Source organism: Streptomyces sp. NPDC057939 (genome assembly GCF_042887545.1).
Classification (GTDB): Bacteria; Actinomycetota; Actinomycetes; order Streptomycetales; family Streptomycetaceae; genus Streptomyces.
The window spans coordinates 109,239-166,909 of the sequence record NZ_JBHVPG010000013.1 but is presented as its reverse complement, the minus strand read 5'-3'; the positions used below and the strand labels follow the sequence as shown (position 1 = coordinate 166,909).

The 57,671-nt window shown below is 73.0% G+C and carries 42 protein-coding genes and 1 pseudogene (1 of these 43 only partly in view); 16 read left to right on the top strand and 27 right to left on the bottom strand.

Annotated elements, in window-relative coordinates:
* From sucD to ACFVS6_RS17620, 5 genes and pseudogenes are all read right to left on the bottom strand, one after another.
* A pseudogene (gene sucD, locus ACFVS6_RS17640) lies at window positions 1-107 on the bottom strand (succinate--CoA ligase subunit alpha); its annotated part reaches 730 nt to the left of the window's first position; the annotation flags it as partial.
* 21 nt (window positions 108-128) lie between these two features.
* Window positions 129-1,307, bottom strand: coding sequence for an ADP-forming succinate--CoA ligase subunit beta (gene sucC, locus ACFVS6_RS17635; RefSeq protein WP_385579966.1), 1,179 nt, complete (start codon window positions 1,305-1,307; stop codon window positions 129-131).
* A 289-nt stretch (window positions 1,308-1,596) separates the two neighbouring features.
* On the bottom strand, window positions 1,597-2,796 hold the full coding sequence (locus tag ACFVS6_RS17630) for a VWA domain-containing protein (RefSeq protein ID WP_389704703.1): 1,200 nt from the start codon (window positions 2,794-2,796) through the stop codon (window positions 1,597-1,599).
* Between the two features lie 118 nt (window positions 2,797-2,914).
* A complete protein-coding gene (locus ACFVS6_RS17625; protein WP_389704702.1) occupies window positions 2,915-5,248 on the bottom strand; it encodes a DUF5682 family protein in 2,334 nt (777 codons plus the stop codon).
* Window positions 5,245-6,351: an AAA family ATPase gene (locus tag ACFVS6_RS17620; protein ID WP_389704700.1), complete on the bottom strand. Its 1,107-nt coding sequence runs from the start codon at window positions 6,349-6,351 to the stop codon at window positions 5,245-5,247. The genes ACFVS6_RS17625 and ACFVS6_RS17620 overlap by 4 nt, the downstream gene beginning before the upstream one ends.
* Window positions 6,352-6,485: 134 nt before the next feature.
* On the opposite strand from ACFVS6_RS17620, the gene ACFVS6_RS17615 reads away from it, so the two are divergent.
* Window positions 6,486-7,832, top strand: a complete 1,347-nt coding sequence (locus ACFVS6_RS17615) for an SWIM zinc finger family protein (protein ID WP_389704698.1) — start codon at window positions 6,486-6,488, stop codon at window positions 7,830-7,832.
* Window positions 7,833-8,011: 179 nt separating this feature from the next.
* On the top strand, window positions 8,012-9,601 hold the full coding sequence (locus ACFVS6_RS17610; protein WP_389704697.1) for a DUF5691 domain-containing protein: 1,590 nt from the start codon (window positions 8,012-8,014) through the stop codon (window positions 9,599-9,601).
* An 80-nt stretch (window positions 9,602-9,681) separates the two neighbouring features.
* Here the strand turns inward: ACFVS6_RS17610 and ACFVS6_RS17605 are convergent, their stop codons facing one another.
* Window positions 9,682-10,083, bottom strand: coding sequence for a cobalamin B12-binding domain-containing protein (locus tag ACFVS6_RS17605; RefSeq protein ID WP_281209601.1), 402 nt, complete (start codon window positions 10,081-10,083; stop codon window positions 9,682-9,684).
* Window positions 10,084-10,293: 210 nt separating this feature from the next.
* Here ACFVS6_RS17605 and ACFVS6_RS17600 point away from each other — a divergent pair, with 210 nt between their 5' ends.
* The 3 genes from ACFVS6_RS17600 to ACFVS6_RS17590 all read left to right on the top strand — a co-directional run bounded on the left by ACFVS6_RS17600 (window position 10,294) and on the right by ACFVS6_RS17590 (window position 13,567).
* Window positions 10,294-11,238, top strand: a complete 945-nt coding sequence (locus ACFVS6_RS17600; protein ID WP_389704695.1) for an esterase/lipase family protein — start codon at window positions 10,294-10,296, stop codon at window positions 11,236-11,238.
* 33 nt (window positions 11,239-11,271) lie between these two features.
* Complete coding sequence (locus ACFVS6_RS17595) at window positions 11,272-11,670, top strand: hypothetical protein (protein ID WP_389704693.1); 399 nt, start codon at window positions 11,272-11,274, stop codon at window positions 11,668-11,670.
* Window positions 11,671-11,917: 247 nt separating this feature from the next.
* Window positions 11,918-13,567: a M23 family metallopeptidase gene (locus tag ACFVS6_RS17590; RefSeq protein WP_389704692.1), complete on the top strand. Its 1,650-nt coding sequence runs from the start codon at window positions 11,918-11,920 to the stop codon at window positions 13,565-13,567.
* Window positions 13,568-13,594: 27 nt separating this feature from the next.
* Here the strand turns inward: ACFVS6_RS17590 and pcrA are convergent, their stop codons facing one another.
* The 3 genes from pcrA to ACFVS6_RS17575 all read right to left on the bottom strand — a co-directional run bounded on the left by pcrA (window position 13,595) and on the right by ACFVS6_RS17575 (window position 19,452).
* Window positions 13,595-16,135, bottom strand: a complete 2,541-nt coding sequence (gene pcrA / locus ACFVS6_RS17585) for a DNA helicase PcrA (RefSeq protein ID WP_389704690.1) — start codon at window positions 16,133-16,135, stop codon at window positions 13,595-13,597.
* A gap of 163 nt (window positions 16,136-16,298) precedes the next feature.
* Window positions 16,299-17,792, bottom strand: coding sequence for a peptidoglycan DD-metalloendopeptidase family protein (locus ACFVS6_RS17580; RefSeq protein ID WP_389704688.1), 1,494 nt, complete (start codon window positions 17,790-17,792; stop codon window positions 16,299-16,301).
* Between the two features lie 229 nt (window positions 17,793-18,021).
* A complete protein-coding gene (locus ACFVS6_RS17575; protein ID WP_389704686.1) occupies window positions 18,022-19,452 on the bottom strand; it encodes an FG-GAP-like repeat-containing protein in 1,431 nt (476 codons plus the stop codon).
* 764 nt (window positions 19,453-20,216) lie between these two features.
* Here ACFVS6_RS17575 and ACFVS6_RS17570 point away from each other — a divergent pair.
* Window positions 20,217-20,573: a hypothetical protein gene (locus tag ACFVS6_RS17570; RefSeq protein ID WP_383989214.1), complete on the top strand. Its 357-nt coding sequence runs from the start codon at window positions 20,217-20,219 to the stop codon at window positions 20,571-20,573.
* 108 nt (window positions 20,574-20,681) lie between these two features.
* Window positions 20,682-21,740 carry an NlpC/P60 family protein gene (locus tag ACFVS6_RS17565; RefSeq protein WP_389704684.1) on the top strand — a complete coding sequence of 353 codons (1,059 nt, stop codon included), beginning with the start codon at window positions 20,682-20,684 and terminating at the stop codon, window positions 21,738-21,740.
* 41 nt (window positions 21,741-21,781) lie between these two features.
* On the opposite strand, the gene ACFVS6_RS17560 is transcribed toward ACFVS6_RS17565, so the two are convergent.
* From ACFVS6_RS17560 to ACFVS6_RS17550, 3 genes are all read right to left on the bottom strand, one after another.
* Window positions 21,782-22,894 (bottom strand): alpha/beta hydrolase, encoded by a 1,113-nt coding sequence (locus tag ACFVS6_RS17560; RefSeq protein ID WP_389704682.1) that lies wholly within the window; start codon window positions 22,892-22,894, stop codon window positions 21,782-21,784.
* A gap of 99 nt (window positions 22,895-22,993) precedes the next feature.
* Window positions 22,994-23,683: a LuxR C-terminal-related transcriptional regulator gene (locus tag ACFVS6_RS17555; protein WP_281209609.1), complete on the bottom strand. Its 690-nt coding sequence runs from the start codon at window positions 23,681-23,683 to the stop codon at window positions 22,994-22,996.
* Entirely contained in the window at window positions 23,680-24,972 is a 1,293-nt protein-coding gene (locus ACFVS6_RS17550) for a PspC domain-containing protein (RefSeq protein ID WP_389704681.1), read from the bottom strand. Before ACFVS6_RS17550 ends, ACFVS6_RS17555 begins: the two co-directional genes overlap by 4 nt.
* Window positions 24,973-25,103: 131 nt before the next feature.
* Between ACFVS6_RS17550 and ACFVS6_RS17545 the strand changes: the two genes are divergently transcribed.
* Window positions 25,104-26,417 carry a PspC domain-containing protein gene (locus ACFVS6_RS17545; protein ID WP_389704679.1) on the top strand — a complete coding sequence of 438 codons (1,314 nt, stop codon included), beginning with the start codon at window positions 25,104-25,106 and terminating at the stop codon, window positions 26,415-26,417.
* The gene (locus tag ACFVS6_RS17540) at window positions 26,404-26,658 is read left to right on the top strand and encodes a hypothetical protein (protein WP_389704677.1); all 255 of its coding nucleotides are present in this window, start codon (window positions 26,404-26,406) and stop codon (window positions 26,656-26,658) included. Before ACFVS6_RS17545 ends, ACFVS6_RS17540 begins: the two co-directional genes overlap by 14 nt.
* Here ACFVS6_RS17540 and ACFVS6_RS17535 read toward each other — a convergent pair.
* The 4 genes from ACFVS6_RS17535 to guaA all read right to left on the bottom strand — a co-directional run bounded on the left by ACFVS6_RS17535 (window position 26,574) and on the right by guaA (window position 31,024).
* Window positions 26,574-27,107: a DoxX family protein gene (locus ACFVS6_RS17535; RefSeq protein WP_389704675.1), complete on the bottom strand. Its 534-nt coding sequence runs from the start codon at window positions 27,105-27,107 to the stop codon at window positions 26,574-26,576. The genes ACFVS6_RS17540 and ACFVS6_RS17535 overlap by 85 nt on opposite strands.
* A 24-nt stretch (window positions 27,108-27,131) precedes the next feature.
* Window positions 27,132-28,397, bottom strand: a complete 1,266-nt coding sequence (locus ACFVS6_RS17530) for a hypothetical protein (RefSeq protein WP_389704673.1) — start codon at window positions 28,395-28,397, stop codon at window positions 27,132-27,134.
* A 102-nt stretch (window positions 28,398-28,499) separates the two neighbouring features.
* Window positions 28,500-29,279 (bottom strand): class II aldolase/adducin family protein, encoded by a 780-nt coding sequence (locus ACFVS6_RS17525; RefSeq protein WP_389704671.1) that lies wholly within the window; start codon window positions 29,277-29,279, stop codon window positions 28,500-28,502.
* A 152-nt stretch (window positions 29,280-29,431) separates the two neighbouring features.
* Window positions 29,432-31,024 (bottom strand): glutamine-hydrolyzing GMP synthase, encoded by a 1,593-nt coding sequence (gene guaA / locus ACFVS6_RS17520; protein WP_389704670.1) that lies wholly within the window; start codon window positions 31,022-31,024, stop codon window positions 29,432-29,434.
* Between the two features lie 256 nt (window positions 31,025-31,280).
* Here guaA and ACFVS6_RS17515 point away from each other — a divergent pair, with 256 nt between their 5' ends.
* Window positions 31,281-31,586 (top strand): chorismate mutase, encoded by a 306-nt coding sequence (locus ACFVS6_RS17515; RefSeq protein ID WP_389704668.1) that lies wholly within the window; start codon window positions 31,281-31,283, stop codon window positions 31,584-31,586.
* A gap of 311 nt (window positions 31,587-31,897) precedes the next feature.
* Here the strand turns inward: ACFVS6_RS17515 and ACFVS6_RS17510 are convergent, their stop codons facing one another.
* From ACFVS6_RS17510 to ACFVS6_RS17485, 6 genes are all read right to left on the bottom strand, one after another.
* Window positions 31,898-33,652 carry a hypothetical protein gene (locus ACFVS6_RS17510; protein WP_389704667.1) on the bottom strand — a complete coding sequence of 585 codons (1,755 nt, stop codon included), beginning with the start codon at window positions 33,650-33,652 and terminating at the stop codon, window positions 31,898-31,900.
* 165 nt (window positions 33,653-33,817) lie between these two features.
* Window positions 33,818-35,659 (bottom strand): GMC oxidoreductase, encoded by a 1,842-nt coding sequence (locus ACFVS6_RS17505; protein WP_389704666.1) that lies wholly within the window; start codon window positions 35,657-35,659, stop codon window positions 33,818-33,820.
* 70 nt (window positions 35,660-35,729) lie between these two features.
* Window positions 35,730-37,361 (bottom strand): succinic semialdehyde dehydrogenase, encoded by a 1,632-nt coding sequence (locus ACFVS6_RS17500; RefSeq protein WP_389704665.1) that lies wholly within the window; start codon window positions 37,359-37,361, stop codon window positions 35,730-35,732.
* Window positions 37,362-37,465: 104 nt separating this feature from the next.
* On the bottom strand, window positions 37,466-39,106 hold the full coding sequence (locus ACFVS6_RS17495) for a serine/threonine-protein kinase (RefSeq protein WP_389704663.1): 1,641 nt from the start codon (window positions 39,104-39,106) through the stop codon (window positions 37,466-37,468).
* A 125-nt stretch (window positions 39,107-39,231) separates the two neighbouring features.
* Window positions 39,232-41,961, bottom strand: coding sequence for a serine/threonine protein kinase (locus ACFVS6_RS17490; protein WP_389704661.1), 2,730 nt, complete (start codon window positions 41,959-41,961; stop codon window positions 39,232-39,234).
* A gap of 92 nt (window positions 41,962-42,053) precedes the next feature.
* Window positions 42,054-44,978, bottom strand: a complete 2,925-nt coding sequence (locus tag ACFVS6_RS17485; RefSeq protein ID WP_389704659.1) for a protein kinase — start codon at window positions 44,976-44,978, stop codon at window positions 42,054-42,056.
* 34 nt (window positions 44,979-45,012) lie between these two features.
* On the opposite strand from ACFVS6_RS17485, the gene ACFVS6_RS17480 reads away from it, so the two are divergent.
* The gene (locus tag ACFVS6_RS17480) at window positions 45,013-45,174 is read left to right on the top strand and encodes a hypothetical protein (RefSeq protein WP_389704657.1); all 162 of its coding nucleotides are present in this window, start codon (window positions 45,013-45,015) and stop codon (window positions 45,172-45,174) included.
* A 256-nt stretch (window positions 45,175-45,430) separates the two neighbouring features.
* Here ACFVS6_RS17480 and ACFVS6_RS17475 read toward each other — a convergent pair whose 3' ends face one another.
* Entirely contained in the window at window positions 45,431-47,137 is a 1,707-nt protein-coding gene (locus tag ACFVS6_RS17475) for a glycerol-3-phosphate dehydrogenase/oxidase (RefSeq protein ID WP_389704656.1), read from the bottom strand.
* Between the two features lie 268 nt (window positions 47,138-47,405).
* Here ACFVS6_RS17475 and ACFVS6_RS17470 point away from each other — a divergent pair, with 268 nt between their 5' ends.
* The 4 genes from ACFVS6_RS17470 to ACFVS6_RS17455 all read left to right on the top strand — a co-directional run bounded on the left by ACFVS6_RS17470 (window position 47,406) and on the right by ACFVS6_RS17455 (window position 52,163).
* Complete coding sequence (locus ACFVS6_RS17470) at window positions 47,406-48,635, top strand: nucleotide sugar dehydrogenase (RefSeq protein ID WP_389704655.1); 1,230 nt, start codon at window positions 47,406-47,408, stop codon at window positions 48,633-48,635.
* Between the two features lie 192 nt (window positions 48,636-48,827).
* On the top strand, window positions 48,828-49,322 hold the full coding sequence (locus ACFVS6_RS17465; protein ID WP_389704653.1) for a hypothetical protein: 495 nt from the start codon (window positions 48,828-48,830) through the stop codon (window positions 49,320-49,322).
* 101 nt (window positions 49,323-49,423) lie between these two features.
* Window positions 49,424-50,392, top strand: a complete 969-nt coding sequence (locus ACFVS6_RS17460; protein WP_389704652.1) for a hypothetical protein — start codon at window positions 49,424-49,426, stop codon at window positions 50,390-50,392.
* Between the two features lie 10 nt (window positions 50,393-50,402).
* Window positions 50,403-52,163, top strand: coding sequence for a M16 family metallopeptidase (locus ACFVS6_RS17455; RefSeq protein WP_389704650.1), 1,761 nt, complete (start codon window positions 50,403-50,405; stop codon window positions 52,161-52,163).
* A 68-nt stretch (window positions 52,164-52,231) separates the two neighbouring features.
* Here the strand turns inward: ACFVS6_RS17455 and ACFVS6_RS17450 are convergent, their stop codons facing one another.
* The 4 genes from ACFVS6_RS17450 to ACFVS6_RS17435 all read right to left on the bottom strand — a co-directional run bounded on the left by ACFVS6_RS17450 (window position 52,232) and on the right by ACFVS6_RS17435 (window position 56,785).
* Window positions 52,232-53,356: a GuaB3 family IMP dehydrogenase-related protein gene (locus ACFVS6_RS17450; protein ID WP_389704648.1), complete on the bottom strand. Its 1,125-nt coding sequence runs from the start codon at window positions 53,354-53,356 to the stop codon at window positions 52,232-52,234.
* 157 nt (window positions 53,357-53,513) lie between these two features.
* Window positions 53,514-55,022, bottom strand: coding sequence for an IMP dehydrogenase (guaB, locus tag ACFVS6_RS17445; RefSeq protein ID WP_389704646.1), 1,509 nt, complete (start codon window positions 55,020-55,022; stop codon window positions 53,514-53,516).
* A 131-nt stretch (window positions 55,023-55,153) separates the two neighbouring features.
* Window positions 55,154-55,783: a sigma-70 family RNA polymerase sigma factor gene (locus ACFVS6_RS17440; protein ID WP_389704644.1), complete on the bottom strand. Its 630-nt coding sequence runs from the start codon at window positions 55,781-55,783 to the stop codon at window positions 55,154-55,156.
* A 390-nt stretch (window positions 55,784-56,173) separates the two neighbouring features.
* Window positions 56,174-56,785 carry a response regulator transcription factor gene (locus tag ACFVS6_RS17435; RefSeq protein ID WP_003948568.1) on the bottom strand — a complete coding sequence of 204 codons (612 nt, stop codon included), beginning with the start codon at window positions 56,783-56,785 and terminating at the stop codon, window positions 56,174-56,176.
* A 379-nt stretch (window positions 56,786-57,164) separates the two neighbouring features.
* Between ACFVS6_RS17435 and ACFVS6_RS17430 the strand changes: the two genes are divergently transcribed.
* The gene (locus tag ACFVS6_RS17430) at window positions 57,165-57,491 is read left to right on the top strand and encodes a WhiB family transcriptional regulator (protein ID WP_389704642.1); all 327 of its coding nucleotides are present in this window, start codon (window positions 57,165-57,167) and stop codon (window positions 57,489-57,491) included.
* Window positions 57,492-57,671 lie beyond the last annotated feature (180 nt).

The following is a 57,671-nucleotide window of genomic DNA, read 5'->3' as shown; positions in this document are numbered from 1 at the left end:
ACGATGTTGGTGCCGTCAGCCAGCATCAGCTTGGTGTGCTTCATGCCCGTGGCACCGGTCATGCCCTGGACGATGACCTTGCTGTCCTTGTTGAGGAAGATAGCCATGTGAGTCTGTGACCTCTGCCCTTACTTCGCAGCCGCGAGCTCGGCGGCCTTGTCGGCCGCGCCGTCCATGGTGTCCACGCGCTGGACCAGCGGGTGGTTGGCGTCCGACAGGATCTTGCGACCCAGCTCGGCGTTGTTGCCGTCGAGGCGGACGACCAGCGGCTTGGTGACCGCCTCGCCCTTGTCCTCGAGCAGCTGGAGCGCCTGGACGATGCCGTTGGCGACCTCGTCGCACGCGGTGATGCCACCGAAGACGTTGACGAACACGGACTTGACGTCCGGGTCGCCGAGGATGATCTCCAGGCCGTTCGCCATGACGGCGGCGGAGGCGCCACCGCCGATGTCGAGGAAGTTGGCGGGCTTGACGCCACCGTGGTTCTCGCCGGCGTACGCGACGACGTCGAGGGTGCTCATCACGAGACCCGCGCCGTTGCCGATGATGCCGACCTCACCGTCGAGCTTGACGTAGTTGAGGTTCTTCGCCTTGGCGGCGGCCTCCAGCGGGTTCGCGGCCGCGTGGTCCACGAACTCCTCGTGGCCCGGCTGCCGGAACTCGGCGTTCTCGTCGAGCGAGACCTTGCCGTCGAGCGCGATGATGTCGCCGTTGGCGACCTTCGCGAGCGGGTTGACCTCGACGAGGAGCGCGTCCTCGGCGATGAAGGTCGCCCACAGGGTCACGAGGACCTCGGCGACCTTCTCGGCGACCTCGGCCGGGAACTTCGCCAGGGCGACGATCTCGCGGGCCTTCTCGATCGTGACGCCCTCGTTGGCGTTGACCGGGACCTTCGCGAGGGCCTCGGGGGTCTTCTCCGCGACCTCCTCGATGTCCATGCCGCCCTGCACCGAGGCCATGGCCAGGAAGGTGCGGTTGGTCCGGTCGAGGAGGTACGAGACGTAGTACTCCTCAAGGATCTCGGGAGCGGTCTCGGCGATCATCACCTTGTGGACCGTGTGGCCCTTGATGTCCATGCCCAGGATGTCCGTCGCACGGGCGACGGCCTCGTCCGGGGTGGCGGCGAGCTTGACGCCGCCGGCCTTGCCGCGACCGCCGACCTTCACCTGCGCCTTGACTACCGACTTGCCGCCCAGCTTCTCGGTGGCCTCGCGAGCCGCCTCAGGCGTGTCGATGACTTCACCGGCCAGCACCGGTACACCGTGCTTGGCGAAGAGGTCCCTCGCCTGGTACTCGAACAGGTCCACGCGCGTCCGTCCCTTGTCTTCAAAGATTCGCAGTGATTCGCGGTTGTCTGCTATCTGCGTGGGCGTGCCGCGGAGGGCAACGTGACGGCGCTGTCACAAGGAAGGCGCACACGGTGACCGTGGACGCGGCATGTCCGTCCCGCAGGTTATCCCCGTGGGCCGTGGGTCCCTAAATCGCAGATCACACCTGAGCGGTGATACCTGTCACAGATCGCCTCACGGTTGAACTGCATCTTCGTGTGATCTGCCGATTTACGACCGCACGGGTGCGCGACCGCGCCCGGTCCCGTCAGGGAACCGGCAGGGGCCGCTTCTCCAGCGCCGCCGCCATCACGTCCGGGAACAGGTCGGGGGTGCAGGCGAAGGCGGGCGCCCCCAGGGCGGCGAGCGCCGCCGCGTGTTCGCGGTCGTAGGCGGGGGCGCCTTCGTCGGAGAGGGCGAGCAGGGTCACGAACTCCACCCCGGCGCCCTTCATCGCGGCGACCCGCTTGAGCATCTCGTTGCGTATGCCTCCCTCGTAAAGGTCGCTGATCAGGACGACCACCGTGTCGGCGGGCCGAGTGATCTTCGACTGGCAGTAGGCCAGCGCCCGGTTGATGTCGGTGCCGCCGCCCAGTTGGGTGCCGAAGAGCACGTCGACTGGGTCGTCGAGCTGGTCGGTCAGGTCCACGACCGCGGTGTCGAAGACGACCAGCCGGGTCGCGATCGACCGCATGGAGGCGAGGACCGCGCCGAAGACGGAGGCGTAGACGACGGACGCCGCCATCGAACCCGACTGGTCGATGCAGAGGACGACCTCCTTCTTCACCGCCTGCGAGGCCCGGCCGTGGCCGACGAGCCGCTCCGGGACGACCGTGCGGTACTCGGGCAGGTAGTTCTTGAGGTTGGCCCGGATCGTCCGGTCCCAGTCGATGTCGTGGTGCCGGGGCCGGTTGATCCGCGCGGACCGGTCCAGGGCGCCGGTGAGCGTGGCCCGGGTGCGGGTCGCGAGGCGCTTCTCCAACTGCTCGACCACCTTGCGGACGACGGCCCGGGCCGTCTCCTTCGTGGTGTCCGGCATCGCCTTGTTGAGCGAGAGCAGGGTGCCGACCAGGTGGACGTCCGGCTCGACGGCCTCCAACATCTCCGGCTCCAGCAGCAGCGACGCCAGCCCCAGCCGCTCGATCGCGTCCCGCTGCATGACCTGCACCACCGGCGCCGGGAAGTACGTACGGATGTCCCCGAGCCAGCGCGCCACGTTCGGCGCGCTGCCGCCGAGGCCGGCGGACCGCTCCCCCGAACTCCTGCGGGCGCCACCGGAGCCGCCGTACAGCGCGCCCAGTGCGGCGTCCATCGCGGCGTCCTGCCCGGTGAGCGTCCGGCCGGTGCCGTCGGCCTCACCCCCGCCGAGCACCATCCGCCACCGCCGCAGCCGCTCCGCGTCGCCGCCGGTGTCCCCGGCGTCGTTCCCTCCGTCGGCGCTCTCCGCCGGACTCTCCACTGCCCTCATGTCCCCGTCCCCTCCCACTCGTTTGCCACTCCTTCCGTACTCCGCCCCCGGAGTCGAACCAGGCCGTCCACGCCCTGCGTGCCGGGTCGGCGGGCTCCGGCAGAGACGGCCGGACGGCCTAGACCGGCACCGGGGCGGGTGCCGTGTCGACCGGCGCCGCGGACAGCAGCAGGCGGACCAGCTCGGCCGCCGCGTCCGCCCGGACCGGGTCCGGTTCCGCGGCGAAGCCCGCCGGGGCGCCGCCCGGCGCGGCGGCCCCGGCCCTGCCCCCCGGTCCGCGCCGGACCAGCTCGCCCAGGGTCCGCCTCACTCCCGGCTCGTACGCCCCGAACGTCCGCCGCAGCAACGGCAGTACGTCGATGAAGGCGCTCTCCGGCACGGACACCAGCCAGGTGTCGATCAGCCCCAGCAGCCGGTCGTCGTGGACCAGCAGCGTGCCGCCGCCCGCGCTCCCGCCGGCGAACCCCTCGATCCAGCCCGCCGCGTCGGCCGGGGCGGACGCCGGGGACAGGGCGAGCCCCATGAGCCGCGCCGTCTCCTCGGCCGCGAGCCGGCCGTCGTCCAGCAGCAGCCGCGCGGCCCGGCCGCGTATCAGCCCGGGCACGCCGTCCCGCCCGGCCAGCGCCCGCAGCACCGCCGACCAGCGCTCGCGCAGCCCGTCGGCCTCCCGCGCGTCCGCCAGCAGGGCGACCGCCCCGTGCACGCCGTCCACGTGACCGCGCAGTTCCGCCGCCCCGTCGGCGTCCAGCCCGGCCCCGCAGGCGGGCGGCAGCGCCACGCAGATCCGCTCGGCCAGCCCGGCGGCGACCGTGCCCAGCGCCGCCGCGTCCGTCCCCCGCACGTCCCCGTACCGCAGCGAACGGGCCAGCGCCGGCAGAGCCTTGGCCAGGCCCGCCACATCGGTGGCGAGCGCCGCCCGGTCGGCGAGCGCCCGCAGCACGGCCGGCAGCGCCTGCGACAGCCCGGCCAACAGGCACCGCTCGGCCAGTGCCGTGACCTCGCCGAGTTCCACGGCGCCGGCGGCGTCGGCCTCGGCCTTGGCGGTGGCCGCGCCCAGGACGGTGGTGCCCCAGATCCCGGCCTCGGCGACCCGTACCGACAGCTCCGGCTCCCAGCACAGCCGCCAGGTCTCCCGGAAGGTTCCGGTACTGCCGCGGGACGCGACGGGCGCCCCCCAGTCGATCCCGAGCAGCCGCAGCCGGTGCAGCAACAGCGACTTGGCCGCGTCGGTGTCCTTGCGCAGGTCGAGCTCCAGTTCGCGCTGCTGCGCCTCGGCCTTGAGCCGCAACGAACGCAGGCTGCGGGTGAGGTCCCGCTGGAGCGGCACGACGGGCGCGGCGTCCGGGACCTCGCCGAGGACGTCCCCGACCACGAGCCGGTCCTCGACCAGCGCGAGCGGCACGTCGGAGCCGTCGCACATGACGGCCCGGACCGCCTCCAGGGTCTCGGTGAGCCCCGGCAGCGGACGCCCGCGCACCGCGGCCAGGGTCGAGGCCAGTCGGACCGCCTCGATGACGTGCGCGGAGGAGACCTGGAAGTCCTCCTCCCGCAGCAGCCCGGCGACCTTGGTCAGCCACCGCTCGACGGGCCGGTCGCGGGCCGCGAAGAGGTGGGCGTACCAGCCGGGCGAGGTGATGCCCGCGCCGTACCCGCCGGCCCGGGCGAGCCTGCGGTGGGTCCAGGGCACCCAGGTGGTCTCCACCTTCACCTTGGGCAGGCCGGTCAGCAGTGCCCTGTCGGCGGTGGCCGTCGTCCGGGCCGCCAGCGCCGGGACGTGCCAGGCCCCGCAGACCACGGCGTAGTCGTCGCCGAACTCCCTGCGGGCCGCACGCATCCGCTGCCGCATGTGCGCCTCGCGGACCAGGTCGCGCGGGTGGCCGCCGTCCCCGTAGGCCTCGCGCAGGGCCCCCATGGCCTCCGCGAGGGCCTCGAAGGCGGCGAGCGGATCGCGCCCCGCCCCGCCGTCGCGGTGCTCGACGACGTCCTCCCACCAGCGTTCGGGGTCGTCGTACCCGGCGGCTCCGGCCAGTGCCCCGAGCGGGTCCAGGCGGACGTCCCCGGTCCGCTCCCCGTCGCCCCCGTCGCCCGGCTCCGGTCCGGGTCCCGGCGCCGGGTCCCGCACGGCGAGCGTCTGCGCGGCCGGCAGGTCGATGAACCGCACCGGCACGTCCCGGGATTGCGCCCAGCGGAGGGCGACCCACTCCGGGGAGAAGGCGGCCAGCGGCCAGAACGCGGCCCGGCCCGGGTCGTCGGCGGCGTGCGCGAGCAGGGCGACGGGCGGACGCATCCCGGGCTCCGCCGCCAGCGGCAGCAGCGCGTCCCCCTCGGGCGGGCCCTCGATCAGCACGGCCCGCGGCTGCGCCGCGTCGAGCGCGGCCCGCACCGCCCGCGCGGAGCCCGGCCCGTGGTGACGGACGCCCAGCAGCAGCGGCCCCTCGGCGGCCGGGCTCATGCCGAGACCTCCCGGCAGGCGCGGTAGAAGTCCTTCCAGCCGTCCCGCTCGCGGACCACGGCCTCCAGGTACTCCTGCCAGACGACCCGGTCCGCGGCCGGGTCGCGGACGACGGCGCCCATGATCCCGGCGGCCACGTCGGAGGGGCGCAGGACGCCGTCCCCGAAGTGGGCGGCGAGGGCGAGCCCGCCGGTGACGACGGAGATGGCCTCGGCGGTGGACAGGGTCCCGCTGGGCGACTTCACCTTCGTCCGGCCGTCGCCGGTGATCCCGTCGCGCAGCTCGCGGAAGACGGTGACGACCCGGCGGATCTCCTCCAGGCCCTCGGGCGCGGCGGGCAGGTCGAGCGAGCGGCCCATCTGGTCGACGCGGCGGGCGACGATGTCGACCTCGGCGTCGGCGGTGGCGGGCAGCGGCAGGACCACGGTGTTGAAGCGCCGGCGCAGCGCGCTGGACAGTTCGTTGACGCCGCGGTCGCGGTCGTTGGCGGTGGCGATGAGGTTGAAGCCGCGGACGGCCTGCACTTCCTGGCCGAGCTCCGGTATCGGGAGGGTCTTCTCGGACAGGACGGTGATGAGCGTGTCCTGGACGTCGGCGGGGATGCGGGTGAGTTCCTCGACGCGGGCCGTCATGCCGTCGGCCATGGCCCGCATGACGGGGCTGGGGACGAGGGCTTCGCGGCTCGGCCCGTGGGCGAGGAGGCGGGCGTAGTTCCAGCCGTAGCGGATGGCTTCCTCGGGGGTGCCGGCGGTGCCCTGGACGAGGAGCGTGGAGTCCCCGCTGACGGCGGCGGCCAGGTGTTCGGACACCCAGGTCTTCGCGGTTCCGGGCACTCCGAGGAGGAGCAGGGCGCGGTCGGTGGCGAGGGTGGTGACGGCCACTTCGACGATGCGGCGCGGACCGACGTACTTGGGCGTGATGACCGTGCCGTCGTCGAGCGTGCCGCCGAGCAGGTACGTCGCCACGGCCCACGGGGAGAGCTTCCAGCGGGTGGGCCGGGGCCGGTCGTCGGCGGCCGCCAGGGCTTTCAGTTCGTGTGCGAAGGCGTCCTCGGCGTGCGGTCGCAGTACTTCTGCGGGGCTCTCGTTCTCGGTCGTGGTCATGGTCCCCCTCCAAGGCTCTCCAGCCGCTTCCGGCTGCTCCACCCAAGGTGCACCATGCCACTGACAACACCCCCTGTTCATCGAGTTGTTGCAGGTCAGAGCGATTGTCAGTGGGGGTCCCTACGGTTGTTCCCATGACTGAGCAGGGGGTTCGCTGGACGGCGGAACAGGTACTCGCCCTGGCACCTGACGATGCGTCGCGCAAGGCGGGGGGCAGGCTGGGCGGGGCGGGTCCGTGGTCGCAGACCGGAGGTTCCGCTTCCGGTGCGGTGTGGGGGTTGTGCAAGGGCAGCGGCAGCAAGCCGTACCGGACGGTCGTGGACCTGACGGGCCCGGCGTACAAGTGCTCCTGCCCGAGCCGGAAGTTCCCGTGCAAGCACGCGATGGGACTGCTGTTGCTGTGGGCGGCGGAGGGAGCGGGGGATCCGGTCGAGGCACCGGACTGGGCGGGGGAATGGCTGGCGGAGCGGGCGGCGAAGGCCGCCCGGCCGGCGGTCGCGGCGGCGGGACCGGTGGACGAGGAGGGGGCGAGGCGCCGCGCGCTGCGGCGGGCGGAACGGATCGGCGCGGGGGTCACCGAGCTGGAACAGCGGCTCGCGGACCTGTTGCGCGGCGGCCTGGCGGGCCAGGAGCAGACGGGATACGCGCCGTGGGAGGAGGTGGCGGCCCGGATGGTCGACGCCCAGGCCCCGGGACTGGCCTCCCGTGTAAGGGAGTTGGGGACAATACCCGGTTGCGGCCCGGGCTGGCCCGCCCGGATGCTTGAGGAGTTCGCGCTGCTGCACCTGCTGGACAGGGCCTGGCTGGGGGTGTCCGGGCTGCCGGAGCCGCTGGCCGCGACCGTTCGGAGCCGGGTGGGGCTGCCGTCCTCGGGGGAGGGCGAAACCGTACGGGACCACTGGCTCGTGCTGGCCCAGTACGACTCGGCGTCCCCGGACGGCCGGCTCACCACCCGCCGGATATGGCTGCACGGGACGGGGAGCGGGCGCCCGGCCCTGGTGCTGGACTTCGGGCCGCCCGGGCGACCGCCGGGGTTGGCCCTGCCGGTCGGGCTGGTGCTGGAGGCGGAAGCCCGTTTCCGGCCCGGCTCGGCGGGACTGCGGGCCGACCTCGGGGAACGGTTCGCGGCAGCGGTACCGGCCACCCGGGTTCCGCCCGGGGTGGGCACGCAGGAGGCGCTGACCGCCTACGGGGACGCGCTGGCGCAGGACCCGTGGCTGGAGTCGTGGCCGGTGGTGCTGGGTCCGGTGATCCCGATACCGGGGGAATCGGGTGACGCGAGTTGGCAGCTCGCGGACGCCGATGGGGCGTCCGCGCTGCCGGTGAACCTCGCCGGGGGCCGTTCACGTTCGGGTCTGTGGCAACTGGCCGCCCTCTCGGGCGGCGGTCCCGTCACGGTGTTCGGCGAGTGCGGTCACCGCGGGTTCACCCCGCTGACGGCATGGCATCCGCAGGGGGCGGAGCCGGTCGCCCTCGGGTGACGTCGGGCGGGGAGCAGGGGGGCGACGGCGCGGGGGCGCCGCCGTGAGGAACGAGGAAGCCGGGGGGCTTTGTGAACGACAACCACGCGAGCTGAGGCACTGACCGATCCGAACACGGACGCTCCGGTCCCGCGGAGGGGGCGGGACCGGAGCACGGAACACGAAGAGGGAGGGGTCCGATGAACGGCACGGCCGAGGCGGACGAGAAGAACACCGTGGCACCGCAGGCCTGGGAGGACCTGGTCGCCGCCGCGCTGCTCGGGACCGAGCGGCGCGGCGGCGCGCCGCAGGCCCTGCTCGACGCGGCGGCCGTGCAGACCCTGCGCCGCCGCGCCGGGCTCCTGCCGGCTCCGGCGGGCCGACTGCCGCAGCCCGCCCCGCGGGATCCGCGTCCGGCCCCGCCGGACGCGGCCCGGCGGCGGCTCGCCCAACTCCTGGCGGGCCGCGCGGGCGCGGGCGGCTCCGGGGGGCGGCGCGGGGCCTCCCCCGATCTGACGGAACTGCTGCCGCAGTGGCTCGCCACTGCGGCACGGCACGGCTACCGGGCCCCGTCGGCGTTGGTCCCGGCGCTGCTGGACGCGGCCCGGGCCCGGACCGACCTGCGCCCCCAGGCCCTGGCACTGGCCGGGGCGCGGGGACTGTGGCTGGCCCGGTTCAATCCCGACTGGCGGTTCGCGCTCCGCGGCGGGACGGGGGGCACGGGCGAACTGCCCGACCCGGCCGACAGGGAGGCGGTGGGCCGGCTCTGGGAGGAGGGGCTCTTCGCCGAACGGGTCGCCCTGCTGGGCGTCGTCCGGGCGCACGAGCCGGCGGCCGCACCGCGCCTGCTGGCCACGACCTGGTCCACCGAACGGGCCGAGGACCGCCTGATGTTCCTCGATTCCCTACGGGCGGGCCTCTCCCCCGCGGACGAGCCGTTCCTGGAATCCGCGCTCGGGGACCGCAGCCGCAACGTACGGGCGACCGCGGCCGAGCTGCTGTCCGCCCTGCCGGGGTCCGCCCTGGCCGGGCGGATGGCGGAACGCGCCCTGGCCTGCGTCGGTCCGCGGTCGGTGACCCCTCCGGCGGAGTGCGACGCGGGGATGCTCCGCGACGGGGTGGTCAAGCGCCCCCCGGCGGGCCGCGGCGAGCGGGCCTGGTGGCTCGGTCAGCTGGTGGAGGCGGCTCCGCTGGACCGCTGGCGGGACCGGTTCGGCGGGCTCGACCCGGCGGAGATCGTCGCCCTGCCGGTGACGGAGGGATGGGCGGAGGAACTGCACGCGGCGTGGTGCCGGGCGGCCGTCCGTCAGGGCGACGCCGAGTGGTCGAAGGCGCTCCTCGGCCCGCCGTCGGCACCGCCGGCCGCCGGGCCGGGCACCGCGTCCCTGGCGGAACGCGCGAAGCTGCTGGAAACGTTGCCGGAGGACGAACGGGCCTCATGGGTGGCGGAGTTCGTACGGGCCCACGGCCTCTCCGAGGCCTTCCAGCTGCTCGGCGTCTGCGTGGTCCCGTGGTCCGGGGCGCTGGGTCGGGCCGTGGTCGAAGCCCTCGACTCCGCCCGCGAGGCGGGCAGCTACCCGTGGAGCTTCAGCGGGGTGATGGGCCTGGCCGAGCGCTGCCTCGACCCGACCGAGACCGCTCACCTGGAAGCGCTCACGTCCGGCTCCCAGGACCCGCCGGACGCCTCACCGGGGGCGGCCGCCTACTGGGCGGAGGCCTTCCAACGCCTGGTGGCCACGCTGCGGCTGCGCGCCACGATGCTCGCCGAGCTCGCCCCCGCGCACACCTGACACGGCCCGAGCGGGGGCGTGCCCCGGCTCGGGGCCGACCCGGGCCGACCTGCGCCCGACCCGGGGCCGCTCGGCGAGGCCTACTGGCGGACGTTCCCGTTGACCCATTCCACGATCGCCGTGGTCGTCGCACCCGGCGTGAAGATCTCGGCGACACCCTTCGCCTTGAGCGGAGCGATGTCGTCCTCCGGGATGATCCCGCCACCGAACACCTTGATGTCCTCGGCGTCCCGCTCCTTCAGGAGTTCCAGGACGCGCGCGAACAGCGTGTTGTGGGCGCCGGAGAGGATCGAGAGGCCGATCGCGTCGGCGTCCTCCTGAATGGCGGTGTCCACGATCTGCTCGGGGGTCTGGTGGAGGCCGGTGTAGATGACCTCCATGCCGGCGTCGCGCAGTGCACGTGCGATCACCTTGGCACCCCGGTCGTGGCCGTCGAGACCCGGCTTGGCCACCACCACACGGATCGGACCGGTCACACCCATCGCACTGCCTCCCGAGTGAACGAACGTTAAGTACAGCATCGCGCACCGCACCGTTTCACGGTCAAGCGGGAGGGGGAAATCACACGTGGGACACAGCGGATCCATCACCGCCGAGTCGCCCCGCCACCGCGCCGACAGCCGCCCGGCACGGTGGCGGGGCCGCGTCGGCGGTGCGGTCGTGTCCCCGAGAGGTCCAGGGGAGGGCCGTCCATGGGGCTGTCGATCACACCACTGCCGCTTTCGATGACCGGGGCCGCGCTGCGCGCCGCCGTCCTGGAGGCCGTCGTACTGGCCGGGCACCTCCTGCTCTATCCCACCGGGCTCCTCGACGAGCGCCGCGCGCCGGCCGACGCCGACACCACCGGCGACACACCGTCCGAGACCCGGGGGCAGCGTCCGCCCGTGCTGCTCCTGCACGGGTTCACCGACAACCGGTCGGTCTTCGTCCTGTTGCGGCGCGCCCTCGGCGCGGACGGCCGGCGCCGGGTGGAGACGTACAACTACTCGCCCTTCACCCGCGATCTGCGCGTCACGGCCCGCCACCTCGCCCGGCGCGTCGAGGAGCTGTGCGAGCGCAGCGGGCAGGACCGGGTGGACCTCGTCGGGCACAGTCTCGGCGGCCTCGTCGCCCGTTACTACGTGCAGCGGCTCGGCGGCGACGCGCGGGTGCGGACGCTGATCACGCTCGGCACCCCCCATTCGGGCACCCGGGTGGCGCCCTTCATGGACGCGCACCCGCTGGTCCGGCAGATGCGTCCGGAATCAGATGTGTTGAGCGAATTGGGCGCACCCTCGCCGGGCTGTCGGACCAGGATGGTCGCCTTCTGGAGCGAGTTCGACGCGCTGATGGCGCCGACCGGGACGGCCAGGATCGAGCATCCGGACCTGGACTCGACGAACGTGCAGGTCACCGGCATCGGTCACCTGGCCCTGCCGGTCCATCCCGCCGTGATCACCGCGGTCCGGCGCGCCCTGGACGGTCCGGTCAGCGACGCCACGGCGCCCGCGGCGGCGCCCGTCGCGGCATCCTCCGCATCCGATGCCACCTCACGCACCGCGCCCGCCCCGCGCCCCGCACCGACCACGCGCTCCGCACCCACCGCAACCGGTACCACCGGTTCCACGGGAACCGAGGGCCAAGGCCTGGCCATCTGAATCCCCGAGGGACGCGAACACACCGGGGGCAGGATGCGCACGAGGGCCGGGGCCGGCGAGGACGGCACGATCGGGACCGGTCGCCGCGCCGTCCTGGCCGCCGTGTCGGCGAACCTGGCCCTCGGCATCCCGGCCGTCGTCCCCTTCGGCCTGGCGTGGTGGCTCGTGACGGAGTACCTGCCGATGGACTGCCGCAGCACGGCCGACCTCTCCGATCCCGGTCTGCGGAACTGCAACCACACGACCCTCGACCACGCGGACATCGTGCTGTTCCTGCTGGTCGTGACCGGGGTGTTGCTGGTCGGCGCGGTGGCCGTGATCGACGGGGTGCTGCCCGGCCGGGAACGTCGGGGCCTGTGGCTGAGGGCGGCCCTGCTCGTACCGGTGCCGTTCGCCGCCCTCCTGGCCCTCACCGTGCACGGCGGTTCCTGAGGCCGGTGCCGGAGTCACGCTCGGTCTCCCGCCCAACGCCACTCGAACTAATTTCGAACTCAAGGCCAAGGCTCGGTGTTCGGAGGACCGAAAGGCCGCCGAATGCCCCGTTCCCGTAAGAACGGAACCCGCCGAAGATTGTCGTGCCGTGTAACCGACGGGTACAGTCACGCCACTGCTCTCCTCCGGTGAACCTTGAGTTCCCCGGCCACCCAGGCCCCCCACTGCCGAGGCGAAAGAGAAGTTGGTGAACGACCGCCCGACGTCGGGCCAGTACCCCGAAACCGGGTATGACGGCCTTTCCACCACCACTTTCGCTGGTGACCAGGCATACGTTTCCTATGAAACGCAGGGCCAGGGCTACCAATACCCCGCGGATTACACGACTTCCGGGACCTACGACGCCTACGGCTCGTACCAGTCGACCGGTTCGTACGACACCACCGCGTGGTCCGCGCCCGAGACCTACCTGCCGACCGTGCCCAGCCAGGGCGTCCCCGACGACGGCACCGGCCAGTGGGACGCGAGTGCCTGGAACGCGACCGGAACCGGAACCGGCTTCGAGTCGGCGTCCTTCGGTTACGACCACGCCTCCTCGGAACAGACGGGCAACTGGACCCTCCCGGGATACGGGCAGGAGACCGGCACCTACGACGCCACCGCGTGGAACGGCGGAGGGGCCACCGAGCCCGTCGCCGACGCCCACACCTACAACGGCGTCACCTCCCAGGCGGGTGCCTACGGTTACGAGGCCACCACCGTCGTCCCGGTCGTGCCGGGCTCCGACTCCGCGGGTGCGTACGCCGACGCCTACTCGGACTCCTACGGCGATCCGTACGCCGAGTCCTACGCGGGCACCTCCCCCGAGTCCTACACCGACCCGTACTCCGAGGCGGGCGCGGACCTCCACACCGCCGAGACCTCCGTCTTCGAGGCGGTGGCCGCTCCGTCCGCGAACGAACCGGTCTTCATCGACGGTGTGCACGACCTGCCCACGCAGGCCATGCCGGTCACCCCGGGCGAACCGCGCTCGGCACGTCGGGCCGGGGCCAAGGGCTCCGCGAAGGGCGCCTCGACATCGGCGTCCAAGAACGGCGGCAAGAGCGGGTCCAGGACCAACGCCGCCAAGACCACCGGCGGCGCCGGCGGCAACACCCGTCGCCGCACCCCGGCCAAGCGGTCCGCCCTGCTGACCGTCGCCGTGCCCTCCGCCTGCGTGATGGGGGTCGCCGGAGTGGCCGCCGCGTCCGTCGGCGGACTCACCGGCGGCGCCGAGAAGCCCGCCGAGGAAACCACCACGATGGCGGCGCCCGATCCCGCCTCGGTGAAGCCGGTCGCCGCGAACAACAAGCTCGACACCCAACTGGCCGCGCTCAGCGCCGACGCCGGTGACTTCGCGGACCGCGCGAGCCGCACGCAGGAACGCCTCGACCTCCGCCAGCGCCAGGAGGACGAGAAGAAGAAGCGTGCCGAGGAGGCCGCGGCCAAGGAGGCCGCCCGCCCCAAGTTCGCGGTGCCGGTCGCCCAGAACGGCCTCTCCGCCAGCTTCGGCCAGTCCGGCGGCATGTGGATGTCCGTGCACACCGGCATCGACTTCCCGGTCTCCTACGGAACGCCCGTCATGGCCGCCACCGACGGCACCGTGCGCACCCAGTGGAACAGCGCCTACGGAAACATGGCCATAGTGACCTCGCCCGACGGCACCGAGACCTGGTACTGCCACCTCGGCAGCACCAAGATCCGGTCCGGCAAGGTCAAGGCCGGCGAGGTCATCGCCTACTCCGGCAACTCCGGCAACTCCACCGGACCGCACCTCCACTTCGAGGTGCGACCGGGTGGCGGGTCCGCGATCGACCCCCTGGCCTGGCTGCGCAGCCACGGCCTGGACCCGAGGTAACGCACCCCGGGCCCGGAGGCCCGGGGGCTAGAGCTTCTGCACCGGCGCGTACCGCAGCAGCAGCCTCTTCGGCTTGTCGTCACCGAAGTCGATCGTGGCCTGCGCGTCCGCGCCGGCTCCCCTGACCTCCATGACCGTGCCCAGGCCGAACTGGTCGTGCGTGACCCGGTCCCCGACCGTCAGCGCGATGACCGGCTTGTCGGATGCCCGGCGCGTGGCGAACCCCGACGGGCCCGCCTTCGTACGGGACGAGGACAGGAACGCCTCGGGCGAGGTCCCGAAGGTCGCCTTGCCGGAGCTCGACCCGGATCCGTACCCGGAGCCGCGCATCGGCCCGGCCGGCTTCTGGGTCGCTCCCGTCCTCTTCCACTGGAGGTACTCGGTGGGGATCTCCTCCAGGAACCGTGACGGCGGGTTGTACGAGGGGGTGCCCCAGGCGCTGCGCATGCCGGAACGGGTCAGGTACAGCCGCTCGCGCGCCCGGGTGATGCCGACGTAGGCGAGGCGGCGCTCCTCCTCCAGTTCCTTGGTCTGGCCGAGCGCGCGCATGTGCGGGAAGACGCCGTCCTCCATGCCGGTCAGGAAGACCACGGGGAATTCGAGGCCCTTGGCGGTGTGCAGCGTCATGAGGGTGATGACGCCGCTGCCGTCCTCGTCCTCGTCCGGGATCTGGTCGGAGTCGGCGACGAGCGCGACCTGCTCCAGGAACTCGGAGAGGGTGCCCGGACCGGCGGCGGCACCCGCCGCGACGCCGGTCCCGGTGTCGTCCCCGGCCGCCGGGGTCGCCGCCTCACCGCGCGCCTGCTCGAATTCGAGGGCGACGGCCGCCAGCTCCTGGAGGTTCTCGATCCGCGTCTCGTCCTGCGGGTCGGTGGAGGACTGCAGCTCGGCGAGGTAGCCCGTCCGCTCCAGCACCGCCTCCAGCACGACCGCCGGACCGGCGCCGGAGTCGACGATGGTGCGGAGCTCCTCCATCAGCACGTTGAACCGCTTGACGGCGTTGGTGGACCGGGCGGCCATCCCGAAGGCCTCGTCGACGCGCTTCAGCGCCTGCGGGAAGGTGATCTTCTCCCGCATCGCGAGGGCGTCGATCATCGCCTCGGCCCGCTCGCCGATGCCGCGCTTGGGCACGTTCAGGATCCGCCGGAGCGGGACGTTGTCCTCGGGGTTCGCCAGGACGCGCAGGTAGGCCAGGACGTCCCGGACCTCCTTGCGCTCGTAGAAGCGGACGCCGCCGACGACCTTGTAGGGCAGTCCGACGCGGATGAAGATCTCCTCGAACACGCGCGACTGGGCGTTCGTCCGGTAGAAGATCGCGACGTCGCCGGCCTTGGCCTCCTTGGCGTCGGTCAGGCGGTCGATCTCGTCGGCGACGAACTGCGCCTCGTCGTGTTCGGTGTCGGCGACGTAGCCGGTGATCACGGAGCCGGAGCCGGCCTGGGTCCACAGGTTCTTGGCGCGGCGGTTCTGGTTGCGCTCGATGACCGCGTTGGCGGCGGACAGGATCGTCTGCGTGGAGCGGTAGTTCTGCTCCAGCAGGATCGTGGTCGCGTCCGCGTAGTCCTCCTCGAACTGGAGGATGTTGCGGATGGTCGCGCCGCGGAAGGCGTAGATCGACTGGTCGGCGTCACCGACCACGCACAGCTCGGCGGGCGGCAGGTCCGGGTACCCGGTGCCGACCAGCTCGCGGACGAGCGTGTACTGGGCGTGGTTGGTGTCCTGGTACTCGTCGACCAGGACGTGCCGGAACCGGCGGCGGTAGTGCTCGGCGACGTCCGGGTGGGACTGGAGCAGGTGGACCGTGGTCATGATGATGTCGTCGAAGTCGAGGGCGTTGGCCTCGCGCAGCCGGCCCTGGTACATCGCGTACGCCTGGGCCACGGTCTTCTCGAAGCCGTCGACGGCCTGGGCCGCGAAGGCCTCCTCGTCGATCAGCTCGTTCTTCAGGTTGGAGATCTTGGCGTTGAAGGACTTCGGCGGGAACTTCTTCGGGTCCAGGTCCAGGTCGCGGCAGACGAGCGCCATCAGGCGCTTCGAGTCGGCGGCGTCGTAGATCGAGAACGACGAGGTGAAGCCGAGCAGCTTGGACTCGCGGCGCAGGATGCGCACGCAGGCGCTGTGGAAGGTGGACACCCACATGGCGTTCGCGCGCGGGCCGACGAGGCTCTCGACGCGCTCCTTCATCTCGCCGGCGGCCTTGTTGGTGAAGGTGATCGCCAGGATCTGACCGGGGTGGACGTGCCGCGCGGACAGCAGGTGGCCGATGCGGTGGGTCAGCACCCGGGTCTTGCCGGAGCCGGCGCCGGCCACGATGAGCAGCGGGGATCCCGCGTGCACCACGGCGGCGGCCTGCTCCGTGTTGAGCCCGTCGAGGAGCGTCGCCGGGTCGATGACGGGCCTGGGGGCGCCGTCCCGGTAGTACGCGTCCCCGCTCATGGGTGCGTCGAAGCGGCCTCCGAAGAGGTCGTCCGCGTCCGGCTCCGGGGCAGCGTGTTCCTCGGGGGGCGGCGGGACCTCGTCGGAGGGGGTCAGGTCCGCCAGGAAACTGTCGTCAAAGAGGCTACTCATCGCCTTCCGAGTCTAGGGGGCCGCACCGACAACCGGTCCCGTCCCCGGTGAATCGGCGGGATTCGCCGGGCCCCGCACATGGCGGTGGCCCGCCCCCCGCCGGGGGACGGGCTGGGGCGGGCCACCTGTGAATGCGGTCGGGATGCCCTGGCGGGCGGGGGGACTACCAGCCGGCGGAGCCGATCTCGGTGCGGGCGCCGAGGCCGGTGCCGGTGCCCGGGTAGAGGAAGAGCTTGCCGGTCGAGTTCTGGACGGCGATCAGGTCGTCCGGACCGTTGGAGCCCTTGAGGTCGCCGCCGATGAGGTCGGACATGCTGTTCCAGCCGCCGTTGCCGATCAGGATGCGGGGGCTGAGGTAGCCGCGGTCACCGGGGTACAGGAAGAGGTCACCGGTGGACTCCTCGACCGCGACGAGGTCCTGCTTGCCGCTGTTGTTCACGTCCATGCCGGTCAGGTTGGACATGCCGTTCCAGCCGCCCGAGCCGATCTCCTTGCGGGAGCCGAGCTGGCCCGAGGTCGAGCCCGGGTAGAGGTAGAGCTTGCCGGTGGACTTCTCGACGCCGGCGAGGTCGGACACGGCGTCGCCGTTGAGGTTGAGCGCGGTCAGGTCGGACATGCCGTTCCAGCCGCCGGTGCCGATCAGGACGCGGGTGCCGCCACTGGCGAGGGTCGAGTTGTCGGAGCCCTTGTACAGCCACAGCTTGCCGGTGGACTCCTCGACGCCGACGATGTCGTCCTTGCCGTCACCGGTGAAGTCGCCGCCGGTCAGGTTGGACATGCCGTTCCAGCCGCCCGAGCCGATCTCGATGCGGGTGCTGCCGCCGGCGATGGTCCCGTTCGCGTTGCCCTTGTACAGCCACAGCTTGCCGGTGGAGGCCTCCACGGCCACCACGTCGACGACGCCGTCGCCGGACAGGTCGGCCGAGGCCAGGTCGATCATGCCGGCGCCCGGGTTTCCGGGGCCCGGCTTCGGGGGCTGCGGCTTCGGGTCGGGTTCCGGGTTGGCGCAGTTCTTGCTGGTCAGGCTGCGGCCGGGGTAGAAGGCGCTGCCGTTGAAGACGGTGCGCTGGTAGCTGCCGTTGTAGCGCTGTTCGTAGTGCAGGTGGGCGCCGGTCGATCCGCCCGTGCTGCCGACGAGGCCGACCAGCTCCCCGGCGTCGACCTTCTCGCCCTCGGACACCTTGAAGGCGTTGAGGTGGGCGTAGAGGGTGCTCCAGCCGTTGCCGTGGTCGATGGTGACGAACTTGCCGTAGCTGGTGTTGCCCTTGTCCCTGATGTGGGCCGTGCCGCCGGCGCTGGCCAGGACGGGCTTGTTCGTGGTGGTGCCGCCGTGCGTCCAGTCGATCGCGTTGGCGGAGGGGCTGTGGTACGAGCGGGAGTCGCCGAACCAGCTCTCACCGCAGGTGAACGGCATCTGGAACTTGGGGCGGCCGCCGTCTGTGGTGGCGGACGCGGCCATCGGCGCGGCGATCGGGGCGTCGGGCAGACCCATCTCGGCCGGGGTCAGGACGGGCAGCACGCCGTGGTGGTCCTCGCCCTCGGCCTGGGCGCCGCCGATGGAGAGGGCGGTGGCGGCCAGCGTGGCGCAGATGAGGCCGGTGGCGATGGCGACGCGCTTGGACATGCGGCGGGCGATCGGAGTGGTGGCAGCAGACATGGGAGTGGTCCAAACCGGCACGCGGGTGCCTGGGGAAGGTGGGAAGGCTTCGGTGGTGCTCCGGGTGCGGAAGACCCGTCGGAGCGGCTGCGCGGGGCAGTGGTACTGCTGAGGTTTCGGGGGCCGCCGGGTCCGGCGGCGGGGCCGCGCGGGGCGCGCGGCGGGGTGCGGCGGGGTGCGGCGGGGCCGGGCGGGAGGGCGGCGGTGCGGGCCGCCCTCCCGGAGGGGGCTACCAGCCGCCGTTGCCGATCAGCTTGCGGGCGCCGAGGCCGGTGCCGTTGCCCGGGTAGAGGAAGAGGTCGTTGTTCGCCTTCTCGACACCGATGAGGTCGTCGTAGGCGTTCGACGTGAAGTCGCCGCCGATGAGGTCGTTCATGGTGTTCCAGCCGCCGTTGCCGATCAGCTTGCGGGCGTCCAGGCCGGAGCCGTTGCTCTTGTAGAAGAAGAGGTCGCTGCTGGAGGTCTCGACGCCGACGACGTCGGTCCTGCCGTCGTTGTCGACGTCCATGCCGACCAGATCGTGCATGCCGTTCCAGCCGCCGGTGCCGATCAGGACGCGGGTGCTGCCGCCGCCGATCGAGCCGGCGCCGTTGCCCTTGTACAGCCAGAGCTTGCCGCTGGAGGTCTCGACGCCGACCACGTCGGCCTTGCCGTCGCCGTTGAAGTCGCCGCCGATCAGGTCGTGCATGCCGTTCCAGCCGCCGGAGCCGATCTCCTTGCGGGAGTTCAGACCGCTGCCGTTGCCCGGGTAGAGGTAGAGCTTGCCCGAGTCCTCCTCGGTGGCGACGATGTCGTCCTTGCCGTCACCGTTGAAGTCGCCGGCCGCCAGGTTGGTCATGCCGTTCCAGCCGCCCGAGCCGATCTCGACGCGGGAACCGCCGCTCGCGATGGTCCCGTTCGTGTTGCCCTTGTACAGCCACAGCTTGCCGGTGGAGGCCTCGACGCCGACCACGTCGTCCACCGAGTCCCCGTTGATGTTGGCGGCGACGAGGTCGGTCATGCCGGCGGGCTTCGGCGGCTTCGGGGTGGTGGAGTCGTCGACGATGTTCTTGTAGCGGACCGGGTAGAAGGGGCCGTAGTTCCCGTAGTACGGGTAGTCGTACACGCGGTAGTGCACGCCGCTCGGGGTGAAGTCGAAGCCCCAGTACTTGGTCTTCTCGCTGTTCGCCCACTTCTCGAAGAGGGCGATGTGGCCGTTGGCGCCGCTGTCGTTGTCGAGGAGGGCGTCTCCCGCCTTCAGCTCGGCCTTGCTGATCGATTCGACGACGCCGCGGGTCTCGAAGGTGGGGGTGATGAGCGAGTCGTCCAGGTCCCAGGCCATCGAGACGAAGCCGGAGCAGTCGGTGCGGTAACCGCCGTGCTTATTGCCCCAGTCGTAGTCGAGGCCGATGCCGACCCAGCTCTTGGCCCGCGCTATGACCTGGCTGCGGGTGATCGTCGACGCGGAGGCGGCGAACGTGGAGGCCTTCAGCTCGCTCGGGGCCTCGGCGCCCTGACCGGTGCTGCCCCAGTCGGGGTTGGACGCCGGAGCGGCGGCGGGTGCGGCGGTCGGCGAGGCGAACGCCGCCGAGTCGATACCCGCGACGGTGCCCATGGCGACGGCGGCGGTGATCAGGGTGGCGACGGCGGTGTTGCGGGTGCGGCGGGTGTAACGAGGCATGACAAAGCTCCGGTTCGCGTTCGATGAGGTGTGAGGGCCGGGAGCGGGTGCTCGACCGGCCGCCGTACGGGGCGTGCGGGAAGTGCGGGTGCCGCGAGGGCGGCGGGAAGTACCGGGACCACTGCTGGAAGTGCGTCAAGTGCGCGGCGCGTGCCGGGCGTTCGGGCCGTGGGGCCCGGTGCGGCGGGCGGGCGCGCCGGTGTGACCGGGGGACAGCTGTCCTGCAGGTACAGCGGTCCGGTGGAGCACCGTTCCGAGCCGGCGCGGGAAGTCGGCCGGCGGGGGCGGTCAGCCCGGGTTCACGATCCTGGCGGCGGGTACCGCGGAGGCGACGGGGGCGATGGCGGTGATGCCGAGGGTGAGGGCGATGACCGCGGCGGCCCGTGCGAATCCGATGCGCATGACGAGGGTTCCTTCCGGTGCAGAACGGGTGGAGCTGGGCGGGTGTCCTCCCCTTCGCATCCCGTACGTCCCGCGGTGACGTCTCTCAGGCTTCGAGGGGGTGTCTCCGGCGTTTCCCGGCGACAGGCATTAGCTTCGCCGCCCGACGAAGGCCGCGGAAGGGGATCCGGGGGGCCCGAACCGGCCATGGCCCGTTCGGGCCGCGTCGCCCGTTCCCGGGCTTCCCCGACCGTCGTCCCGGGCTCCCCCGCACCCCGTTGCCGAAGTCCTCGACCACCCGTTCCGGGGTTGCGCCGACCGCGCGTTCACGGTCGTCGGGACCGGTCGCGGGAGGCTGCGCAGTGCCCCGTAGGCTCGGCCGCATGGACGTACTGATCAATGTCTTCGTCGGCCTGCACATCATCGGGATCGCCTCGCTCCTGGGCGGTTTCCTGACCCAGATGAAGGCGATGGGCGCGGGCACCGCCCGTTTCGTGCCCGCGATGCTGCACGGCGCGCTGACCATGCTCGTGACGGGCGTCCTGCTCGTCGGTTTCCGCGAGATGGGCGACGGCGCCCCGCTGAACCACGTCAAGATCGGCGTGAAGCTCGCGATCCTCTTCGTCGTCCTCGCGCTCGTCTACGTCAAGCGGGACGACGAGCACGTCGACAAGGGGCTCTTCGCCACGGTCGGCGCACTGACCACGGCCAACATCTTTATCGCCGTCCTCTGGCACTGACCGGTCGGTCCCGATCACGAACGGCCACTTCGGACCATCTCGTCACCGTCCCGTTACCTGCGGGTCTAGCGTCCTCCCCCGAGACCGACGGAAGGACGTGAGGCCCCCGTGGCCAGTCATCGAAAGCCCAGGCAGCGCCCGTTCAGCGGCGGCGGCGTACGGACCGCCGCCACCCTCGTGCTCGCGGGCGCTGCCACCGCCACCGCCTTCGAGGGCACCTCGCACGCCGACCCCCGGCAGAGCCCCGCCGAGGTCAAGGCGGAGGTCGACCGGCTCTACCAGGAGGCCGAGGCCGCGACCGAGCAGTACAACGGGGCCAAGGAGAAGGCCGACGAGGCCGAACGGGCGCTCACCGGACTGCGCGAGGAGTCCGCCCGCCGCACGGACCGGCTGAACACCGCCCGCACCGCGCTCGGGTCGCTGGCCGCCGGGCAGTACCGCAGCGGCGGCCTGGGGCCCGCGTTCCAGCTGGTCATGGCCACCGATCCGCAGGACTACCTCGACCGGGCCTCGCTCCTGACCCGGGCCGGCAGGCGCACCGCCGCGGAGGTGTCCTCCGTACGCCGCGGTCTGGACGACGTCGGCAGGCTGCGCGACCAGGCCTCCGGGCGCCTCGCGGACCTGCGCGCCCGGCAGGCCGACACGGCCCGGCACAAGGCCACCGCCGAGGCGAAGCTCAGTACGGCGAAGCGCCTGCTGGCCCGGCTCACCTCGGAGGAGCGGGCCGCGTACGAGGCGCAGTCCGGGACCGCGAACGGCACCACCACCGCCCCCGTCCGTACGCCCGGCACTCCCCCGCCGCCCGCACCCGCCGACGGCTCCCGCGCGGCCCGGGCCGTGGCCTTCGCGTACGGGGCGATCGGCAAGCCGTACGTCTGGGGCGCGACGGGCCCGGGCTCCTTCGACTGCTCAGGGCTGACGCAGGCCGCCTGGCGCGCGGCCGGGGTGTCCCTGCCCCGTACGACCTACACCCAGATCAACGCCGGGCAGCGCGTCGCGCGCGGCCAACTGGCCCCCGGGGACCTGGTCTTCTTCTACTCCGGCGTCACGCACGTCGGCATGTACGTCGGCAACGGCCAGATGATCCACGCCCCGCGCCCCGGCTCCACGGTCCGCCTCGCGCCGATCGACTCCATGCCGTGGGCGGGCGCGACCCGCCCGGCGTGAGGGCATGACGGCATGACCGACGGAACACGGGTCCGGGCCGGCTACGGCGCCTTGACCGTCCGGCTCAGCCAGTCGAAGGTCTGCGGGAGCTGCTTCGACCAGGAGTCGAGGTTGTGGCCGCCGGTCACCTTCTCCGCGTGGACGACGGTGGGAGCCTGCGCGATCGCCTTGAGGTCCGTGCCGGACAGGTAGCCGTCCTGTTCGGCGCCCGACATCCACAGGGACACCGGCGGGGGCGTGGGCGCGGACTTCAGGAGGTGCTTGAGGTTGTGGGTGCGGCGCAGTTCGGGGTCCTGGGCGACCAGCGAGGAGGGTTCCTGCCCCGGGTCGTTGTAGCCGGACAGCGAGACGGCGGCGGCGTAGCGGTCGGGGTGGGCGATGGCCAGCTTGGCGGCGCAGTACGCGCCCGCCGAGTACCCGGCGACGCCCCAGGTGCGGGCCTCGTCCGTGGCCCGGAAGTTGTCGGTGACCATCTTGCGGACGTCGACGCTGAACCAGCTGTCGGCGTTGACCTTGCCGGGGATGTTGGCGCATCCGGTGTCGGCGTTGCCGAGCAGCATGGCGCGCGGGGAGACGAGGATGAACGGCTGGACCTTGCCGCTCCTCATGAGCGGTTCGAGGACCTCGTGGGCCTTGACCCCCTGGAACCAGGACTTGCCGGTGCCGGGGATCCCGGGGATCAGTTCGACGACGGGGAACTTCTTGTCCTTGAAGGCGGGGTCGTCGTACTGCGGGGGCAGCCACACCATGACGTCGCCCTTGACCCCGGAGACCTTCCCGTCGAGTTCGGTCTTCTGCACGCGTCCGCCGAGGCCGTCGACCGGGACGAACTCCTGGCGGACCTTGGGCTCTTCCCTCACCTGCTCGGCCTTCTTCCCGCCGAGCCCGTCGGGGCCGAGGTCGGGGGCGGCGGTGACGTACGTGCCGGTGCCGAGGAGGTCGCCCCAGGACGCGTAGAAGTTCATCTCGCGGTTGACCGCGACGAACACCAGGGCCACGGCCGTGACCTGGGCGAAGAACACCATCAGGGCCCGCGTGACGACGCGTACGGCGGCGGGGCCGCGCACCTTGCTCCACACGGCCAGCGGCAGGACGACGGCGATCGCCGCCAGGGCGACCACGGTGGCGAAGAAGGGGGTCCCCGTCAGGCTCATCACGCCCCCGAAGAGGGCGGACACCTGTTCCCCGGTTGCACCGACCGCCCGCGATGTGGATCACATCGCGGGCGGTCGGTACGGCGGCCGGGGCGTCGGTCAGACCAGCCGGCGGGCGGTCGCCCAGCGGGTCAGCTCGTGCCGGTTGGACAGCTGGAGCTTGCGCAGGACCGCCGAGACGTGCGATTCGACGGTCTTCACCGAGATGAACAGCTGCTTGGCGATCTCCTTGTACGCGTAGCCGCGGGCGATCAGCCGCAGCACCTCGCGTTCGCGCTGGGTGAGCCGGTCGAGGTCCTCGTCGACGGGCGGGGCGTCCGTCGACGCGAACGCGTCGAGGACGAAGCCGGCCAGGCGGGGCGAGAAGACCGCGTCGCCGTCCTGGACCCGGAACACGGAGTCCACCAGGTCGCTGCCGGTGATGGTCTTGGTGACGTACCCGCGGGCGCCGCCGCGGATGACGCCGATGACGTCCTCGGCGGCGTCCGACACCGACAGCGCCAGGAACCGCACCGGGTTCTCGGCCGCCGCCATCAGCGGGGCGCAGCGCCGCAGCACCTCGACGCCGCCGCCGCCGGGCAGGTGCACGTCGAGGAGCACCACCTCGGGGCGGGTCGCGGTGATGACGGTGACCGCCTGGTCGACGTCGGCCGCCTCGCCGACGACCTCGACGCCGGTGCGCGCGGTCTCCCCGATCTCGGCCTGTACTCCGGTGCGGAACATCCGGTGGTCGTCGACGAGCACCACCCGGACCCGCCTGGCCTCCGTCACCGCGTTGTCCTCGGTCATGCCGCCCTCTCCATCTCCAGCTCGACTTCGGTGCCGCCGTCGGGCGCGGACCGCAGTCGTGCGGTCCCGCCGTTGCGCTGCATCCGGCCGATGATCGATTCTCGTACGCCCATCCGGTCGTCCGGTACGGCGTCGATGTCGAAGCCCGGTCCGCGGTCCCGTACGGAGACGAAGACGGTGTTGCCCTCGACCTCCGCGTAGACCTGTACCGGGCCCCCCTCGCCACCGTACTTGGCCGCGTTGACCATTGCCTCGCGCGCGGCCTGGATCTGTGCGGCCAGCTTCTCGTCGAGCGGGCAGTCGCCGACGACGACGACCTCGATGGGGACGCCGTGGTGGTCCTCCACCTCGGCGGCGGTCTTCTTCACGGCCTCGGCGAGGGTGGTGGGCTCCTCGGCCTCGTCCTTGCCGGTGCCCTCGGGCTTGTACAGCCAGTTCCGCAGCTCGCGTTCCTGGGCGCGGGCCAGCCGGCGGACCTCGCCGACGTCCTCGGCGTTGCGCTGGATCAGGGTCAGGGTGTGCAGCACGGAGTCGTGGACGTGGGCGGCGACCTCGGCGCGTTCCTGGGCGCGGATGCGCATCAGGCGTTCCTCGGAGAGGTCCTGGGTCATCCGGATCAGCCAGGGGCCCGCGAGGAGGGCGACGCCGACGAGGACGGCGAGGGTGGCGGTGAGGACGTTGCCCAGTTGCGCGGCGGAGCCCCGTACGACGATGAAGAGGGTGAGGCCGACGCCGACGAGGGCGACGCCCGCGAGGGCCCGGACGACCTGGAAGAGGCGCCCGTGCCGGCCGGCGGCGGCGGTCCAGTGGGCGCGGCGGGCATTGTCGGCCTGGCGCCAGACGAGGACGACGCCCGCGCCGACGAGCAGGGTCGGCCAGACGTAGCGGCCGTTCTCGCCGCCGACGCGGAGCTGGGAGAAGAAGATGCCCGCGCCGACGGCGAGGGCGATCAGGCCGGAGATCTGTCCCTTGCCGGGCTTGCGCAGCCGGCGGGTGCCGTCGGGGAGGGTCTCGAAGAAGGAGTGGTGTCCGGTTCTGCCGCCCACGCCGAGCGGTACGAACACCCAGAACGCCGCGTAGAGCAGCACGCCGAGCCCGTCGCCGAACATGAACATGCCGAGGAAGGCGAGTCGTACCCAGAGCACGGGCAGCCCGAGGTGCCCGGCCAGGCCGCGGGCGACTCCGCCGAGCATCCGGCCGTCGGCGCTGCGGTAGAGCCGGCGGTGCGGGAGCGCGGGATCGGCGGGGTCCGGTGCGTGCGGGGTGCGGGAGGGGGCTGCTGCGGGCATGTCACCGATGGTCACACGCGCGCGGGACCACGGGCATCAGGGCATCCCCCCAGGTTCGGCCGGGGGATATCAGGGTTGCGCCAGGGTAGGGCCGGGTGCCGCGCGGACGCGGGGGCCGTCACCATGGACACATGACCGAAGTACACGACGCCCCGGCCGCCGGCGCCGGGGCCCCCGCCACGGCCCAGGCCCCGCGGCCTCCCCTGCGCCGCAGCAAGCGCGACAAGGTCCTCGCGGGCGTGTGCGGTGGTCTCGGCCGGTACTTCGACCTGGACCCGCTGGTGTTCCGGATCGTCCTCGGGGTGCTCGCCGTCACCGGCGGCGTCGGTCTGATCTTCTACGGGTTCGCCTGGCTGTTGCTGCCCCAGGAGGGCGAGGACGACAGCGAGGGCAAGCGGCTGCTGACCGGCCGCGTCGAGGGCGCCACCCTGGCCGCGGTGTTCAGCGCGCTGGTGGGTTGCGCGCTGTTCCTGTCGATGATGGACAACGGGGTGATGGGGGTCTTCTCGGTCCTGGTCATCCTGGCGCTGGGCGGTGCCTCGTACTGGTCCCAGCGGCTCCGGCACACCTACGCCCCCGAGGCCGAGGCCCCGGCGGCGCACCGGCCCGCGTCCCCGGCGCCGCCCGAGACGCAGGCACCGCCGGTGCCGGGCAGCCCGTCCTGGTGGCGCGATCCGCTGGTGAAGGACGGCACGACGGGACCCGTCGGCGCGAACGGCTACCTGTGGGGCCCCGACGACAGCCCGGCTGTGGCCACCGGCGCCGGACCGGCCGCGCGGGAGCCGAGCGCCCCGGCGGCGGTGCGCGGGTTCGGCGGGGGCGTCGGCGGCCGGGTGTTCGTCCTGGCCCTCGTCGCCGCGGGCATCGGCACGGCCTCGGTGTGGGAGGGCAGTTCCCTCGGGCACGCCCTCCAGGTGGGCCTGGCGTGCGCCCTCACCGTCTTCGGGCTGGGCCTCGCGGTCAGCTCGGTCAAGGGGCGGACCGGGTTCGGCACGATCCTGCTCGGCCTGATCACCGCGGGCCTGCTCGCGGCGGCGACCGCGCTGCCGCGCGAGATCGGCACCGACTGGCGGGAGGTCGCCTGGCGGCCGGCCGCGGTGGCCGACGTCCGGTCCTCGTACGCGTCGGGCACCGGGCTGGCCACCCTCGATCTGAGCCGGTTGGACGTGCCGAAGGGTGCCACGGTGTCGGTCGGTGCCACGATCGAGGCGGGACGGCTGAAGGTGGTCCTGCCCCGGGAGGTCACCGCGAAGGCCGTCGTCACCGTCCGGCTGGGTGACATCCGGATGCCCGGCGAGAGCGGTGAGGACGTGCGCATCAGACGCGGCGGCGAGACCCGGGAGGCGACGCTGGCGCCCCCCGCCGGCACCGAGGCCGGGGGGACGATCGAGCTGCGCCTGAGCGCGGCCGTGGGACAGGTGGAGGTGGCCCGTGCGGCGTCATGACTTCCAGCCGGGACGGCTGCTGGCCGGGCTGGTCCTGATCGCGGCGGGGGTGCTCTACCTCCTCGACGCGGCCGGCGAGGCCGACGTGCCCTGGTTCCTGGTGGTGCCGATGGCGCTGGGCGGGCTGTCGCTCGCCGCGCTCGTCGGCATGGTGACCTACGCGGTGCGCCGCGACAGGCGCCACCGGCTCGACGAACCTTCGGAGCGCCGGGCGAGCGCGAGCGCGTCCAACGACAGGTAGGGGGCGCCGGCGAGGACCAGCGGGAGCCAGGCGACCAGGTAGACGAGGTCGTTGCCGTAGTAGTACGGGGTGACCGCCCAGGAGACCGTGAGCCACAGGCTGAGCGCGATCAGCGCTCCGCCGGCGGCCGCGAGCCGGGTCAGGAGCCCTGCGAGGGTCGCGAGGCCCACCAGGAGTTCGCCGACGGCCAGCACCACGGCGAAGCCGACGGGTGCCTTCAGGGCCATGTCGACGAGGGCGGGGATCGCGGAGGTGTCGCGCACGCCGCGCATCATGTCGCCGATGGATCCGTCGCCGGTGGCGGACAGGAACGCGGAGTCGGTCAGCTTGTCCAGGCCCGCGTACACGAAGGTCACGCCGAGGAACAGGCGCAGGGGCAGGAGCGCGTACCGGGCGGCTCGGTCCCGCAGGCCGGAGGGGGCACCGGAAAGGACGTCAGTTCGGGTCACGCCCCATGCATACCCCGTCGTCGTTCACTCCGCCACGTCGATGCTGTAGCGGTTCGATTCCACTCCGGCGGCGGTCACCACCTGGACGTCGGTGCGCCCCGGTTCGACCTCCGCGGGGATCGGCACGGTCAGCACCGCGTCCGACGGGTTGGTGAAGCCTCCGGCCACGGGCACCAGCGGCACGTGGACGTGCACCTGACCGATCCGTACGACCAGCCGGGCCATCATCTCCGGGGTGTGCGCCCCCGGCGGCACGAAGCCCACGCCGCGGATCTCGATGTCGTCCCCGGGGCGGACGGCCGAGTCCAGGTCCCCGGGCTCCCGTCTGCGCACCACCGACAGCACGAGCGGGCGGCTGCCCTCGGCGTACTTCGCGGCCAGGTAGACCACCGCCGACAGGGCGACGAGCAGGGCGAGCGACCACGGCAGTCGCGGCAGCCGGTCGGGGAAGCGGGCCAACGTCACGGCGGCGTACGCCAGCACGACCGTGGAGACCAGGACGTACTGGGCGTCCGGGAAGCTGCCCCGACCGGCGTCGTCGGTCAGCAGGTCCGCCCCGGCGGGCCGGTCGGCGGGGAGCTTCTGCAGCCGCTGGTTCATGATCCGTACGGTGACCACGCGGCGCACCAGCACCGCGACGCCCGACGTCAGTCCGAGCACGGCCAGCAGCGGCAGCGCGCGGCCGAGCGCCAGCCCGGCGTACAGGGTGTCCCGTTCCGGCCCGGGGGCGGAGGCCGCGAGCCGCAGCGCGGGCAGCAGCGCGGCGAACGCCGTCAGCACGAGCCAGGCCGCGGGGACGGCCTTGGAGGTGGACAGCCGGTTGTCCTCGCCGACCAGCGGGGCCAGCAGCCCGCCGCGCAGCGACTGGGCACGGGCGGCGACGGTGAGCAGTCCGGCCAGGACGAGGACGGCCAGCAGTCCGGCGGTGCGGGCGGTGGACCAGCCCGTGCCGAGCGCGGTGCCGACCTGCACCACGAGCAGGACGCCGGCGGCGATCCACAGGGTGAGGACGGCCCGTCGGGAGAGCAGGTACAGCCATGAGTGCCCGGCCTCGCGGCCGCGGTCGGCGGCGTTGCGGGCGGACAGGGTCAGTTCGTCGGACACCCACTGGCGGGAGGCGCCGAGGGAGTGGGCCACGGCGGCCGGCACGCCCTGGCCGGCGGCGAACTCGTCCCGCTTCTCCAGGAAGGCGGCCACCGCCCGGCGGTGTCCCTCCCGTGCGCCGTGCGGGCAGTCGTCGCAGGTGCAGGCGCCGCCGTGGGTGGTTCGGGGGATCTCTTGGACAGCCACGTGCGTGCCGCCTCTCTGAACTCCGGTGCAGTGCCAGCGAATTGTGCACCACTGCGGCAGTGCTCCGGATTGCGCACGATGTCAGAGCAGGTGATTAACCGTTCATGATGTTGACGCCATCGGCGCATCGCCCCCGTGGCGCAGCGGCTGGTAGCTCACCCAGGCCGCCAGGTCGGAGCCGAACCGCTCCCGCGTGAGGACGGCGTTGCGGTGGTCGACGGGTACGGGTTTGCCCGCGGCCCGCGCGATCAACTGGACCCGGGCGGCCCGTTCGGCGGCGACGAACCACCAGACGGCGGCGTCGACCGAACCCCCGACGGTCAGCAGGCCGCGGTGGCGCAGGATCAGCGCCTTGTAGGGGCCGAGCGCGTGCGCGATCCGGGCGGCGGCGACGGGCCCGTCCTCGGTGAACTCGTCCAGCAGGGCGTGGTCCTCGTAGAAGGCGCAGGCCTCGGGGGTGAGCGGGGCCAGCAGCTCACCGAGCACGGCGAGCGCGCGGCCGTACGGTCCCTGCGTGCGGACGACGGCCACCGCCCCGGGGCGGGCCCGGTGGACGGCGACGTGCACGGCGAAGGCCAACTCGTTGAGCCGGCGGGTGCCCCGGAGTACCCGACCGTCGCCGTCGGCGAGCAGCAGGTCGTCGGGGGTGATGCCGGCGAAGGCCCGGCCGAAGGGGTTGACCCAGTAACAGTCCTCGAAGCCGGGGTCCCGGACGGTGACCAGCCCGGCCGGCCCGTCCTCGTGGTCGAGCCGGGCCAGCAGCCGCAGCGCCTCGGCGAGGCGTTCCTTGCGGTGGGCGCGCTCCTCCTCGACGGTGTCGTGGACGGGGGGCATCTCGAATCGCAGCCGCTCCACGGGCACGGGTCCGGGTCGCTCGGCCATGGCACCTCCTCCGGTCGCGGCGCAAGGTACCGGCGGCCGGTCGAAGAGGCCAGGGGCGGGACGGCAAAGAGCCGCGCGCCGCGCGGAAAACGGCGGAGCCGCCGCCCCGGTGAGGGGGCGACGGCTCCGTCGGACGGTGCGGGCGGGGAGTCCTACTCCCACTCGATGGTGCCCGGGGGCTTGCTCGTGCAGTCCAGGACCACGCGGTTCACGTCCGGTACCTCGTTGGTGATCCGGGTGGAGATCCGGGCGAGCACCTCGTACGGCATGCGCGTCCAGTCCGCGGTCATCGCGTCCTCCGAGGAGACGGGGCGCAGCACGATCGGGTGGCCGTAGGTACGGCCGTCGCCCTGGACGCCGACGCTGCGGACGTCCGCGAGCAGGACGACCGGGCACTGCCAGATCTCCCGGTCGAGGCCCGCGGCGGTGAGCTCGTGGCGGGCGATGGCGTCGGCCTCGCGCAGCAGGTCCAGGCGCTCCTTGGTGACCTCGCCGACGATGCGGATGCCGAGGCCGGGGCCGGGGAACGGCTGGCGCTGGACGATCTCGTCCGGCAGGCCGAGCTCCTGGCCGACCATCCGGACCTCGTCCTTGAACAGCTGGCGCAGCGGCTCGACGAGCTCGAACTCGATGTCGTCGGGGAGGCCGCCCACGTTGTGGTGGGACTTGATGTTCGCGGTGCCGGTGCCGCCGCCGGACTCGACGACGTCCGGGTACAGGGTGCCCTGGACGAGGAAGGCGACCGCGGGGCCGTCCTCCTGGAGGATCTCCAGCTGGGCCTGCTCGAAGACGCGGATGAACTCGCGGCCGATGATCTTCCGCTTGGTCTCCGGGTCGGAGACGCCGGCCAGCGCGGTCAGGAAGCGCTCCTGGGCGTCGACGACCTTCAGCTGGACGCCGGTCGCGGCGACGAAGTCCTTCTCGACCTGCTCGGTCTCGCCCTTGCGCATCAGACCGTGGTCGACGTAGACGCAGGTCAGCTGCGAGCCGATGGCCTTCTGGACGAGGGCCGCGGCGACCGCGGAGTCCACGCCGCCGGAGAGGCCGCAGATGGCGCGCTTGTCGCCGACCTGCTCGCGGATGGCCGCGATCTGCTCCTCGACGATGTTGCCGGTGGTCCAGGTGGGGGCCAGGCCGGCGCCGCGGTAGAGGAAGTGCTCCAGGATCTGCTGGCCGTGCGTGGAGTGCATGACCTCGGGGTGGTACTGGACCCCGTACAGCTTCTTCTCGTCGTTCTCGAAGGCCGCGACCGGGACGACGTTCGTCGAGGCGGTGACGGTGAAGCCCTCGGGGGCGGCGGAGCAGGCGTCGCCGTGGGACATCCACACGGACTGGTTCGCCGGGGTGCCCTCGAAGAGGGTGGAGCCGGCCTTGGAGACGGCCAGCGGGGTGCGGCCGTACTCGCGCGCGCCGGTGTTGTCGACGGTGCCGCCGAGGGTCGTCGCCATCAACTGGAAGCCGTAGCACATGCCGAAGACGGGCACGCCTGCCTCGAAGAGGGCACGGGAGTCGTCCAGGCGCGGGGCACCCTCCTCGTACACGGAGGACGGTCCGCCGGAGAGGATGATCGCCTTCGGGTCCTTGGCGAGCATCTCGGCCACGGGCATCGTGCTGGGCACGATCTCGCTGTAGACCCGGGCCTCGCGGACGCGGCGGGCGATGAGCTGGGCGTACTGGGCGCCGAAGTCGACGACGAGAACCGTGTCCGGGGCGCTGTCGTGGGCGGCGGAGGGTGCTTCTGGCACGGGGCGGCCTTCCGGCGGAAGAGGTGGCTGTTTTGTCGATTCTAACGGGGGCCGTAAGCCCCTTTTCGTCTCACCATCCGAACCGGCTTGGCCCGGAGCGGGACGGAAGGTCATAATCCGTTCCATGCGCAAGCAGCTGAGCTTCCTCTTTACCTATGGCACCGGCCGGTCCGGTCGCCATGGGTCATCGTGATGCTCGCTTGAGCCGCTGACTTCCCAGAGCGCCCCGGTCCGACAGGACCGGGGCGCTCTCGCGTTGCCGCTCCTGTCGACCACCGACACCCACAGGAGCACCGACATGACCACGATCACCACCACCCCCGAGCAGCTGATCGCCGACTCCCGGACCCGCATCGACGCCATCGACGACCGGATCATCGGCCTGATCCAGGAGCGGATGGCCGTCTCCACCGTCATCCAGGAGGCGCGCATCGGCTCCGGGGGCCGCCGGGTGCACCTGTCGCGCGAGATGGAGGTGCTGTCGCACTGGAGCGACGCCCTCGGCAAGCCCGGCACCGCGCTCGCGATGACCCTGCTGGAGCTGTGCCGGGGCCGCGTCTGAACCACGGGCGCCCGTTCGTCACCCGTCCGGAGCGTGACCCGCCCCGCGGCGCTTCGTTGGTGTCGATGACCGTGTCAGCCAGGCGCGGGTCCGCACCACCACACGTGGCTCCGCGGGAGCGATGAGACGTGACGCCCGACGGCGTACGTCGTGGGACCTCGCTCCTTCGCGTGACCGGACGGCAGGGGACAGCAGCCCGGTCACCCCGTGAAGGACGGCCGGCCAGGGGGACGCCCCGGGCCGGCCGTTCTCCTGTGCCCCCCGTGCGTCCCCCGGCCTTCCCGCCCGTCGGCCCCCCGGCCGCCGCGTCGTCAGCCGCGTCCCGCGCGGTGGCGCCGGAAGACCGCGTACAGCGCGCCGCCCGCCGCGACCAGCGCGGCCCCGCCGAATCCGAGCAGGCCCGTGATGCTGCCGGTGGGGGCCAGTGGTCCGCCGTCCCCGAGGCCGCCGGCGGCGTTCGTCCTCGTCCTCGCGCCGGGTCCGTCCGTCGCGTCCTGCGAGGTCCACGGATCGGGGAGCGCCACCGGGGAGCCGGTGCCCGGGGTGAGGGCGGTGCCCGTCGCGTTCGCCAGGAACAGCGCCGCGTTGTTGGCCGGGTACCGGTCGAAGTCGTGCCGCCGGGGCTCGCCGAGCGGGCCGGGAGCACCCGCGACGACGGCGCCCTGCGCGTTGGGCACCGCCTTCTCGACCCTGAGCTCGAAGACGAACTCGACCCGCTCGGACTCCCGCACGGACGGCCCCGTCGAGCACAGGAGCCGGGCCGGGCCGCGGCCGGGGACGACCCGGCAGCCGGCGGGCGCCCGTACGACCTTCAGGCCCGGCGGTACCCGGACGTCCACGACGGCCGCCGTGGCGCCGGCCCGGGGGTCGAACACCCAGGCCGGCCCGTGGTTGCGCAGGACGACCGCGGCCCTGACCCGACTCCCGGCCATGCCCCTGACGGACAGGGGCTCGACCGCGAGGTCCGCCGTGTTCTCGACGGCGAGGGCGACCTCGCGCCGGTCGGCGCGGACCGCCGGGGCCTGGCCGCGCGAGGCCCTGCCGGGCGGGACGAGCACGCCCGGCGCGATCGGCGCCGCCCGCCGGACGGCGGTGAGCATGCGGCCGGTGGCGGGTCCGCCGTGCGCGGGCCGTTGCGCGTACGGGCGCGCGGCGCGCCCCGGATCGGCCGGGGTGACGCCGTAGCCGAGCAGTTCGGTGCGGGCGTACGGGGCGGCCCTGAGGTGGAGCGGGGCGTCCCCGACGAGCTCGTGCTCCTCGCCCGGCGCGAAGTCGCCGTCGACGGTGCACAGGGCCGTCGTCGACGTCGGGCCGGTGCGGTAGGCGCAGTTGTCGTACCGCTCCGTCAGTTCGAGGCCGCGGGTGGTGGTGAGCTCGACGACCACGCCCCGGGCCGGTCCGGTGCCCCGGTTCGCGAAGGCGAGCGGCAGCGCCTGGCTCTCGCCCGGCTTCGGGTCCCGCTTGAGCCGCGGCTCCTCCACGACCAGGTCGGGGCCGCCGACCGTGACCCGGGTGACGGCCGTCGCGACGGTGACGCCGGCCACCCCGGCGGTGACCGTGACGGTGCCGGTCGCGCCGGTCCCGGCGCCCCGTTCGGCGGTGACCTCCAGGTCGAGGGAGACGCCGGTGCCCGGGCGGGCGTCCCGCTCGACGCAGACGAGGTCCGCGCCGGCGACGGCGCACCTGCCCACGGGCGCGGACCCGCCCTCCCGGACGCCCGCCACTCCCCCGACGCCGCTCAGGTCGACTGTGAAGGTGACGTCACCGCCGCGGAAGCCGGCTCCCGACGCGCCCTGCGCGCCGTCCGACCCGTCGCTCCCGTCCGCGCCGTACGCGTCGTACCCGCCGTCCGCGCCCTGCGTACCGAGGCCCTCGACCGTGCCCGGGAGGTCCAGGCGGAAGGCCAGCGGGGTCGGCTGCGGGACACCCGCCGCGGAGTGCGCCGGGAGGGTCAGCGCGGCCGGTCCGGTCAGCCGGAACACCGGTTCGGCGGCGTGGGCGGAGGGGACGGCCGGCCCTGCGGCGAACAGGCCGCACACGGCCAGCAGGGCGATGCGCTGTCTCATGCACCCTTGACCGCCGGACGGCCTTCACAGTTGCGTACTTCACCATGTGACCGACGCCACAGCCTTGCGTACGGGATTCCGGTACAACCTTCTCCGGCGACCGCCTGTCACTCATGTACTGCGGTGAGTACCGCGCTCGGAGGGGGAGCGCGGTACTCACCGTCGTCATTGCTCCGGTTCCGATTGCCTGCGGGGCACGTCCGGGACCGCCAGGAACGGCAGCCGCAGCGCCCCGAAGGCCTCCTTCGGCACCGCCGGCCGGTTCGGTTCCACCGCCGAGAGCCGTACGTACGCCTCCCCCTGCGCGGGCCGCCGGTCCGGCTCCCCCTTGTTGGGCCAGTACGACATCGCCCGCTCGGCCTGCGCCGTGATCGTCAGCGACGGATTGACCCCGAGGTTGGCGGAGACCGCCGAGCCGTCGACGACCGAGATGCCCGGGTGCCCGTGCAGGCGGTGGTACGGGTCGACCACGCCCTCCTGCGGCGAGGCGCCGATGGGGCAGCCGCCGAGGAAGTGCGCCGTCAACGGGGTCCCCATCAGCTCGCCGACGTTGCTGCCCGCGAACCCGTTGATCTCCTCGGCCAGCAGGCTCGCGGCCCGCGTCGCGGCCTCGATCTGCACGGGGTTGGGGGCGCCGTGGCCCTGCCGGGCGGTCAGCAGGCCCTTCCCGACGCCGCCGGGCTTGCGGTACGTCGTCAGGGAGTTGTCCACCGACTGCATGACCAGACCGATGATCGTCCGCTCGGACCAGCGCCGGTTGGACAGCGCGCGCATCAGCTGCCAGGGGTGCCGGGCCGTGCGGGCGAACCAGGACCGCACCCGGTGCGCGCCGTAGGGCACCTGGAGGATGGTCATGAACCCCATGGCGTTGGAGCCCTTGCCGTAGCGGACGGGCTCGATGTGGGTGTCGCCGTCGGGGTGGACGGACGAGGTGATCGCGACACCCCGCGTGAAGTCCACCCGCCCGACGCCGCCGTGCCGCCGGCGGTAGCGGCGGTCGTCGGTCTGGGCACCGACCAGACCCTCGGAGTTGGTCCGGGTCAGCTCGCCGAGCCGGTCGGAGAGGTGGGGCAGTTCGCCCCGGTCCTTCATGGTGTGCAGCAGGGTCTGGGTGCCGTACGTGCCCGCCGCGACGACCACGTACCGGGCGCGGAGCACCTTGGCCCGGCCCTTGCGGCGGTGGTCGGTGGGGACGGTGCGGACCCGGTGGCCGCCGTCGGGGTGCTCGGAGAGCGCGGTGACGGTGGTCATCGGGTGGATGACGGCGCCCGCGCGTTCGGCGAGGTGCAGGTAGTTCTCGTTCAGGGTGTTCTTCGCGCCGTGCCGGCAGCCGGTCATGCACTCGCCGCACTCGGTGCAGGCGCGGCGCGCGGGTCCGGCCCCGCCGAAGTACGGGTCCGCGGTCTCCTGACCGGGTCGGACCCGTCGGTCCTCCCCCGCTGCGCCGGTTCCCCCGGCGTCCTCGCCGTCGCCGAAGAAGACGCCGACCGGGGCCATGTGGAAGGAGTCCCCGACGCCCATCTTCTCGGCGGCCGCCCTGAGGTGGACGTCGGAGGGCGTCAGCGTCGGGTTGAGCCGCACGCCGAGCATCCGCTTGGCCTGGTCGTAGTACGGGGCGAGTTCCTCGCGCCAGTCGGTGATGGACGCCCACTGCCGGTCCTCGAAGAAGGCCGCGGGCGGCACGTAGAGGGTGTTGGCGTAGTTGAGCGAGCCGCCGCCCACTCCGGCGCCGGCGAGCACCATCACGTTGCCGAGCAGGTGGATGCGTTGGATCCCGAACAGTCCGAGGGCCGGTGCCCACAGGTAGTTGCGCAGGTCCCAGCTGTTGCGGGGCAGGCTCTCGCGGGTGAAGCGGCGCCCTGCCTCAAGGACGCCGACCCGGTAGCCCTTCTCGGTGAGCCGCAGGGCCGAGACGGCCCCGCCGAAGCCCGATCCGATGACGAGGACGTCGTAGTCGTAGCCGTCCTCCGGGCCGCCTCCGCGGCCGCCGTCGTTCTCGTGCGACACTGCCGTGCCTCCCAATCGGTCGCGCCTGGCGAAGTCTCAGTGGCCTGTGCGGCCCGGAGGGCCCGAGGGCCTATCGGAGCCGCAGTGCCTTGAGGACCTTGAGGCTGCGCGTCATGAACTGCGCGTACTGCGCGTCGTCCATGCCCAGCGACGGGGCCATGGGCAGCAGCCGCTGGTGGGCCACCGTCTGCGCCTCGGTGTACTTGAGGATGCCCTCGGAGCCGTGGCGGCGGCCGAGGCCGGAGTCCTTCATGCCGCCCATGGGCGCCTGGGCGCTGCCGTAGGCGGGGGCATAGCCGTCGTTGATGTTGACGGTGCCGGTGCGCAGGCGGGCCGCGACGGAGTGGCCGCGCCGGGCGTCCTTGGTCCAGACACTGGCGTTGAGGCCGTAGCTGGTGGCGTTGGCCTGCGCGACTGCCTCGTCCTCGTCGGTGAAGCGGTAGACGGACACGACCGGGCCGAAGGTCTCCTCGGCGCAGACCGCCATCGGCGCCTCGACCCCGTCGAGGATGGTCGGCTCGTAGAAGAGCGGGCCGAGGTCGGGGCGGGCGACGCCGCCCGCGACGAGGGTGGCTCCCTTGGCGACGGCCTCGTCCACGTGCCGCCGGACGGTCTCCAGCTGGCGTTCGCCGACCAGCGAGCCCATGTCCGCGCCGTAGGCGAGGGCGCTGCCGAGCCGCATGGCCCGGGTGCGGGCGGCGAAGCGCTCGACGAACTCGTCGGCGATCGAGGCGTGGACGTAGAGCCGCTCGATGGAGATGCACAGCTGGCCGGCGGAGGAGAAGCAGGCGCGGACGGCGCCCGCGGCGGCCTTCTCCACGTCCGCGTCGGCGAGGACGAGCATGGCGTTCTTGCCGCCGAGTTCGAGGCTGACGCCGACGAGGCGGGCGGCGGCGCCCTGGGCGACCTCGCGGCCGGTGCGGGTCGAGCCGGTGAAGGAGACGTAGTCGGCGTGGCGGACGACCTCGGGGCCGACGACCGGGCCCTCGCCGAGCACGATCTGGAAGACCTCGGCGGGCAGCCCGGCCTCGATCAGCAGGTCACGGGCCCACAGCGCGGTGAGGGCGGTCTCGGTGTCGGGCTTCATGACGACGGCGTTGCCGGAGACGAAGGCGGGCAGGGCGTCGCCGACGGAGAGTTCGAGGGGGTAGTTCCAGGGGGCGATCTGGCCGACGACCCCGCGCGGCTGGCGCAGCTCGGTCACCTTGGTGAGGGTCGGCATCGCGCCGGTGTGGCCCTTGGGGCGCAGGTAGGAGGGCGCCTTGCGGCCGTAGTGCCGGGCGGCGACCGCGACGGCCTGGACCTCCTCGTGGGCGTGCAGGCGGGCCTTGCCCGTCTCCAGCTGGATGAGGTCGAGCACCTCGGCCTGCCGCTCCAGGACCAGGTCGTGGAAGCGCAGCAGCACGGCCGCGCGCCGGCGTACGGGAACGGCGGCCCAGGCGCCCTGGGCGGCGCGGGCCCGGTCGAAGGCCTCGGCCACGTCCTCGGGGGTGGCTTCGGGCAGGTCCGCCAGCTTGTCCCCGGTGAAGGGGGTGTGGTTGGCGGTCCGGCCGGAGCCGATCACTCCGCGGGTCAGCCGGGCGACCAGGTCGGGGGTCACCACGTCGGCGGCCGTCCGGACGCCGGCCGGGGCCGGGGCGACCGGGTTGGTGGGCTGCGGTGCGCTGCGGAGGGGGGCGGCGGGGGCCTGCGAGTCCGTCATGGCGGTGAGCGTATGCCGCCGCGAGGCCTTTGGGTACCCGTGGGTAACCGGATTTTGCCAAGTCTGCCAGTAAACGCTGGCGCATTGGGTGCGGTGTGGCGCGATCAGCCCTTCTTGGGCGCCGCCTGCCAACCGCTGAGCACGATGTCGAACTGCTGGCGCGTCTTCGTCCAGTCGCTCACGGGCCCGGCCATGTAGATCGCGTACTCGACGCCCTCCGGCGTCATGTACATCTGCTCGATGGCCCGGCGCGGTCCCGGGAACTGCACCTTCTCGGTCCAGCTGAAGTCCCACTGGGCGCCCAGGGCGGTGTCCCGGAAGCTGTTCTGGCGCAGGATCTCGCGCTTGTAGTCCGTGCGCTCCTTGACCTGTCGTTCCATGTCGAGGACGTGCGTGTACGGGTTCGGGTAGTCCGGGGTCGTGTCGATGGCGATCCGCAGGACGTGCCGGCCGTTGTCGGGGGTGTAGTCGATCTGGTTGCCGTTCATCAGGCGCTGCCAGCCCTCCGGGACGAAGAGCGTGAACCCCTCCTCGTCCGTGACCCGCTTCCAGCCCGCCGGCACCGGCTTGGTCGCGACGTCGTCGCCGGACGCGGCGACGTCGGGCGCACCGGCCGAGGGCTTCGACCCGCTCTTGCCCGTGGTCCCGTCGTCGGACTTGTCCAGCCAGGTCAGCACGCCGAACACGCCGCCGCCGCCCAGCAGCGCCGCCACCACGGCCACGGCGGCGGCCCGCTTGAGCCTCCCGGGCGCGGACCCCGAGGGGGCCGTCGCGGGGACGGGGGTGGGGGCGGTGGCGGTCGCCGTCGAGCCGGCGGGCGCGGGCTCCGGCGGGGCCTGGGGGGCCTCCTCCTCCGGCTCGCGCTCCTCGGCGGTCACCGCGCGGGTGGGCACGTAGGCGTGCGCCGCCCTGGGCTCCCGGCCCTCCATCGCCTGCAACAGCATCTGCTCGGCCTCGGCCGCCGAGGGGCGCTCGGCCGGGTCCTTGCGCAGAAGGGCGGTGATGACCGGGCCCAGCGCGCCGGACTGGCGCAGGGCGGGCGGTTCGTCGTTGACGACGGCCTGGAGGCTGGAGATGGGCGAGGTCCGCCGGAACGGCGAGAGGGCCTCGACGGCCGTGTACAGGGTCGCGCCGAGCGACCACAGGTCGGAGGCCGGGTCGGGGGCACCGCCGGTGACCCGTTCCGGGGCCAGGTAGTCGATGGAGCCGACGAGTTCGCCGGTACGGGTGATGGAGGAGTCGCCCTCGATCGCGGCGATGCCGAAGTCGGTCAGCAGCACGCGACCGTCCTTGGCGAGCAGCACGTTGCCGGGCTTCACGTCCCGGTGCAGCACGCCGACCGCGTGCGCGGCGCGCAGCGCGCCCAGCACGTGCAGCCCGATCCGGGCGGCCTCCAGGGGCTCGATGCGGCCCGCCGCCTTCGCGGCCTCGGCGAGGGAGGGGCCGTCGATGTACTCCATGACGATCCACGGCCGGTCGTCGTGTTCCAGCACGTCGTGCACGGTGACGACCGCCGGATGCTGGATCCGGGCGGCGGCCCGCGCCTCCTTCTGGGTACGGGCGTGCAGGACCTCGCGGTCCGCCTGGGCCACGTACAGGCCCGCCGTCAGTTCCTTGACGGCCACGGTCCGGTGCAGCAGCTCATCGTGCGCACGCCACACCTTGCCCATGCCGCCACTGCCGATGGGCTCCACGAGCCGGTACCGGCCCGCGAGCACCGCACCCGCGCCTGTCTGCTGTTCCACGAAACCTCGCCGCTCTGTGCACTTCGGGCCAGATTACGGAGCCTGCGGCCAGAGCCGAAACCGCGCGGGGGCGGTGGGGCAGCACTGTGACGCAATTGCCGTATTGACAGGCCGTCAGTCCGTTGTCAACCCCCGGACCTGTAACTCGCCGTGGCCTTCTCGAAGACGTCGGTGACCTTGTCCTGGTTGTCCTCCGGACCCGTGACCATGACGATGTGGTACTTGCCGCCCAGCGCGACGACGAAGTTCCGGGCGAACAGGGACCGGCCCGCCGCGTCGATCCAGGTGTACCGGCCGGTGACCCGCAGCTGCTGGCCCACCTTCGTCGACTTCACGTCACCGCCGGACGCCCAGGTCGAGTTGCGGTACGGGGCCAGTTCCGGCTCCTTGTCCTTCTGGTAGCCCACCGGATCCGGATTGCCGCCCTCCACCTGATCCCGGCCCGGCACCACGATCAGGGTGAACTGACCCTGGACGTACCGCACCTGACCGGCCTCGTTGATCGTCTGCCGCTCCCAGCCGTCCGGGACCGCGATCGAGAAGTGCGCGGGGTCCTGTTGGACGGTGAAGCCCTGCGGCGCGGGCGCGTCCGTCTGCGGGGCGGGCTTGGACTCCGGGGTACCGGCGGGGGTACGGCTCGGCTCCGGCCGCGCCGGGCCGCTCCCGGAGGGCGCCGGGGCGGAGGGCTTCGGACTCTGCGCCGACGTCGGCTGCGTCCCCCCGGCCTGCGGGTCCCCGGACCGGGGCATGAACAGCATCGCGTACGCCACCGCCCCGGCGAGCACGGCCAGGACCCCGACCAGCAGGGTCCGACCGAGGGCGCGCGGCTTGCGCGGAGCCGCCGGATTGCGGTGCCGCCCGTGCAGTTCGCCGCGTTGACGCGGGAGGGGCAGGCGGGTCGGGTCGGCTTCCGGCATCGGGAGGAAGCCGAAGTCGCCGTCGGGCTCGGGGGCGGAGCGCACGAGGGACCGCAGCCAGCCCCGGAGCTCCTCGAAGTCCGGCCGCTCGGTGGGGTCCTGGCGCAGCAGCGACTCCACGACGGGGCGCAGCGGGCCGCACTCCTCGGCGAACGCGGGGGCCTCCGCGCACACCATGTCGACGAGTTCGGCCACGCTGTCCTCGGGGTACGGGGCGTGGCCCTGCACGGCCCGGTACAGCAGCGCGCCGAGCGCCCACAGGTCGGTGGCGGGGCCGACGGGCGCCGCGAGCTGCCAGTGCCCGTGCACGGGCCCGGCCTGCTCGGGGGCCCACCGCTCGGTGACGGCCCCGACGACGGCCATCCGCGTCTGCCGCGCCCGCTCGGCGTCCAACCCGGTACGCGGACCACCGCCGTGGCCGCCGGGCGCGTCCCAGCCGGCGACGGGCGGGGCGGGGGGCGACGGCACCGGCAGGCGGGCTCCGGGGCGCGGGCCGATGGGCGTCGGGGCCGGGAGCGACGGGACCGGGTACGTCGGCGCCGGGAGGCCGGTCCCGGGGCGCGGGTGCGGCGGGGCCTGGGGCTCGCCGCGGCCCGGGGCCTCGGCCTGCCGGTAGCCCTGGGGCAGCGCGAGGCGGGCGGGCAGCGCGGGGCGGGCCGGTTCGCCCGCCGGGGCCTCCGGTTCCGGGAGCTCCTCGTACGACGGCTCCTGGAACTCGTCGTACGGCCGCTCCTGGTGCTCGTGGTACTCCTGCCCCGGGTACTCCTGGTGCTCTTGGTGCTCCTGGTGCGGCGGCTCCGGGGCCGGCTGCGGCGGGGGCGCCTGCTGCCGGCGCGGGGTGGCGCCGTGCCAGGGCATGGCGGCTGCGCCGTCGGGGCCGCCGTACGGGTACGCGTACCCCTGCGGCAGGTTGGCCCCCGTCGGCCGCACCGGCGGCAGGATGCCCGGGGGCGGCTCGGCACCGGACACGGCCCCGCGTTCCTCGGCCACCTTCGCCGCGGCGGCCCGCGCCCCGGCCCGGTAGGCGGCGATGGTCCCGGCGCGGGCGGTCGCCCGGAGGTCGGCCGCGTCGTCCTGCTGGGGCTGGGGGCGCTGCGGGGTGATGTGGTCGGAGTACCTCGGCCCGGTGTCGTAGCCGGGCGCCACCAGCGGCGCGTACGCCGGACCGGGCGCCGTGGGCTCCGGCGCGTACCCGGGGTGCGGGGCGGGCGGCGACGACTCGGCCCCGAAGCCGAGCGGATCGGAACCCAGCGGATCGGAACCGGGCCGATCCGGCGACGGCGCCCCGCGGTCGGGGCCGGGGGCGGTACCCGGCAGCGGTCCCCATCCGGAGCCCGTGTCCCCGGGGTCCTCGAAGTCCGGCCGCGGCACGGGGTCGTACCCGCACAGGGCCTCCTCGGCGGCGCCGGCCGCCAGCCCGGTCAGGACGACCCGGCCGTCATCGCATATCAACACCGTCCGGACGGTGATGTTCCGGTGCGTCCAGCCGTGCGCGTGCAGCACCCGCAGCGCGGTCAGCACGTCGGAGGCCACCTCCGCCGCCCGGTACGGGCTCAGCGGCTCCTCGGCGATCAACGCGGCCAGCGGCCGCGCGGGGACGAGTTCGCTCACTATCCACAGCGAACCGCCCTCGGCGAACACGTCGAAGACCTGGTCCAGCCGCGCGTGGTCCGGTACGGACGCCGCCGCCTGCGCGGCGGCGATGGCCCGGCGCACGGCGGGCAGCTCGCCCGTCCGCTGATCCTGCCCGGCCTGCGGACCGGACGAGCCGTCGAGCAGCTCCGCATCCACGACCTCCGGCAACGGCACCTGCCGGACCAGGACCTCCTGGCCGCTCCGGGTGTCGAAGGCCCGGGTCTCCAGCACCTCGTACGCGTCGGTCGGCGGCAGCGGCAGACGGTAGCGGTCGGCCAGGATCCGGCCCGCGTAGTCCTCCACATCGCCTCCCCCGAGTGCGTAGGGCTCCCCATGGCCCCCGTCGACACGATACGACGCTCAGGCCGCCCGCGTCCCGGGCCTGGCAAGGCTCGTCAGCCGAGCACCTGGAAGGTCTCGAACGCCGTGTTGCGCATCTGGGTGCATTCGGCGCCGTCCCACTGGTCGGCGGCGCAGCTGATCATGATGGCGTAGCCGTGCTTCGCGTCCACCTTGAAGCCCCGGTTGAGGACCCGGACCTTGACGCCCTGCTGCTCGCGCTCGAACTCCCAGTCGGCGACGGTCGGGTAGCCGCGGTAGTCCACCGTGTCCAGGCGCAGGAGGCGGTAGCCCTTGCTGCTGCCCGCCACGGCGGGGGCGAGCTTGGCCCAGGCGAGGCGGGCGTCGTCGGTCGGTTTGCTGCCGAAGTCGACCTGGATCCGGGGGAAGCCGCCGTCGCGGCTGAAGATGCCGCCCGAGTCCTCGCCGGCGGTGCCGGTCTGGTGGAAGCCCTCGGGCATCGCCATCGAGAACCGGAACCGGGGCTCCGACACCATGGCGTAGCCGGCGGGCAGCCCGCCGGGGCCTCCCGGACCGGTGCCCTGGCCCTGGCCCTGGCCCTGGCCCTGCCCCTGGTTCTGCCCCTGGCCCTGGCCCTGGTTCTGTCCCTGCCCGGGGTCCTGCCCCTGGCCGGCGTCCGCGCTCGCGCCGCCGGCGGGGGTGCCGCTGGACTGGCCGCCCTGTGCGGGAGGAGTCGCGGCCGGGCTCTGGGCGGTGCCGCCCGCGCCCGCGCCGGGTGACGCGCCGGGTGACGGGGGGCCGGAGGAGACCGGGACCGCCCCGCCCTTGCCCTGGTCCTTGCGGTCGCCGTCGTCGTCCCCCCGGACCGCCCACGCGATGAGCGAGCCGATCACGGCGAGGACCACGACGACGCCGGCTATCGCCAGCACGATGGTGCGGCGCGACATCACGTCGGTGAGCGACGCCGGCGCGGAAGCCGGCCGGGTCGCCGGCGCCTCGGCGGCGGATGCCGCGGAGGCGGTCGCCGCGGCCTCGGCGGCGGCGGCCTTGCGGGCCGACTTCAGCGCGGCGCGGGCCCGTTCGCGCTGTTCGCGCTCACGCCGGTCGCGTTCCTTCTTGGCAGCCTTCTCCGCGGCCTTCTCCGCCGCCTTCTCGGCTGCCGCGTCCGGCACCGAGACGGGGATCGCACGCGTCTCCTCCACGGCCGGCGGGGACACCGGGGCGGGCTCGGGCTCGGGCGCGTTGAGCACCGAGGTCAGCATCGTGCGGGCCTGCTCGTCACCGAGCCGCAGGGCCGGGTCCTTCACCAGCAGGCCGTAGATGACCTCGGTCAGCAGCGGACCGGCGTTCTTCGGCGGGTCGACCGCTTCGGTCATCACCGCGGTCAGGGTGGCGAGGGCGGAGCCCTTGTCGTACGGGGGCACGCCCTCGACCGCCGCGTACAGCAGGCCGCCGAGGGACCACATGTCGGCGGGCGGGCCCGGCTTCTGGCCGCGGGCGCGCTCGGGCGAGATGTACGAGGGGGCGCCCACGAGCATGCCGGTGGAGGTGATGGACGGGTCGCCCTCGACCTGGGCGATCCCGAAGTCCGTCAGGACGACACGACCGGTGCCGGCGATGAGCACGTTGGACGGCTTCACGTCGCGGTGCAGGATCCCCTGCTGGTGCGCGGCGCGCAGCACTTCGAGCACCGCGAGTCCGACCTCCGCGGCGCGGCGCGGGGTGAGCGGGCCGTTCTCCCGGATGAACTCGGCGAGGGAGGAGCCCTCGACGAGCTCCATGACGATCCAGGGGCGGGCGTCCTCGTCGACCACGTCGAAGACGGTGACGGCGCCCGCGCTGCGGATGCGGGCGATCGCCTTGGCCTCGCGCAGCGTCCGGGTGATGAGGCGGCGCTTCTCGTCCTCGTCGACGCCGCTGCCGAAACGCAGTTCCTTGACGGCGACGGTCCGGCCGAGGACCTCGTCCTCGGCGCGCCACACGGTGCCCATGCCGCCCTTGCCGAGTACGGCGCCCAGCCGGTACCGGCCGGCGAGCAGGCGGCCCTGGTCCTTGCCGTCGCCCTGGCCGGGCGCGGGCGGGAAGGCGGTGGTCCGCACCGTCCCGGTCGGCCGCCGCACACCGTCGTCCCCGGCGGGCTTCACGGCGGGCTTCACGTCCACGGCCTCGGCCCCGGCCGCGGTCGGCGCGGCGTCGGCCGGCTCGGCGGGCTTCGACTGCGAAACCTCGGCGGCGGGCTTCACGTCCACGGCCTCGGCCTCGGCCTTGGCCGGTGCCGCGTCGGCCGGGCTCGACTTCGCGGGCTCGGAAGCCGCCTCGGCCGCCGCGTCAGCGGGCCCTGCAGCGGCCTTGGCGAAGTTCGGCTTCGTGGAGGCGGAGGCGGCAGGTGCCCCGGCCTGCGCGGCCGGCTTCACGTCGTCTGCGTCGGAGTCGGAATCGGCACCGGCCTCGGCCTGACGGGCATCCGCCGGCTCCACCGCATCCGTGGCGACGGCCGACTTCGCGGCCTCGTCCCCGACGCTCGGCTTCACGTCGCCGGCGTCGGCATCGTTCTCGGCGTCGTTCTCGGCGTCGACATCGGCATCAGCAGACGCGGCGTCAGCGGGCTCCGTCGCCGGCGCGCCGGCCTCGTCGGCAACCGTCCCGGTGGCCTCCGGAGTCGGCTTCGCCCCGGATCCGGGCCTCGGCCCGCTCGGCTTCTTCGCCGGGGGTACGGAACCACCGGATCCAGCCACGGGCGCGTCGGCCGCACCCGCCTCCGCGTCCGGCTTGTCGTCCAGCTCGCTGTCCGGCTGAGCGACCGGCTGCGCGTCCACCGTGGGCGACCCGCCCGTACGCGGCTTCGCCCTGGCGGGCCCGGCCTTGGAGGCACTCGGCTTCGTCCCGCCGGCGCCGGCCCGGGCCGTGGCCGCACCCGGCTTCCCGTCCCGCGCAACGGTCTTGGCTGCGACCGGCGTCGTCGCCCCGGCCTCGGCTCCTTCATCGGCGGCACCCGGCCGCCCGGTCTCGGAGCCCACCACGGCCGGCGCCTCCGGCGTGGACGTCGGCGTCGATGTGGCATCAGGAACCGGAGTTGCGGCCGGAGTCGTCGACGGAGCCGGCTTCCGCTTCGCCGCCGACGAGGTGGCCGGTTTACGACCTGCGGCGCCCGATCCGGATCGGGATCGGGACCTGGGCGCGGGCACGGTCCTCGCCGCCTCGGGCTTCGTGTCCTGAGCGGGCGCGCTCGCGGACGGCACCGCCGAAGACGCCGCCTCGTCCGCGCCATCCCGCTTCGCCGCAGGCGCCCCGGCGGGCGACTCGGTGTGCTCCGGCTTCGACATGCGTCCCCTCTGCGATCGTGCAGCCTGCCCCGGCTGCCCCGGCAGCCGCCGGGGGGCACGATAACCCGCCCCGGCAGAAACCTCATTGTTGCTCACTCCGCAACGGACGGGCGCCCCGGGTCTGCGGTTCCGCCTTCCGCATCGCGGAGTTACAACGGAACGATGTCGGGCGCCCCCAGCCGCGCCGCGTCGGCCGTCTGGTCGTCGGGCTGGCGCTGCGACTCCCGTTCCGCCTGTACCCGCTTCTCGTAGTGCTCCACTTCCTTCTCGATCTGCTGCTTGTCCCACCCCAGCACCGGAGCCATCAATTCCGCACACTCCCGCGCGGACCGCGTCCCCCGGTCGAAGGTCTCGATGGAGATGCGCGTCCGCCGCGTCAGCACGTCGTCCAGGTGCCGCGCCCCCTCGTGCGAGGCCGCGTAGACGATTTCGGCCCGCAGGTAGTCGTCCGCCCCGGACACCGGCTCACCGAGTCCGGGGTCCTTCGCGATGAGGTCGAGCAGTTCCTCCGTCAGCGAGCCGAACCGGTTCAACAGGTGTTCCACGCGCACCACGTGAAGCCCCGTCCGGGCGGCCGTGCGGGCACGGGCGTTCCACAGGGCCCGGTAGCCCTCCGCACCCACGAGCGGCACGTCCTCAGTGACGCAGGCCGCGACCCGCTGGTCCAGCCCGTGCACCGCCTCGTCGACCGCGTCCTTCGCCATGACCCGGTACGTCGTGTACTTGCCGCCCGCCACCACCACGAGCCCCGGCACCGGATGCGCCACCGTGTGCTCGCGCGAGAGCTTGCTCGTCGCGTCCGACTCCCCGGCCAGCAACGGCCGCAGGCCCGCGTAGACGCCCTGGACGTCATCGCGCGTCAGGGGCACGGCCAGGACCGTGTTCACGTGTTCCAGCAGGTAGTCGATGTCCGCGCTGGAGGCGGCCGGATGGGCCTTGTCGAGGTCCCAGTCCGTGTCCGTGGTCCCCACGATCCAGTGGCGTCCCCACGGGATCACGAACAGCACCGACTTCTCGGTCCGCAGGATCAGCCCCGTGCTCGAATGGATCCGGTCCTTGGGCACGACCAGGTGGATGCCCTTCGAGGCCCGGACGTGGAACTGCCCGCGCTCGCCGATCAGCGCCTGCGTGTCGTCCGTCCACACCCCGGTGGCGTTGACGACCTGCTTCGCCCGGATCTCGTACTCGGCGCCGCCCTCCACGTCCCGCACGCGCGCGCCGACGACCCGTTCGCCCTCGCGCAGGAAGCCGACCACCCTCGCCCGGTTGGCGCAGTGCGCCCCGTAGGCGGAGGCCGTCCGCACCAGCGTCGCGACGTAGCGCGCGTCGTCCATCTGGGCGTCGTAGTACTGCAGGGCTCCCACCAGGGCGTCCTTGCGCAGGGCCGGGGCGATGCGCAGCGCCCGGGTGCGCGACAGGTGCCGGTGCGTGGGCAGGCCCCGGCCGTGTCCGCTGGAGAAGGACATCGCGTCGTAGAGGGCGACGCCCGAGCCGGCGTAGAAGCGTTCCCAGCCCTTGTGCTGGAGCGGGTAGAGGAACGGGACCGGCTTGACCAGGTGCGGGGCGAGCCGTTCCAGCAGCAGGCCGCGCTCCTTGAGGGCCTCCCGGACGAGGGCGAAGTCGAGCATCTCCAGGTAGCGCAGTCCGCCGTGGATGAGCTTGCTCGACCTGCTCGACGTTCCGGAGGCCCAGTCCCGGGCCTCCACCAGACCGGTGGACAGGCCCCTGGTCACGGCGTCCAGCGCGGTGCCGGCGCCGACCACGCCCGCGCCCACGACCAGGACGTCCAGTTCCCGTTCGGCCATCCGGGCGAGCGCCTCGGCGCGCTGTGCCGGTCCCAGTGTCGCTGTCCTCACGGCTGCCTCCCGTTGGTGCGGGCCGTACCCGCTCGGCGCGGGCGGTGCCGCCCACGTCCCCCGTTCACGATTGTGACCGTCCACACCCACATCAGCCACCGCCTGTGGACAACACAACGGCGACCGCCACCCCAGAATGCGACATTTCTGTCATATATACGCCTAGTCTGACATAGCGCCAGCTCCTGTCGGGCTCGGGACCCCCGTTGTCCACCGGACGAGCAAGCACCGCCCCCTCACGCCAGGGAAAGGGAAGGGACGGCCCCCCATGCCCGCAGATCTCGCCGTCATCGGACTCGGCCACCTCGGCCTCCCCCTCGCCCAGGCGGCCGTCGCCGCCGGAATCGAGACCGTCGGCTACGACAGCGGTCCGGCCACGGACAGCACCCTCACCGCCGCCGAGATCCGCCGCATGTCGGCGGCCGGCTTCCGCATCACCACCAATCCCGCCGAGCTCGGCCGGGTCCGTACCGCCGTCATCTGTGCCCCTACCCAGCTCGGCGCCGATCGTGCGCTCGACCTCTCGGCGGTCGGTGAGGCGGGCCGCACGCTCGCCGCCCGACTGCGCCCGCACACCACCGTGATCCTGGAGTCCGCCGCCCACCCCGGCGTCACCGACGAGTACCTGCGACCGATCCTCGAAGAGGGCTCCGGGCTGCGCGCCGGCCGCGACTTCCACCTGGCCTACTCCCCCAGCCGGCTCGACCCGGGCAACCGCACGCACGGCATCGCCAACACCCCCAAGGTCATCGGCGGCCTCACCCCCGCGTGCACCGAGTCCGCGCACGCCTTCTACGCCCGGCTCACCGAGAAGGTCGTCCGCGCCCGCGGCCTGCGCGAGGCCGAGACCGTGCAACTGCTGGAGACCAACTACCGGCACGTGAACATCGCCCTCATGAACGAGATGGCGGTCCTGTGCCACGACCTCGGCGTCGACCTGTGGGACGTCATCCGCTGCGCCGAGACGAAGCCCTACGGATTCCAGGCCTTCCGGCCCGGCCCGGGCGTCGGCGGCCACGGCGTCCCCCTCGACCCCAACTACCTCCCCCACACCACCCGCACCCCCGGTCACCCCCTGCGCATGGTCGGTCTGGCCCAGGAGATCAACAACCGGATGCCGCAGTACGTCATCCAGCGCTCGGCCACCCTGCTGAACGAGCACGGCAAGTCCGCCCGCGGCGCCCGGGTGCTGCTCCTCGGGGTCACGTACAAGCAGGACCTCGCCGACCAGGAGGGGTCCCCGGCCCGCGAGATCGCCAGCCGACTCATCGACCTCGGGGCCCTGATCAGCTACCACGACCCGTACATCACCGGCTGGCGGGTCCGGGACCGGCCCGTGCCCCGCGCCGAGTCGCTGTACGAGGCGGCGGCCGACGCCGACCTGACGATCCTGCTCCAGCACCACCGCACGTACGACCTCCAGGGCCTCGCGGTGAAGGCCCAACTGCTCCTCGACACCCGCGGCGCCAGCCCGGCGGGGGCCGCCCACCGCCTCTGAACCCGACATCGCGGCGATCCGTTCAGATCACGGCCCGATCCCTATCCGGTCACGTCCCGCCCCGACTCGGTCAGGTGAACGAAATACCCCCGTGCGATGTCAGTGCTCCCTGTTAGCCTGCGGCGTCGCTTATCACGCGCTTATGACCGAAGGACCCATGCGCGTACGAATCCCTGGGGGGGGATTTCCACAATGCCCCAGAGCTACCGGACGCCCGCGTCCGCCACCCGCGCGACCGCGCCGACCGCCTCGACCGCCGCCACGGCGTTCCCGGCCTCCGTCCCGCGCGGGACCGGCCTCGGCCTGGCCGCCGCGTTCGCCGCCGCCCTCCTCGGGGCCGGCGCCTACAGCGCCATCGGCTACTCCATCGACCGCCAGGCGAGCTACGCGGCCGTCGCCGTCGGCCTCCTCGTCGGCCTCGCCGCGGGCAAGGCCGGCGGGCGCGGCCCGCTGCTGCCCGCGGCCGCCGCGCTCCTCTCGCTCGGCGCCCTGCACCTCGGCCAGCTGCTCTTCATCGCGCTCGTCATCGCCGACGTCAACGCGGCGGGCCTGATCGCGGTGATCGGCGACCAGGGCATCGGCGGCCTCTTCGGCATCTGGCAGAAATCGGCGGAGGTGACCGACTACGCCTTCCCGGTGATCGGCGCCGCCGTCGCCTTCGGAGCCGCCAAGAAGGCCGGCGGCTGACCGACCCACCGGCCCCCCACCGCGCTGAGCAGGCACGACGGGAGCAGGACAGCCACCGAAACAGCTGTCGGAGCCGATGTTCGCGGTCATATGATCCGCCCGTGTCTGCTCCCACGCCGCCGATCGGCCGGCCCCTCCTCGAACCCACCGAGCACTTCCCGGCCCTGGCCGCGCTGCGCTCCGCCGTACGCGCCGGGGACGCGCGAGCGGTCCGTGCCGCCTTCGCCCCGCTCACCGACGAGGACGACCGCGCCCTCGCCTGCTCCGTCGTCGCCCGGACACCCGACTGCGAGACCTTCCTCAGGGAGGCCGTCGCCGGGCACCCCGGCGACCCGCTGCTGCGCAGCCTGCTCGCCGATCGCCTGATCCGGATCGGCTGGGACATCCGCACCGGACAGCGGGCCAAGCACGTCAGCGCGCGGCAGTTCGAGCAGCTCCACGCGCACCTGCGGCAGGCCGAGATCCTGCTCATCGACGTGTGCGCCGAACACCCCCGGTACGCCCTCGCCTGGTACCTGCGCCTGATCACCGCGCGCGGGCTGGAACTGGGCGGCGGTGAGGCCCGCCGTCGCCACGACCGCCTCGCCGAGCACCACCCGCACCACTACTCCGGCCAGTCGCAGCTGCTCCAGCAGCTCTGCCCCAAATGGGGCGGCGACTGGGACACCGCCCACGCCTTCGCCCGCGACCGCGCCCGGGCCGCGCCCGAGGGCGCCCCGAACGGCGCGCTCGTCGCCGTCGCCCAGCTGGAGCAGTACCTCGACCTGGCGGGGAACCGGGACAAGGCCGCCGCGGATACGTATCTCCGCGCGCCCGAGCAGCACACCGCCGTACTGGAGGCCGCGGCCCGGTCCGTACTGCACCCCACCGCCCGCACGGACGCCCACCAGTCCGTCGGCGCGCACAACGCCTTCGCCGCCGTCCACAGCGTCGCGGGCCGCCATGCCGAGGCCGCCCCGCACTTCCGGGCCCTCGGCGACCGGGCGACCGAGTTCCCGTGGGGCTACGTCGGCCCCGACCACGCGGCCGCCTTCGTACGCCACCGCAAGACCGCGCTGGCCAAGGGCTGAGGACCCCACCATGACCACCGAGACCCCGTCCGACCCCACCACCGCCGACCCCCGCACCTCGGACGGCACCGCGCGCACCGCCGACGGCATCACGCACACCACCATCGGCGGGATCCGCGCCGTCCTCGCACCCGGTTCCGGTCCCGTCACCGCGGGCCTGTTCTTCCGCGTGGGACGCGCCGACGAGACCCTCGCCACCAGCGGCGTCACCCACCTCGTCGAACACCTCGCCCTGCACCGGCACGGCCTGGGCGACCTGCACTACAACGGCGCGACCGCCGCCACCCACACCCACTTCCACGTCACGGGCACCCCCGCCGACGTGGTCGAGTACCTCAACGGGGTCTGCGCCGCCCTGCGCGACCTGCCCCTGGAGCGGCTGGAGACCGAGAAGGACATCCTGCGCACCGAGGCCGCCGGCCGCGCCCACGGTCCGGCCCACGGCATGGCCCTGTGGCGCTACGGCGCCCGCGGCCACGGACTGACCAGCTTCGGCGAGGCCGGCCTGCACCGGCTCACGGCGGCCAACGTCCGCGACTGGGCGCACACCCGCTTCACCGCCGAGAACGCCGTGCTGTGGATGACGACCGACACCGTCCCCGAGGGCCTCGACCTGACCCTGCCGACGGGCACCTGGCACCCCGCCCCCGAACCGACCTCGGCCCTGCCCACCACCCCCGCCCACTTCGTCGGCGGCGACGGCGGAATGGTCCTGACCTCGGTGATCCCCAGGTCCGCCGCCGGCGTCCTGTTCACCGAGGTGCTCGGCAAGGAGCTGTTCCGCGCCCTGCGCCAGAAGGGCGGCTACTCCTACACCGCCGCCGCCGACCACCATCCCCGCGACGCGGACTTCGCCACCGTCACCGCGTACGCCGACGCCCTGCCGCAGCAGCAGGACGCGATGGTCGGCGCCTTCGTCGACGTCCTCGCCGCCCTGCGGGCCGGTCGGATCAAGCAGGCCGACCTGGACTCCGTACGGGCCACCGCCCTCGCCCGGTTCGACGTCCCCGAGCCGGCCGTGGCCCGACTGCCCTCCGAGGCCCTGGACCTGCTGTTGCGCCGCCCGCTGCGCACCTTCGCCGAGGCGCGCGCCGAACTGGGGGCCGTCACCGTCGCCGACCTCGGCCGGATCGCCCGCGAGGTGTGGGCCGGAGCCCTGATCGACGTCCCCACCCGGGGCCTGGAGTGGGCCGGCACGACCGCCGCGCCCACCCGGTCCGACGACGTGGTCACCGGACCGCGCTGGTCCGCCCGGGACGACCGCCGCAACGCCGTGATCGTGGGACGCGACGGCATCAGTCTGGTCGGCCCCGACACGCAGATCACCGTCCGCTACGCCGACTGCGTCCTGCTGTACGCCTTCCCCGACGGCGGCCGCCACCTGGTCGGCGCCGACGGCTTCACCCTCACCGTCGAGCCCACCCTGTACGGGATCACCGCCGCCGAACTGGCCCACCTGGACGCGGGCGTCCCGCCCGCCTCCGTGGTCCGCATGCCGCCGCGTGACCCGGACCGCGTCCCGCGGCCCAAGACCCCCGAACCGGCCGGACCGCTGCCGCGGAAGGGCTGGCTCACCGCGGTGATGTGGCTGCTCGGCATCCCGGCGCTGGTCCTGGGCGGCCTGTCCGCCATCGTCACCCTCGCCCTGATCTCCGACGGCACCGACGAATCCGAACATTGGCTGCTCGTCGCCGCCCTCTGGATCGTCTCCGCGGTCTTCCTGATCCCGTGGGGCGTCTGCCTGCGCCGTCGCCACAACGGCCTGGGCTGACCCGAGTACGCCGGAGGCCGGCACCCCGAGCGGGGTGCCGGCCTCCGGTACGCGTACGACCCGTCGGGTCAGCGGCGGTGCTGCGAGTCCGCGACGGTGACCTCGACCCGCTGGAACTCCTTGAGCTCGCTGTAGCCGGTGGTGGCCATCGAGCGGCGCAGGGCGCCGAAGATGTTCATCGAACCGTCCGGGGTGTGCGACGGGCCGGTGAGGATCTCCTCGGTGGTGCCGACCGTACCGAGGTCGACCTTCTTGCCGCGCGGCACGTCCTCGTGGACGGCCTCCATGCCCCAGTGGTGGCCCTTGCCGGGCGCGTCGGTGGCACGGGCCAGCGGGGAGCCCATCATCACGGCGTCGGCGCCGCAGGCGACGGCCTTCGGGATGTCGCCGGACCAGCCCACGCCGCCGTCGGCGATGACGTGCACGTAACGGCCGCCGGACTCGTCCATGTAGTCGCGGCGGGCCGCGGCCACGTCCGCGACGGCGGTGGCCATCGGGACCTGGATGCCGAGCACGTTGCGCGTGGTGTGCGCGGCGCCGCCGCCGAAGCCGACCAGGACGCCCGCGGCGCCGGTGCGCATCAGGTGCAGGGCCGCGGTGTAGGTGGCGCAGCCGCCCACGATGACCGGCACGTCGAGCTCGTAGATGAACTGCTTGAGGTTCAGCGGCTCGGCGGCGCCCGACACGTGCTCGGCGGAGACCGTGGTGCCGCGGATCACGAAGATGTCCACGCCCGCGTCGACGACGGCCTTGGAGAACTCGGCGGTGCGCTGCGGGGAGAGCGCGGCGGCGGTGACGACGCCCGAGTCGCGCACCTCCTTGATGCGCTGCCGGATCAGGTCGGCCTGGATCGGAGCGGAGTAGATCTCCTGGAGGCGGCGGGTGGCCGTCTCCTCGTCCAGCCCGGTGATCTCGTCCAGCAGCGGCTGCGGGTCCTCGTGGCGGGTCCACAGACCTTCGAGGTTCAGCACGCCGAGGCCGCCGAGCTCGCCGATGCGGATCGCGGTCTGCGGGGAGACGACCGAGTCCATGGGGGCGGCCAGGAACGGGAGCTCGAAGCGGTACGCGTCGATCTGCCAGGCGATCGAGACCTCCTTCGGGTCCCGGGTACGCCGGCTCGGGACGATGGCGATGTCGTCGAACGCGTACGCCCTGCGGCCGCGCTTGCCGCGCCCGATCTCGATCTCAGTCACGTGTGGTGGCCTTTCCTCTGGGTCTGCCCGTCCAGTATCCCCGACGGGCGCGGGACTGCGTTTCGGTGACCGCTGTACGGACGTACGCGGCCGTGCCCGGGCACGGCGAAGGGGCGGACCCGGCGCTCCGCCGGGTCCGCCCCTCACCTCACGCGTTTCAGCCCTTGCGGCTGTAGTTCGGCGCTTCGACCGTCATCTGGATGTCGTGCGGGTGGCTCTCCTTGAGGCCCGCCGAGGTGATCCGGACGAACCGGCCCCGGTCCTGCAGCTCGGGAACGGTGCGGCCGCCGACGTAGAACATCGACTGGCGCAGACCGCCGACGAGCTGGTGCACGACCGCCGACAGGGGACCGCGGTAGGGGACCTGGCCCTCGATGCCCTCGGGGATCAGCTTGTCGTCGCCGCCGACCCCTTCCTGGAAGTAGCGGTCCTTGGAGAAGGACTTGCGGTCGCCGCGGGACTGCATCGCGCCGAGCGAGCCCATGCCCCGGTAGGACTTGAACTGCTTGCCGTTGATGAAGAGCAGTTCGCCCGGGGACTCCTCGCAGCCTGCGAGCAGCGAGCCGAGCATCACCGTGTCGGCGCCCGCGACGAGCGCCTTGGCGATGTCGCCGGAGTACTGCAGGCCGCCGTCGCCGATGACGGGGACGCCCGCGGCCTTGGCGGCCAGCGAGGCCTCGTAGATCGCGGTGACCTGCGGGACGCCGATGCCGGCGACGACGCGGGTGGTGCAGATGGAGCCGGGGCCGACGCCGACCTTGATGCCGTCGCAGCCGGCGTCGATGAGGGCCTGGGCGCCGTCACGGGTGGCGATGTTGCCACCGATGACGTCGACCGAGGAGTTCGACTTGATCTTGGAGACCATGTCGCCGACGAGACGCGAGTGGCCGTGGGCGGTGTCGACGACGATGAAGTCGGCGCCCGCCTCGATCAGGGCCTGGGCGCGCTCGTAGGCGTCCCCGGCGACGCCGACGGCCGCGCCGACCAGCAGTCGGCCGTCCTTGTCCTTGGCGGCGTTCGGGTACTTCTCGGCCTTGACGAAGTCCTTGACCGTGATGAGGCCCTTGAGGATGCCCGCGTCGTCGACCAGCGGAAGCTTCTCGATCTTGTGGCGGCGCAGCAGCTCCATGGCGTCCACGCCGGAGATCCCGACCTTGCCCGTGACCAGCGGCATCGGGGTCATGACCTCGCGCACCTGGCGGCTGCGGTCCGACTCGAAGGCCATGTCGCGGTTGGTGACGATGCCCAGCAGCCGGCCGGCCGGGTCGGTGACCGGGACGCCGGAGATCCGGAACTTCGCGCAGAGCTCGTCGGCCTCGCGCAGCGTGGCGTCCGGGTGCACGGTGATCGGGTCGGTGACCATGCCGGACTCGGAGCGCTTCACCAGGTCGACCTGGTTCGCCTGGTCGGCGATCGACAGGTTGCGGTGCAGGACGCCGACACCGCCCTGACGGGCCATCGCGATGGCCATGCGGGCCTCGGTGACCTTGTCCATGGCGGCCGACAGCAGCGGAACGTTCACGCGGACGTTGCGCGAGATGAGGGAGGAGGTGTCGATCGCGTCGGGCGACATGTCCGACGCGCCCGGCAGCAGCAGCACGTCGTCGTACGTCAGTCCGAGCGTGGCGAATTTGTCGGGCACTCCAGTCGAACCGCTGTCAGTCATGACACCTTCCCAAATGGTCTTGCTCATCGCGGATGTCCATGCTAACGGGATCCCGAAGCGTCTCATTCCACGACCAAGACCAAGCAGAATTTTCGTCGTTTCCTACGATGAAATCGTTGGAGCGGACGGGCTCACTGCTCGGCGAGCGCCCGGAGCCTGCTGAGCGCCCGGTGCTGGGCGACGCGCACCGCGCCCGGGGACATCCCGAGCATCTGCCCGGTCTCCTCCGCGGTCAGCCCGACGGCCACCCGCAGGACGAGCAGCTCGCGCTGGTTCTCGGGCAGGTTGGCGAGCAGCTTCTTGGCCCAGGCGGCGTCACTGCTGAGCAGGGCGCGCTCCTCCGGCCCCAGGGAGTCGTCCGGGCGCTCCGGCATCTCGTCGGAGGGCACGGCCGTGCTGCCGGGGTGGCGCATCGCGGCCCGCTGGAGGTCGGCGACCTTGTGGGCGGCGATGGCGAACACGAACGCCTCGAAGGGGCGACCGGTGTCCCGGTAGCGGGGCAGCGCCATCAGGACGGCCACGCACACCTCCTGCGCCAGGTCCTCCACGAAGTGACGAGCGTCACCGGGGAGCCTGGACAGGCGGGTGCGGCAGTAGCGGATGGCGAGGGGGTGCACGAAGGCGAGCAGGTCGTGCGTGGCCTGCTCGTCACCGTCGACGGCCCGCCGCACGAGCGCGCTGACGGCCCCGGCACCGCCGCTCTTGGCGGCGCCGTTCGGGCCGGTGGCCGCGGGGGACCCCAGGGCCTCGTCGTCGCGCATCAATCCATGGTGCCTTGGCGTCGGAGGATTCGCGGCACCGCGGTCCGTGTTGTGCGTCGAAGCGTTATGCGGAGCGTTGGGAGCGGGTGCGCCGGAAGTCATCTCCTGCACCCTCCCCTCCGCTCGGCCCGAATCTTCCCCGAGGACTGCACGTCTCCAAGAATGCGGCACACCTCAAGCATGCGGCATCGCGCCCGAAGCGACACGTCCCCTTGATTGTGCCCCGCCAATCCCCGGGCGTGCACCGGGTTCGGCGGGACACGGGCAGCACGCGGCCCCGCCGTCGCGGGGCACCCCGTCGGGCGCGCCGTCCGGGGCTGCCGGGAAGCGCCGCCCCGTCCGCCGGTGGCGGACGGGACCGCTCGCGGCGGCCGACCCCGGGGCCCGCCGTCAGCGGACGAGGCCCCAGCGGAACCCGAGCGCCACGGCGTGCGCCCGGTCGGAGGCGCCGAGCTTCTTGAACAGCCTGCGGGCGTGGGTCTTGACCGTGTCCTCGGAGAGGAAGAGCTCGCGCCCGATCTCCGCGTTGGACCGGCCGTGGCTCATGCCCTCCAGCACCTGGATCTCGCGTGCGGTGAGGGTGGGCGCCGCGCCCATCTCCGCCGAGCGCAGCCGGCGCGGGGCCAGCCTCCAGGTGGGGTCGGCGAGGGCCTGGGTGACCGTGGCCCGCAGTTCGGCGCGCGAGGCGTCCTTGTGCAGGTAGCCGCGGGCGCCGGCGGCGACGGCGAGGGCCACGCCGTCCAGGTCCTCCGCCACCGTCAGCATGATGATGCGGGCGCCGGGGTCGGCCGAGAGGAGTCGGCGGACCGTCTCGACACCGCCGAGACCGGGCATCCGGACATCCATCAGGATGAGGTCCGATCGGTCGGCACCCCAGCGGCGGAGGACTTCCTCGCCGTTGGCCGCCGTCGTCACACGCTCGACGCCGGGCACGGTGGCAACCGCGCGACGGAGCGCCTCTCGGGCAAGCGGGGAATCGTCGCAGACGAGGACGGATGTCATGACCGCCCTCCGCAGCTGCTGATGCGCGTCACCTTGAGCCTCCAGGCTGGTACGTATCGTCACCTGTGCGGTCGATATCCCCGGACACCTGTCCGAGAACTTCTTGGTTCAACCGCCTTCGCACTCTCAACGATGGTCACTCGAAAGAGTTACGGGTCGGACGGACACCTTCGGCACCCTACGTGAGGAAGCGATCACGGTGGTGGAGGCGCGTGCCGCGTGTCCTCCATCTGGAGCTATGCCCTATTTGGCGGCTTTCCTTCCGTTTGGCACATGTCTGAGGCTAGATTCCCAATGAGTCATATTTACATCTACTCCGACAGTAGGTGTGGAGACATGGACCGTATCCGCCTCAGTACCGGCACCAAGAGGACTACCAATGGCAGATTTCTCCCGCCTCCCCGGACCGAACGCCGACCTGTGGGACTGGCAGCTCCTCGCTGCCTGCCGCGGGGTCGACAGCTCCCTGTTCTTCCATCCGGAAGGCGAGCGGGGCGCGGCCAGGAGCGCGCGCGAGGCCTCGGCTAAAGAGGTCTGCATGAGATGCCCGGTGCGTGCGGAATGCGCCGCGCACGCACTCGCCGTCCGTGAGCCCTACGGGGTGTGGGGCGGCCTGACCGAGGACGAACGCGAGGAGCTGATGGGCCGCGCACGGCACCGCCTGATCCCGGCATCCAGTGCGATCGGACCGATCGCACCGAACTGACCAGCACGACCGACACGCACGCCGAAGCAACCGAAGGAACGTTTCCTCGGATCCGTGGGACCCCCGGCCCCCCGGGGTGGGCGGGGGCGGCGGGTGGGGGGGGCCCGGGGGCGTATAAACAAAAACCAGCCCCCCACACACACACACAACCCGGATTGCGGGTTGGGGGTGTGAAAGGGG

Coding starts and splice junctions, on each gene's coding strand:
- ACFVS6_RS17630 (WP_389704703.1), bottom strand. CDS start 2,796: ATGAGGGCAGTGGAGAGTCCGGCGGAGAGCGCCGACGGAGGGAACGAC.
- ACFVS6_RS17625 (WP_389704702.1), bottom strand. CDS start 5,248: ATGAGCCCGGCCGCCGAGGGGCCGCTGCTGCTGGGCGTCCGTCACCAC.
- ACFVS6_RS17620 (WP_389704700.1), bottom strand. CDS start 6,351: ATGACCACGACCGAGAACGAGAGCCCCGCAGAAGTACTGCGACCGCAC.
- ACFVS6_RS17615 (WP_389704698.1), top strand. CDS start 6,486: ATGACTGAGCAGGGGGTTCGCTGGACGGCGGAACAGGTACTCGCCCTG.
- ACFVS6_RS17610 (WP_389704697.1), top strand. CDS start 8,012: ATGAACGGCACGGCCGAGGCGGACGAGAAGAACACCGTGGCACCGCAG.
- ACFVS6_RS17605 (WP_281209601.1), bottom strand. CDS start 10,083: ATGGGTGTGACCGGTCCGATCCGTGTGGTGGTGGCCAAGCCGGGTCTC.
- ACFVS6_RS17600 (WP_389704695.1), top strand. CDS start 10,294: ATGGGGCTGTCGATCACACCACTGCCGCTTTCGATGACCGGGGCCGCG.
- ACFVS6_RS17595 (WP_389704693.1), top strand. CDS start 11,272: ATGCGCACGAGGGCCGGGGCCGGCGAGGACGGCACGATCGGGACCGGT.
- pcrA (WP_389704690.1), bottom strand. CDS start 16,135: ATGAGTAGCCTCTTTGACGACAGTTTCCTGGCGGACCTGACCCCCTCC.
- ACFVS6_RS17580 (WP_389704688.1), bottom strand. CDS start 17,792: ATGTCTGCTGCCACCACTCCGATCGCCCGCCGCATGTCCAAGCGCGTC.
- ACFVS6_RS17575 (WP_389704686.1), bottom strand. CDS start 19,452: ATGCCTCGTTACACCCGCCGCACCCGCAACACCGCCGTCGCCACCCTG.
- ACFVS6_RS17570 (WP_383989214.1), top strand. CDS start 20,217: ATGGACGTACTGATCAATGTCTTCGTCGGCCTGCACATCATCGGGATC.
- ACFVS6_RS17560 (WP_389704682.1), bottom strand. CDS start 22,894: ATGAGCCTGACGGGGACCCCCTTCTTCGCCACCGTGGTCGCCCTGGCG.
- ACFVS6_RS17555 (WP_281209609.1), bottom strand. CDS start 23,683: ATGACCGAGGACAACGCGGTGACGGAGGCCAGGCGGGTCCGGGTGGTG.
- ACFVS6_RS17550 (WP_389704681.1), bottom strand. CDS start 24,972: ATGCCCGCAGCAGCCCCCTCCCGCACCCCGCACGCACCGGACCCCGCC.
- ACFVS6_RS17545 (WP_389704679.1), top strand. CDS start 25,104: ATGACCGAAGTACACGACGCCCCGGCCGCCGGCGCCGGGGCCCCCGCC.
- ACFVS6_RS17525 (WP_389704671.1), bottom strand. CDS start 29,279: ATGGCCGAGCGACCCGGACCCGTGCCCGTGGAGCGGCTGCGATTCGAG.
- ACFVS6_RS17510 (WP_389704667.1), bottom strand. CDS start 33,652: ATGAGACAGCGCATCGCCCTGCTGGCCGTGTGCGGCCTGTTCGCCGCA.
- ACFVS6_RS17500 (WP_389704665.1), bottom strand. CDS start 37,361: ATGACGGACTCGCAGGCCCCCGCCGCCCCCCTCCGCAGCGCACCGCAG.
- ACFVS6_RS17470 (WP_389704655.1), top strand. CDS start 47,406: ATGCCCGCAGATCTCGCCGTCATCGGACTCGGCCACCTCGGCCTCCCC.
- ACFVS6_RS17465 (WP_389704653.1), top strand. CDS start 48,828: ATGCCCCAGAGCTACCGGACGCCCGCGTCCGCCACCCGCGCGACCGCG.
- ACFVS6_RS17455 (WP_389704650.1), top strand. CDS start 50,403: ATGACCACCGAGACCCCGTCCGACCCCACCACCGCCGACCCCCGCACC.
- guaB (WP_389704646.1), bottom strand. CDS start 55,022: ATGACTGACAGCGGTTCGACTGGAGTGCCCGACAAATTCGCCACGCTC.
- ACFVS6_RS17440 (WP_389704644.1), bottom strand. CDS start 55,783: ATGCGCGACGACGAGGCCCTGGGGTCCCCCGCGGCCACCGGCCCGAAC.
- ACFVS6_RS17435 (WP_003948568.1), bottom strand. CDS start 56,785: ATGACATCCGTCCTCGTCTGCGACGATTCCCCGCTTGCCCGAGAGGCG.
- ACFVS6_RS17430 (WP_389704642.1), top strand. CDS start 57,165: ATGGCAGATTTCTCCCGCCTCCCCGGACCGAACGCCGACCTGTGGGAC.